Raw genomic sequence first — 56,562 nt, 5'->3', positions numbered from 1 at the left:
CACTTCGAGACGAGTACAGCCTATCACGACTATGTACGCGAAAATGGTGGAACAGTCGTGACTGTCGAGGAGGTCACAGCGAATCTCCCCAAAGCCGTCGATCGGGCCCTCTCCGGTCTCGATAACGTCGATCGAATCTATTGTAGTGTCGATATCGACGTTCTCGATGCGATCTATAGTGGTTCTAGCGCCCCGACGCCTGGTGGATTGCTGCCACGCGAACTGTTCCAACTCGTTCGTCTCGTCGCCACCGATGAGCGAATTGCTGGCTACGAACTTGTCGAGTGTTCGCCGCCGCTCGATGTCGATAGGCGAACCGTTGATGCCGCTGCACGAACCGTGGCGCACTTCCTCTCGGGGTGGTCAGCGTGATCGACCTCGTCGTATACGACGCATCACAGGTCGCAACTCCGACAGACGACGGTGAGATGGTAACGATCCAAGACGGTGCCGTGGCAATCAAAGACGGTATCGTCACTGCGATCGGGCCAACCGAGGAAGTTACACGCGACCACCCTCCAGAGAATTCGGCGAACACCATCGACGCTGCCGGAAAAACGGTTCTTCCGGGATTTGTCGACCCACACACACATGCTGTGTTCGCTGGCAACCGCGCTGACGAGTTCACCGCGAAACTCGAGGGTGCAGACTATCAGGACATCCTCGCGGAAGGCGGGGGTATCCTACGAACTGTGCGGGCGACGCGTGACGCCTCTCGCGATCAACTCGTTGGGAACCTTCTCGCACATCTCGACGTCATGCTCGCCCACGGGACGACGACGACAGAGGTGAAATCGGGCTACGGGCTCGACGTCGAGACGGAAGTGAAGATACTCGAAGCGATCGACGAGGCAGCCGACCGGCATCCAATAGACGTGGTGTCGACTTTCATGGGTGCGCACGCTGTGCCCGAGGACACGGACACCGATGAGTACGTCGACCGAGTTATCGAAGAACAGTTACCCATAGTGGCGAAGAACAACCTCGCCGAGTTCTGTGATGTCTTTTGTGAGGAAGGCGTCTTTTCCGTCGATCACTCCCGTTGCGTTCTCGAAGCTGGGTTGGAACACGGGCTGAAGCCGAAGATCCACGCCGACGAGTTCGAGCGACTCGGCGGGTCACAGTTGGCTGCCGACATCGGGGCCACGAGCGCAGATCACTTGTTGCAGTCGACTGAGGCGGACATCGCGGCACTCGGCGAAGCGGACGTAACACCCGTTCTCTTGCCGGGGACTGCCTTTTCGCTCGCGGCTGGCTACGCTGACGTAACGGACTTTGAAGCGGCGGACGTTCCGGTCGCCATCGCGACCGATTTCAATCCGAACTGCTACTCACAGAGTATGGAATTCACAATCGAACTCGCCTGCAATGGCATGCGTATGACACCAGCGTCGGCTGTCCGTAGTGCAACAATTACGGCCGCTAACGCTATCGACAGAACGGACGGCACAGGTACCCTTCGAGAGGGATCATCTGGTGACTTAGTCGTCGCCAACGTGCCCAACTATCAGCACCTTCCGTATAATTTCGGTGTGCAAAACGTACAAACGGTTGTAAAGCGCGGAGAGGTGGTCCACCGTGACTGATGAACCGGTCGTCGTCGACGGCGAGTCCCTCACACCAAATGCCGTCGAGCGCGTGGCACGGAGCGGTGCCATCGTTCGAGTCCCAGAGGAAGTTCGTGAGCGCGTTCGCGAGTCGCGCGAACGCATCATCAATATCGTCGAGTCTGGAGAGGCCGTCTACGGGGTGAACACGGGATTCGGCGAACTCGTCCAAGAACGGATACCCGAGGACGACATCGAAACGCTCCAGCAGAATCTCGTCCGGAGTCACGCTGCTGGTACAGGTCGCGAGCTCGCTACGGAAGAGGTCCGAGCGATGCTCGTTACCCGGCTCAACGCGCTGGTGAAAGGGTACAGCGGCGTTCGGGAACGGATCGTTGACGTTCTCGTGAGGATGATAAACGAGGCAGTCCATCCCGTCGTGAAGGCCAAGGGGAGTCTCGGCGCAAGCGGCGATCTCGCCCCACTCTCCCACCTTGCTCTCGTCGTCACTGGAGAGGGTGAAGCCACTGTGGACGGTGAACGGCTTTCGGGAGCCGAGGCCTTGAAGCGGAAGAACATCGAACCGGTGACACTTCGTGCGAAAGAGGGATTAGGGCTCATCAACGGAACACAGCTGACCGTCGGGTTGGCCTCACTCGTCGTGTGTGATGCTGAACGTACGATGCGTGCGGCGGATATCGCCGGTGCGATGACTACAGAAGCGACGATGAGTACGACTGCGAGTTCACACCCCAGTATCCATCGCGTCCGGCCACACCAAGGACAGACCAAAAGTGCGGAGAACATTCGACGGCTCACCCAGAACTCCGAGATCGTCGAATCTCACCGTAACTGTGACCGGGTGCAGGACGCGTACTCGCTTCGCTGTCTGCCACAGGTGCATGGTGCAGTCCGAGACTCGATTCAACATCTTCGCGAGGCTGTCGAGACCGAACTCAACAGTGCGACAGACAACCCACTCGTGTTCCCTACCGAAAACGCAGATGACCGCGCAAGCGGCACTGAGCGTGCCGCTGTCATCTCTGGCGGGAACTTCCACGGGCAACCCCTGGCCCTGCGGCTGGATTACGTCACGAGCGGTCTCGCGGAATTAGCCTCGATTTCGGAGCGGCGGATGGATCGAATGCTCAATCCCAACGTTCAAGAGGAGCATTTACCCCCATTCCTGACCAAAGGGAGTGGTCTTCGCTCGGGGTATATGATCGCTCAGTACACGGCAGCAGATCTTGTGAGCACGAACCGTTCACAGGGACGTCCGTCAATGGACAGTATCCCCGTCAGCGGGAACCAAGAGGACCACGTCAGTATGAGTGCACAGAGCGCTTATGTTGGGAGAGAAACTGTCGAGTCCACGCTCCGTGTCATCGGGATCGAACTAGCCTGTGCGGCTCAAGCGCTCGATTTTGTGGAGGACCTCACACCCGGTGTCGGGACCGACGCGGCCTATCAGGAAGTTCGCGATCACGTTCCTCACCTCGACGAAGACCGACCGATCCATCGAGATATCGAGTCCACGCTGGCGCTTCTTCGGTCCGATACGTTACTCGATGCCGTCGAGACAGCACTCAACGATCCGCTGGCGTAATGATAAGATTGTGATTTTTTAGTCCGTACGTCTGTTAGCACTTGCGAACATCGAGGATTAGCTTTAACTAATCAATGTTCCCATCAATTGCGATATTAAATTAGCGGTGCTCGAGAACCACTCGAATGCTACTCGAGCACTGTTCTTAGGCAGCTTGAGGAATACTTGAGTAATGATCGAGAAACAACTGAGAAACGATCTGAAGAACAGTTGTATTCAGCGACCAAGTGTTTATGTCGTGCGGGGCTGTAGTGGCCACTATGTACCCGCAAACGTCCCAGCCAAACGGCGGCGGTGGCGGCGAGAACGTGGGGCCGGCGATGGAGTTCAACGCGTGGCGGGCGCTCCAGAAAGCCACGGACGACACTCGCGCGAACCTCATCGCCGACGTCATCGGCCACCCGAAGGGCGCGCCCAGCGTCGACGAACTCGATTACATGAACCCGAGCCTCGAGAAAGACGCCATCCGAAACCACCTCAAGACCCTCCGAAGCGTCGGCGTGCTCGAGGAACTCGAGATCCCGCCGGGCGAACGAACGCGCGGGTTCCCCTACAAGTTCTACCGGCTGACCGACGACGCGCGCGCGCTGTTCGATCGGAACGACCTGTTCCCGCGCGAGCCGTGGCGACGGCAGTACGAACGGGTCGAAAAGACCGGCGAGATCGAGGAACTCGAGGCGATGCCGCGGCCGAACTCGGAGTGAGCGGAGACGAGTAGGCGGTTCGCTCGAGGAAAAGCTAACACCGTTCTGGGAGAGTTCAAACGCTGCAACCGACTCGAGAGTATAGAGGGCGTCATAGAACGGTTTGCACACCTTCTCCGCGACTCTCCGACGAACGATAAGAACAGAAACTTTCCACAGCAATCTCTGCGCTGCGGAAACCTGTACCCGACCCTAATCGGCTTGTTAGTATCCCAACTGGTCGCGAACAAGCACGACGGTCGTGCGGCCCTCTTCGAGTTCTTGGCGGTAGATGAGCTGCTTTGCGATGGCTGACTCGACGCCGTAGGCCTCTTTCGCTCGTTCGTTCTCGAGGGGATAGGCCACGGACTCGAGGCGCTCGAGTGCGTCCTCGAGCGTCGGAACGATCTTGTTCACGCCGCTGACGATGACGACATTGCTCGCGGCGAAGGGGTACGCGCCGATCCGGCTACCGGAACGGTCGGCCGCAACGAGTTCGCCGGTCTGGGAGACCGCGTTAATCCCGCCGAGGAAGTAATCCGCAGTCTGTGACTCACGACGAGCGGCTTGGCGCTTCGCGTCGTCGTTGATACTCCAGATTTCGTCCGGCAAACTCTCCCACTCGTGGTCACCCTCGGAGAGATACTCGTCGAAGCCGATCTCCTCGAGCGTCGTGGAGTGGCCGTTCATCACTGACGCGTCGGCGGGGATTCGCGATTGGAGCACTTCGAGGGCGTCCTCGGCCGATTCCGTGACGACGACGTCGAAGCCGTTACTCTCGAGGTTATTGACGGTCTCCTCGATGGCCTCGTCGGTCGGTAGTTCGTCGAGTGTGGTGTCGATTTCGGTCTCAGCTACGAAATCTGATTTTTCCTGTGACATATGGAGCTATCCGTATCCTTGTATGGGGCTGTTGGCATCTTAAGCCCTCGCGGATACCGGTGTTAGGTGGTTACTCTAATGTAACTTCGGACGATATGGGAGTCTGCGATCAATAAGCACGTGTAGCGAACGGATAGTTCAGTACGAATGGGGAGAAATAAACGCTAGAAGGATCGTTCTATGATACCTTCAGTATATATGGTACCCTCAGTATATTCAACAGCCCTGAAAGCCCCCTTTCGATCCCACCCGCCGCAGCCTCACCCTCCCCAACCGCGGCGGTTCACTCCGTTCGCGGATCGCTCCGCTCGCCGCTCACTGGTCGAGGGCTTCACTTCGTTCAGCCCTCACCGTTCACCGCCGCCCTCGCACGGCTTCGGCGGGCCGCTCGCGGCCCGCCAGCGCGCGCCACTACAGCCAATAGATCACTCGAGCCGCGCCCGCAGATCGGCAATCGCGTCGTCGTACGCTTCGTGGGCGCGCTCGAAGTTCGCCGGCTCCCGGACCATTCCGAAGAAGCCGTGGATCATGTCGTCGTAGTTGCGGGAGGTGACGGGAACGCCCGCGGCCTCGAGCCGGTCGGCGTAGGCGGCCCCGTCGTCCCGGAGCGGGTCAAAGCCGGCGGTGAGGATCGTCGCGGGCGGGAGCTCGGAGAGATCGGCCGCGCGTCGGGGCACCGTGTAGACGTTCCCTTGCTGGATGTCGTCCGCGAAGTAGTGGTCCTCGAACCAGGCCATCTCCTCGGCGGTCAGGAAGTAGCCCTCGCCGTTTTCCTCGTATGATTCGGTTTCGGTGGCGTCACCCGTCGGCGGATAGATCAGCAGCTGTGCCGCGATATCGGGGCCGCCCCGATCTCGAGCGAGCAGCGCGGTCGCCGCGGCGAGATTTCCCCCCGCGCTGTCGCCCGCGAGGACGATTCGGTCGCTGTCGGCCGCGATGGTGTCACCCCCGTCGTCGGCGGTGTCGCGGTCGCTGGTGACATCTTCGGCCCACTCGAGGGCGGCGTAACAGTCCCGCAGCCCGGCCGGGAACGGGTGTTCCGGCGCGAGTCGATAGTCGACGCTGACGACCGGGTAGCCCGACTCTGCGGCGAGCTTTCGACAGCTCCCGTCGTGGGTGTCGACGCTGCCGATGACCCAGCCGCCGCCGTGGAAGTACAGAATCAGCGGTCGATCGGGATTGGGGTCCTCACTCGGCTCGTAGAGCCGGATCGGGATCTCGCCGTCCGAGCCGTCGATACTGCGGTCCTCGACCGCGGGAAGCTCGACGGCCGGGTCGCCTCCCTCGAGCATCGTCGAGAATTGCTCTCGAGCGGTCTCGGGCGTGACCTCGCTGAAGTCCGGCGCGTCGAGCGATTCGTAGACCTCGAGAAATGCCTGCACGTCGGGGTGCGGTTCCTCGGCGCGAGACGCTGCGTGTGAGTCGTCGACTCGAGAAGGTGTCATGGTGCTGTGTACTTCGAACCGAGCCAAAAAGCTACGGTCGACGGAAATCCGGTCGGCGGGTCCAATCGCACCGATGTCGTCGCCACCGTGGCCGGTCGCGTTTCACACCGCTTATTTCGCCTCGGGTCACTGCTACGAGCATGACCAATCAGGACCTCATCGAGGCGCTTCGGGCGGCCGACGCAGTTCGGTTCGGCGAGTTCGAACTCTCCCACGGCGGGACCAGCGAGTACTACGTCGACAAGTACCTCTTCGAGACCGATCCCGACTGTCTCGCGGCCATCGCCGAGGCGTTCGCCGACCGACTCGCGGCCGACGACAAACTCGGCGGCGTCGCGCTCGGCGGCGTCCCGCTGGCCGCCGCGACGAGCGTCGCCGCGGGCGTTCCCTACGTCATCGCGCGCAAGCAGCGCAAGGACTACGGCACCGCGAACCTCGTCGAGGGTCGACTCGAGGACGGCGAGGAAGTCGTCGTCGTTGAGGACATCGTGACGACGGGAACGAGCCTCGTCGACGCCGTCGAGGCGCTCCGGGACGCGGGCGCGACGGTCGAGCGGGCGCTCGTCGTCGTCGACCGGGAGGAAGGCGGCCGGGAGACCGTCGAGGACGCCGGCGTCGAGATGGAGTCGCTGGTGACCGCGAGCGAGTTGCTGGCCTCCCAGTGAATCCGGGAGAGAACCCACACCCCGCGTTGCGATCGAGCGGCGCTGTACCATCACAACGCTTTTACCCTACTCGAGACTACGCGTAATTACGATGGTAGGTGTCCGTTTTACAGGGCCGTCCGCCCGCTTCTAACACTCACCTCTCGTTCGTCGCGTCGAACTCGACGCCGGCGGGCGACGCGTGCAGGACACCATTGGGCTTCTCCGCGAGTCCGAGTACCTACTTACGATAACCAGCCACAGCCATGTCAGAATCAGAGTCAGAACCAGAATCAGCGGGACAGATCACCGTCGTACTGCCGGACGGGTCGGAACTCGAGGTCGACGCCGGCGCGACGGTCGAAGACTGCGCCTACGAGATCGGCCCCGGACTCGGCCGGGACACGGTCGCCGGGAAACTCGACGGCGACCTCGTCGCCAAGGAGGAACCCGCCTACGACGACGCGGCACTCGAGATAATCACCGAGGGATCGGACGAGTCTCTGCGGGTCATGCGCCACTCGGCGGCCCACTGTCTCGCACAGGCGGTCGAACGGCTCTACGACGAGCCGAAACTCGCCATCGGCCCGCCGACGGACGACGGCTTTTACTACGACTTCGACGACCTCGACGTCGACGAATCGGACTTAGCGGAGATCGAGTCGGAGATGGAAGCGATCGTCGACGCGGACTACGAGATCGAACGCGAGGAAGTCTCGGTCGAGGAGGCCGAAGAACGGCTGGCCGACCAGCCCTACAAACTCGAACTCCTCTCCGAACTCGCCGAGGAGGGCGAGCAGGTTACCTTCTACAGCCAGGGCGAGTGGGAGGACCTCTGTGCCGGCCCGCACGTCGAGTCGACGGGCGAGATCGGCGCGGTGAAACTGCTCGAGATTGCGGGCGCGTACTGGCGCGGCGACGAGGAGAACCCGATGCAGACCCGCATCTACGGCACCGCCTTCGAGGACGAGTCCGACCTCGAGGCGTACCTACAGCGCCTCGAGGAGGCCGAGGAGCGCGATCACCGCAAGATCGGCAACGAGATGAACCTCTTCTCGATCCAGGACGTGACCGGCCCCGGCCTGCCGCTGTATCACCCGCCGGGGAAGACGATCCTGCGAGAGCTCGAGTCCTTCGTCGAGGACCTCAACGAGGACGCGGGCTACGACTACGTCGAGACGCCCCACGTCTTCAAGACGGATCTCTGGCACCGCTCGGGTCACTACGAGAACTACGAGGACGACATGTTCATCTTCGACGTGGGTGACGACGAGTTCGGCCTGAAACCGATGAACTGTCCCGGCCACGCCGCGATCTTTCAGGACCAGTCCTGGAGCTACCGTGATATGCCGATCCGGTACGCGGAGAACGGGAAGGTGTATCGCAAGGAACAACGGGGCGAACTCTCGGGACTCTCGCGGGTCTGGGCCTTCACCATCGACGACGGTCACCTGTTCGTCGAACCTGAAGGGATCGAACACGAGGTCGAGACGGTCATCGACATGATCACTGACGTCCTCGAGACGTTCGACCTCGAGTACGAGATGGCGCTCGCAACGCGTCCCGAGAAGAGCGTCGGCAGCGACGAAATCTGGGAGAAAGCCCAGTCTCAGCTTCGGTCGGTGCTCGAGCACCGAAACCTCGAGTACGACGTCGAGGAAGGCGACGGCGCGTTCTACGGCCCGAAGATCGACTTCGCGTTCGAGGACGCCATCGGCCGTCACTGGGACGGCCCGACGGTCCAGCTCGATTTCAACATGCCCGAGCGGTTCGACCTCTCCTACGTCGGCGAGGACAACGAGGAACACCGCCCGGTCATGATCCATCGGGCCCTCTACGGCTCGTACGAGCGCTTTTTCATGATGCTCATCGAGCACTACGAAGGTAACTTCCCGCTCTGGCTCGCCCCGGAGCAGGTTCGCGTGCTTCCGATTTCGGATTCGAACCTCGGCTACGCCCACCGCGTCGCGAACGAGTTCGACGAGTTCCGCGTCGAGGTCGACGACCGGGACTCGACGCTCGAGCGAAAGATCCGCGCGGCCCACGACGACCGGGTACCCTACCAGATCATCGTCGGCGACAACGAGGAGGAAGACGGGAATATCTCGGTTCGCGACCGCTTCGAGGACCAGGAGTACGACGTCGACATCGACGCGTTCCGGGCCCACCTCGAGGGCGAACGCGACGAGAAGCGAACCGAACCCGACTTCCTGCGGGACTGAACGCCGTTAGTCGGTCATCGATCGTATCTCTTCTCGGTTCCTGACAAGTGTGTGGATCGTCCGCACGCCGACGAACCGTGGAACTCGACTGGCGTAGTCCTCGTAGGCCTCGCCGTACTGCTCGCGCAGCCAGGGTTCTTCGGCGAACGGCAGCGCGAGCCACCAGCCGAGGTAGACTGCACAGATGACAGTCACCAGTATCGAGTTCGCCAGTAGCGCGAATCCGATCGTCGCGGCGATATAGCCCACGTACTGCGGATTTCTCGAGTATCGATACCAGCCGCCGGTTCGCAACTCGCCCTCGAGCCCCTTGGTCTCCTCGACGCCGAGGTCCAGCCCAGACGCGATGGCGATGGCGTAGCCTCCGACGAACAGCGTCGCGCCGACGACGAGCGACGACGTGCGAGGGAGTCCGAGGCTGTTCCAGTCCAGATAGACGAGGACGAGGACGAATACGTTGAGCGCGTGCGAGAGTCCCCAGTGGGCGTAGTAGCGCCAGTCCCGGTCGCCGGGCGGCCAGTAGTCGGCGACGCCGAGCGCGCTGGCGACGATGCCCGCGAAGTTGGTGACGGCGAGGGCGAGACCGATCGCGAACGCCGTCGCGGTCAAAGCCTCCGACTCGAGTATCGTCATCGACTCCCCTCCGTCGGCCGTCCGCCCGCTGTCGACTGTCGCGTGTCCATACCGAGTCCTTCTCGCGGATGTTCCCTCGCGGTTCTCGCGGCTCTACTAGCCAATTTATAAGTGGGCCGTGCGCGCATCGTCGAGCAACGGCCGATGAAGTACCTCGATGTCCGCCTCTCTCAACCCGACTGGATGCTCCACCCGATGCAGCGGTTCATCCGCGAGGAGGAGGCGGTCCGCTACGAGGAACTTCGAACGTGGAACATCGCGGGCCGCGAGGACGACCTCGAGTACGAACTGTTCTACGCCGAAGCCGACCGCGACTCCTACGAGGCGGCGATCGACGCCGTCGACTCGGTTCGCTGGTACGATCTGACTCCAATCGACGACGACTCGTTTTACGTCTACATCTGCCAGGAGACCCGCGAGGAGGACGTGCGCTGGCGAGAAGCGTTCGCCGCGCTCGATCTCGTCGTGGTTCCGCCCGTCGTCTACGACGCCGACGCCGCGTTCTACATGACGATTGTCGGAGCCGGCGAGGATCTGAAGGCGATGCTCAAGGGGTTACCCGACGAGATCGACGTCACCGTTCGAGCGATCGGCGAGTACGACCGCCGGCACGCGCCCCTCGGCGGCGACCTCACCGAGCGACAACTCGAGGCCGTCTCGGCCGCGGTCGACGTCGGCTACTTCGCGGTCCCGCGAGAAGCGGGCCTCGAGGCCGTCGCCACGGAACTGGATTGTGCCTCGAGTACGGCTGGGACGCTCCTCCAGAGGGCCGAGACGAGCGTCATGCGGCGACTTGTTCGACGCCGCGAGGGATTCGAGCACGATCACGATCCGAACGACCGTTGACGCCCCCGATTCCGACGGCTCGATCTGGTGTATCGACTTCGACGGAGCGGCTCTCGCCGACCACGTTTGTGGACACTCATCCGTATTCTACGATCGAAATATCCATACTTGTGGGATCGTGCATATCGGTATGAACAGAGCCGAGAAAGCCGCCCTCCAGTTGCGAGCCGTCGACGTGTTGTGTATGCTCAAGGAAACCCGCACCTACGACGAACTCGAGGCCAAGACGGGCCTCCCCGCGGGCGATCTCAACCGGTACGTCAACGGCCACGTGCTGCCGGGGACCGACCGCGCTCGAGCGGTCGTCGAGGATCTCGGGAAGGACGCGATCGCCGAGGAACTCGAGGCGCGGATCCGCGTGGACGAGGAGGGGTACGTCGACAACTCCGGAGTAGTCTTCGACCAGCCGTTTTTGAACCTCACCGCGCCCGTCGTCGCCGACAGTTTCGGGTTCGATCGGCCGGACGTGGTTCTGACGGCCGCGACCGACGGGATCACGCTCGCGGCGTCGCTCGCGAGTTACTACGGCACACGGTGTGCATACGCGAAGAAGCGAAAGGAGACTGCCGTCGAGGAGTTTATCGAGGCCCGCGAACGGCTCGATTCGGGCATCGAGATCACCTACTACCTGCCCGAATCGTCGATCGGTGAGGGCGAGTCGGTGCTGGTCGTCGACGATCTCATCCGCTCGGGCGAAACCCAGGAACTGCTGCTCGACATCGTCGAAACCGCCGGGGCGGATGTCGCGGGCGTGTTCGCGCTGATCGCGGCCGGCGACGACGGCATTCGTCGGGTTCGCGGCCGGACCGAGGCCGCTGTCGACGCGCTGACTTCCGTACACGCGTGAGGTTCATCGGTCGGCTATCGCTCTCGCAGTCCCCGCCTGGGGAGAAATAACATGATGAATCATTAGGTTTATGTGGTTCCCCGAAGACTGTCGAGGTACGACAATGACGAAGACAGTTATCCTCGGCGTGATCGGCTCCGACGCCCACGTCGTCGGCATCACGATCCTCGAGCAGGCGCTGAACGCTGCCGGATTCGACGTCGTCAACCTCGGCGTCCAGAGCTCCCAACAGGAGTTCGTCGACGCGGCAACGGATCACGACGCCGAAGCTGTACTCGTCTCGTCGCTGTACGGACACGCCGAGCAGGACTGTCAGGGCTTTCACGAACTGGTCACCGAGGCGAATCTCGAGGACGTGACGACCTATATCGGTGGCAATCTTTCCGTCGGCCAGACCGATTTCGAGGAGACTCGAGAGAAGTTCCGCGCGATGGGATTCGATCGCGTCTTCAACTCCGAAACCGACCCGGAAGAGGCGATCGAAGCGCTGCGAGCCGATCTCGATATTCGACCGCCCGAATCCGAACACGAACGAAGCCGAACCGTTTCGGTGTAGAGTCGCTGCAGAATCCGCTGTTATCCTCGTTCGCGTCGAGAACGGTGTCTCGACGCGTCTCTGTGTTTATCTGACGATAGTCACGGGAACCGGCGAGCGCCGCGCGACGGTTTCGGCGACGCTTCCCAGCAGGATCCGACTCGCACCGGTCCGGCCGTGGCTTCCGACGACGATCTGATCGGCGTCGTGTTCTTCGACGTAGTCGACGATCGACCGCGAGATGCCGCCGATGACGCGATCCGTCTCGATCTCGACGCCGCGGTCGGCGGCGAGGTCGACCGCGTCCTCGAGAATCCGGTCGGCTTGGGCCTCGTGGCGCTCGTAGATCTGTTCGTAGTTGGCCATCGCGCCGCCGTCGACGCCGGTTGCCGAGTAGAAATCACCGGGATCGAGGACGTGCAGCGCCGTGATCTCGGCGTCGGGAAACTCCTCGACTGCGAACTCGAGTGCGTCGACCGAACGATCCGAGTCGTCAATCGGGACGACGATCCGTTTGGACATACGCGAGAGGACGCGCGGGACCGAAATAAGTGTCAGCCTGAATTCTCGCCCGGTGGGTAGATTCGAAACGACGCCGTACGTCGCGTCGCTCGTTCGTGTCGGAGGATCGAAATAAGTCGCGACTCGAGGCCAACGGCGCACTCGAAATCGGCGTCACGACTCGAGGGTGGCATCGACAGGAAGGAGTCATCTACAGGGAGGCTCGTCTGCCGGAAAGAGTCGTCTGCAACGAGAAATCTCGAAGAACGCCCGCCGCGATTACTTCGCGCCGCCGCGACCGCCGTTGTTCGACGGGCGGACCTTCTCCGCGCCCTTGCCGCGGGTGTTGAGACCGCGGTTCGACGAGCCCGCGTTAGTGAGACCGCGGAACGCGCGGTTCGTGTGATCGTCGTCGCAGATCCAACTGAGGTCGTCGTCGTTCTCGATCGCCGGGTGGTTCGGATCGACGAGGATCACTTCGAACCACTTCTGGCTGCCGTCTTCCCCGACCCAGTAGCTGTTGAGCACCCGCAGGTTGGGGTACTTTCGGGAGACGCGCTCTTCGCCCATCCGCTGGATGTTCTTGCGGCGACCGATCCGGTTGACGCCCTGTCGTTTCGTTCGTCGGCCGGCCTTGTGTCGCTGCTTTCGGGCGGTACCCTTGCGGACCGAGACGCGCGCGAGGACGACCCCCTGTTTGGCCTTGTAGCCGAGTTCGCGCGCCTTGTCCAGTCGCGTCGGGCGATCGATACGCTCGATCGCGCCCTGCTTGCGCCAGTCCTGCTTGCGCTGCCACTGCAGTTCGCCGAGCTTGCCGTCGCCCGGGTTCTTCCATGCCTCCTTGATGTGGGAGTAGAAGCTTCGTGCCATTGTATACCTGCGGGCGTTTCCTGGTTCAGAACTCGAGAGAGTCTCCCGCGTTCCACATCCCGACCTGTGACGTGCGTCGAACAGGTGCCCGCTGTCGCCCGCGGACCAGCGAGTCGTCTGCAACTATCCAACTTGCGAGTATAAGGGCTTCGAAGCGTCGCGCCTCGGGCCGTGGGCTCGAGAGACACATGTATTATTTCCGAACATTAACAAGTATTGTTGAATAATAGGTGCTTGATGGAGAGAGACTCCGGCCGACAGAAAGATATCCTGCTACTGCTCTTTGGCGTGCAGTTCACGCTTCTCATTTTACTGTATCCCGTCGCATGGCCCTTGCTACTGTTTCCGATCCTTCTCACAGGCCACGTGATGAAATCGGAATACAGTCGCCGACTCAGCGAGCACTCCGAGCAGAACGAAGTCGATCAGATCGATGGGTAACGGCTACTCGCTGTCTTCGAATTCTCGAGAACACGGCGTCCTCACAGCAGTCGCCGTGGCCAGCAGTTTTTCCGTCGGAACGAACGACAGGTCTGGAGAAAGCGATCCACAGACCCAAAAGTTGCTTTGTGAATCAGTCGACGAAGTCGATGTCTTCTTCGGCTGCGCCCTCCGGCTGGACGGCCTCGCCGTTGGGCCGGCCGTAGATCTGCGGCGATTCGACACCGGTCACGACGATCATGGTTCGCATACTGCCCTCGAGGCTCTCGTCGATCGAGGTCCCCCAGATGATGCGCGCGTCGGGGTCGATCCGATCGTAGATCTCCTCGACGACGCCTTCGGCTTCCTCGATCGACATGTCGTTGCCGCCGGTGACGTTGACGAGCGCGGAACTCGCACCGGAGATGTCGACGTCGAGCAGCGGCGAACGCAATGCGGTCTTGACCGAGTCCTCGGCTTTGGCTTCGGAGTCGGCCTCGCCGAGGCCGATCATCGCGACGCCGCCCCGTTCCATCACGGTGCGAACGTCCGCGAAGTCCAGATTGACGAGACCCGGTTTCGTGATGAGTTCCGTGATGCCCTTGACCGAGCGCATCAGGACCTCGTCGCTGACCTTGAACGCCTGTTTCACCGGCAGTTTGCCGACCGAATCGAGCAGGCGGTCGTTGGGGACGACGATGACCGTATCGGAAACGTCTCGAAGCCGCTCGAGGCCAGCCTCGGCGTTCGTTCGCCGAACCTCACCTTCTGCGGTAAACGGCGTCGTGACGATCGAAATCGTCAGTGCGCCGGATTCTCGAGCCGCCTTCGCGACGACGGGGGCCGAACCGGTCCCGGTTCCGCCGCCCAGTCCCGCGGTGACGAACACCATGTCGGAGCCGTCGATCGCGTCGTAGATGTCCTGCTGGCTCTCGAGGGCGGCCTCTTCACCGACCTGCGGGAGCGAGCCGGCTCCGCGGCCGCCGGTCTTTTGCTCGCCCATTAGGATCTTCGTATCCGCTTCGATCTCGACGAGGTGCTGGACGTCGGTGTTTGCCGCGACTAGTTTCGCGCCGTGGATTCCCTCTTCCCCCATCCGATTGACGGTGTTGCCGCCAGCGCCGCCACAGCCGACGACCGTAATATCAGTCTGGAGATCGTCGAGTACGTCGAGCAGTTCGTCGTCGGTCATCGTCCCCGAAGTATTGGCGTCGACAGATTCGGCCTCGTCGGGGAGATGATCAGGCTCCCCGCCCTCGGCCTCGTCGATAGCATCGTCGATTATAGAGTCCATCCTTGCCCTTGACTTAAGGATGGAGCATAATTACCTTTCCCCTACACGTCAGCCGTCTGTCTGACGCGGTAATCGACTGTTACCTACCGGATCGCTGATCGAGAAAACGGCGCCTCAGTCACGCTGTAGGCATATCGTACCGTCACCGCGCTCGAGTTACACCGGGAACCGATCTGTTCGGTCAGCACGAACCTCTTCGGGATTGATAGCTTTCCCGTCGACGGTCACCGGCGAGCCGTTCGCGAGCGCGCCGAACTTGGGTCCTTCCGGCACGCCGGCCTCGGCGGCGAGGTCCGGATCGAACGCGCGTTCTTCGGCGACGACCGCGTCGTCCTCGAGTCGAACCCGATCGTACTTCTCCTCGAGTACCTCGGCGAGCGATTCGATCAGCGTCGACGGAACCCCCTCCGACGGGACGGCCGCGGTCGAGCCGACTCGGCTCCCGCCGTTTTCGGTCGCGAACGCGACGGTGGTCGCCTCCACACACTGTCGGACGCGCTCGGGATCGATGCTTTCGGCGGTATCGAGCAACGCCGCGGGGAGATCAACGATCGAGAACGCCTCGCCGTTCGCGTCGTCGTCTTCGCTGTCGCCCTCATTGCTCTCCTCGAGATTCGCGTTCCCCGCCTCGAGCGTCACCTGTCCGTCCTCGAGCGACACCCGCCTGTCGCCGAATCTGATTCCCGACTCGACGGGACCGAGTTCGGACTCGACCGCTCGGACGAGTTCGAGCGACCGGTCGCCGACCTCCCGGAGCCACGTTTCGCTGACGATCTCGTAGCCCAAGTCTTCGATGACTCGCTCGAGGTCCGGCCACGTTCCCTCGAGGACGGCCAGATCGGCTCCGCTGGTGTCGAAGGCGGCCTCGATTACGTCCGGGTACTCGTCGGGGTCGCCCATATCGTCAAGCGCCCACGCCGAGGCGATGTGGCCGACCGCCCAGGGAGTCCCCTCGACGATACGCTGGTAGCGCGGGACATAGTGGTTGCCGCCGAACCCGACGACCTGTCGCTCGCGATGGGGCGCGACACAGCCGTCTCCTGCCGTGCCGCCTTCCGACGTATCGCCCGCCGCCGTACCGCCTGCCGCCGCAGAGCGCTCGACCGCGCCAAGTTCGAGAATCGCTTGAGCGACAGCGCGAGCGCCCTCGGGGTCGTTCCACTGGGGCTCGTCGCTGCCCAGTTCCGCGAACAGCGAGGGACAGCCGACGTCCGTCGGTCCGTGGTGCGTACACTCCATACCAACGTCGTAGTTCTTCGGCGCGTGCGTTTCGAACGCCTCGAGCAATCGCGCGAGCGCGTTCGGCGCTGTCTCGGCCAGCGCGTGGTCGTCGCCCCCAAACTCGGCGGGGCCGAAGTTCCCCGTGAAGTGGCCCGTCAGCAGCGCCCCGGTGTCGCCGGCGTGGCGCGAGGCGAACACGAGCAGGTCGGGATCGCCGTCGAAGGCCTCCGCGGGCCGCTCGAGGTCGATGTGTAGCTCGTCGAACGAGCGCAGTTCGAAGCTATCGGTTCGATGGTAGGTCCCGCCGCCGTCTTCGTCCGGTCGGTCGTCGTCGATCAGTTCCGTCCAGTCGGCGCACTCGCGGAGGTGCTGACAGATGTGCTCCGAGGCGCTGTCGGCTCGACTTTCGACGATCGCGATCACGAAGTGGTCTCAGGCTCGAGGCGACGAATAGGCTACGTTTTCGATGCGACCGGGATCGTCGATCCTCCGCCGAGAGAAGTTATGTAGCTTAATTCCTACGTATCAAACTCCCGATAAGCGACGCTGTGCAGACCGCAAATCCAATCCACCCGAAAGCTTCACTCCAGTCGCGGAACATAACATCGTGTTGATGCGAGAATAGAGCGAATACTATCATCGCGATTCCGTACAACATCAGGGAATCTATTTTATTCAATCTGTGAGTGCCGACGAATCCGACCGGTAAGCGCGGGATAGTTCCCATTTCGAGTGGGAGTTACCTGATGATTCCGTCTCGACTCGAGATAGCGGACCGACAAGTAGATGACAAAGCTTATTCCCGACTTGGGACAGTTCCAAGTTAATGAGTACCGACACGGAACACGTCGCCGAGGGAACGGAGTCCTCCGTCCTCGAGACGTTGAAACGGTGGTATCACATCCCGCTTATCGGGGTCGTGATGCTGTTTATGTACTGGGTCCGGACGCGGCCCCGGGATAATTTCACGTACGAAGGCGGCTCGCCGATGCTGAGTGGCGTCGACTCGTACTACCAGTGGCGAACGATCGAGTGGACCGCGGAGAACTTCCCGAATACGTTGCCGTACGAAGTGTATACCGGATTCCCGTCCGGCACGTACGTGGGCCAGTTCGGGACGCTGTTCGATCAACTCATCGTCACGGCGGCGATGATCGTCGGCCTCGGCGACCCGTCTTCGGAGACGCTCTTTACCGTCGCGCTCCTGTCGATTCCGGTGATGGCCGCGCTCGTCGCTGTGCCGGTCTTCTACATGGGTCGGCGACTCGGCGGCACCGTCGGCGGTCTCGTCTCCGTCGTCGTCCTCGCCCTGTTCCCCGGTAGTTTCCTCTCGCGAAGCATCGTCGGGCAACTGGACCATCACGTCGGCGAAGTGCTGTTCATGGCTATCGCCGCGCTAGCGGTCATGGTCGCGCTTCGCGCGGGCGAACGCGACAAACCCATCTACGAACTGCTCGTCGACCGGGACTGGGCGACGCTGAAGGCACCGACGATCTACAGCGCCCTCGCCGGTCTCGCGGTTTCACTGTACATCCTGGTCTGGCCGTCGGGCGTCGTCCTCGTCGGCGTTCTCGCCATCTTCTTTACCGTCCAGCTCTGTCTGGACTACGTCCGCGGTGTTTCTCCCGATCACATCGCGTTCGTCGGCGCGGTCAGCATGGGCGTCACCGCCCTCATCATGGCGTTTTTCGTCGAGGAGTGGAGCGCCAGCGCGACGAGTTTCGGCTACGTACAGCCAGTCGCCGCGCTGCTGGTCGGGCTCGGCTGCGTGTTCATGGCGTGGCTGGCACGCCAGTGGGACAACCGTGATCTCGAGCGCCGTTACTATCCGGCCGCGATCGCCGGATTGATTCTGGTCGCCTTCGTCGGCATCGCGCTCGCTCTACCCGATCTCTTCGCGACCATCTCCGACAACCTCGTTCGCCGCCTCGTTCCGTTCGGCGGCGTCGACACCGACGCGACGATCGTCGAAGCCCAGCGCCCGGAGGATTTCCTCTCTGCGCACGTGCTCGAGGAGTTCGGTGCCGCGTTCTACACGATGGTCGTCGGAATCGTACTTCTCCTCCTTCGGCCGTATCTCGGGAGAGAGTATCGCGCCGAACACACGTTCCTGATCGTCTGGGCGCTGTTCCTCACGAGCATGGCGGCGACGCAGGTCCGGTTCGCCTACTACCTCGCTCTCCCGGTCGCGGTGCTCAACGCGGCGTTCATCGCCGATATCGCTCGTATAATCAACCTCGACATAGAGCAGGGCCTCGAGAGCGTCAAGCAGATCGAGACCTACCAGATAATCGTCGTCGGGATGGTCGTGTTGCTCGTCTTCGCGTCGATCCCGCTTGCCGCCGCCGGCCCGTGGAAGGTTACCGGGGACAATCCCGACGCGGGTAGTCCCGAACCACACCCGAGTGCAGATGCGATACTCTGGGAGGGATCGAACGAATGGCTCGCCGAAAACACGCCGGAGCCTGGCAACTACGGCGGCGCCGACAACGCCAGCGAACTCGGGTACTACGATACGTACGAGTACCCCGACGGAGAGGATTACGACTATCCCGAGGGTTCCTACGGCGTGATGTCGTGGTGGGACTACGGCCACCTGATAACGACGCAAGCCGAACGGATCCCCCACGCGAACCCGTTCCAGCAGAACGCCGAGTCGTCCTCGGCGTACCTGACAGCCGACTCGGAGGAACGCGGCGAGATGATCCTCGAGACGATCAGCAGCGACGCTGATGTTAACTGGGAAGACGTCTCCGACGAGGAACTCGAGACCGCACTCGAGGACGCAAACGCCACCGACGAGGAGATGCGGTACGTGATGATCGACTCGTCGATGGCCAGCGGCAAGTTCGGTGCGATCACGCAGTGGACCGGACCTGACTACCAGGAGTACGCGCTCCCCGCGGATTACGAATCCGGCGATACGATCACTGCCGAAGACCTCAGCGAACGCGAGGGCCGAGAGTATGTCGAAGAGGAAAGCCTCTACGGCCAGACGATGCTCTCGAACTTGTACTTCGAGAACGCGCATAATCTGGAGCACTACCGGCTCGTCCACGAGAACAACATTCGGACGGCTAGCTTCATCAGTTACGCCATCATGGACGGCGACGAGGTGCTCGTTGATGACGGACAGCCACAAATTGCCGTCAATCAGCAAGCTAGCCCGGCGCTTCAAACCCAACTAAGACAGATCCAGAGCCAATCGTCGTACGACGTACAAATCATCGACCAGCGTGTCGGCTCCGGCCTCAAGACCTTCGAGCGCGTCGAGGGCGCGACGATCACCGGCACCCTCGAGGACGAGCAACTCGCCGCGGACGACAGCGCGATGATCACCGCGACGCTCGAACTCGAGACGGCAGACGGACGCGTCTTCGGTTACGCACAGGAAGCCGATATCCAAGAAGACGGCAGCTACGAACTGACGGTGCCGTACTCGACGAGCGGCGACCTCGGCGTCGAGGACGGTTACACCAACAGCAGCATCGACGCGCTCGACGAGTACAACCTCACGGTGACTGCCGACGAGGGTAACACGTCCTACGTCGAGCAGTACGACGGACAGGTCGATGTCTCCGAAACCGCGGTCGTCGAAGGCGAGTCGGTCGATGCCGGCACCCTCGAGGCCGTCGAAGACGGTGATGTCGGTGAACCAGCCGACGATGTCGTGGACGACGGCGGAGACGAAACCGACGAGGGCGATCAGACGGACGACGCAAGCGACGACGGAACGAACGGGAACGAAACGGCCGCTGACGACGGTGGCGACGAGACGGCCACTGATGGCGACACCACGGGATCGAACGGCGGCGACCAGACAGACGACACGCAGGCTGACACCCAAGACGAGTAAGCTGCGACGAGCGCATAACTTTCCCTAGAATACGTTTCTCGAGTCCGACACCTCGAAGACGAGTGAGAACGCTTTTGCCGACACCCAGACTACTCTGTGACCGATGCGTGAATTTCTCCGCGTCTACTGCAAAGGGCTCTCGATGGGTGCAGCGGACGTCGTCCCCGGCGTCTCGGGGGCGACCATCGCGCTGATCGTCGGCATCTACGATCGCCTGATCCAGGCGATTACGGCGATTGACCCGCGCGAGTTCGGGCCGGCCGTCCGTCTGCACACGTCGGCGGGACGCCAGGCGTTCCGCGAGTTGTTCGAGCGGACGGACGCGGCCTTCCTCATTTCTCTCGGACTCGGGATCGCAACGTCGATCGTCGTCCTCTCGCAGGCGATGCACACCGCGGTGACCTCCTATCCGGTTCCGACCTACGGGTTCTTCTTCGGGCTGATCGCCGCCTCGGCCGTCGTCCTCTATGGGAATATCGACACGTGGACGGCCCGGCGACTCGTCGTGGCGGCGGTCGGCATCCTGATCGCGCTCGCCGTTACTGGGGTGTCCGCGGGGGGCATCTCACACGCCCTTCCGTTCGTGTTCGTGGCGGGTGCGATCGCGATCTGTGCGATGGTATTACCCGGCGTCTCGGGGTCGTTCTTTCTCATCCTGCTCGGGCAGTACGAGTACATGACCGGCACGTTGAGTTCGTTCGTCGACAGCGTTTTCGGGCTCGTTACCGGCGAACCGCTCGAGCCGGTCGTCGACGCCGGAACCATCGTCGTCGTCTTTGTCGTCGGCGCGGCGATCGGTCTCTTTTCGATGGCTCACATCGTGCGGCGCGCGCTGGATCGATACCGCGCGCTGACGCTGGTCTTCCTAGTCAGTCTGATGGTTGGATCGCTTCGCCTGCCGATCGAGAAGGTCGCCGCCGGTCTCGACGGCGGTGTCGGTCAGTCGCCGTTCGGCGTGCTCGTCGCGGTCGTCGCCGCCGTCGTCGGCGCGGCGTCGGTGCTCGTTATCGATCGGTACACGGAGGATCTCGACTACGCGTAGGCGACCAATATCGAACCGGCCACATCGTTTTAGGCGTCCGCGCGTCGTGGGTCGATACTGTTCACCTATCCAATGTGACTCCCTATTGGAAATAGAGAACGGAAATCGGCCGCCTGCTGCCAATTCTCTCCTCGAGACGACCTGATCTTATATTCTTAGTTACACATTTAACATAAAACATCTATGGGTATATAAGATAAATTTATTACCAATGGAAACTACTATTGGAAACCGTATCTCTGGAAAGTCAACGACCCATATCGATCAACGCGACTCCGGTGAATCCAACGACTATCGTAACCACCATGCAAAGTATTACAATCAGATCCTCACCCAGTGCCGATGAGACGAGATGAACACCAAATAGCTCACCGATCGAGATACCCAGCGCCGTTAAAATTGGCGCAGCAACGAAGCCGTACCACGGATTGTTCCATCCCTCGTGATCAAATCGAAATAGCCTCCGTTTCAACTCCTCTTTCATACGCCTATATCCCATCCAAATGAAATAAGTTCAGGGGTCAGTTCGCACGCGCAGTTGCCGTTCAGTATAGAGTATGGATCTTACGCGCTTGTTCTTTCACCGCTCAGAAACGCCCAGACCAGCAGTCCGACTACTGTGAGTGTTACAGCCCACCACGCACCTGCGCTGAGAGTTGTTCCATCAGTAACGAGATCCGCTGAAAACGCGAGGAGGAGCAGGATACTGGCATAGAAGAACGCCTCCCTAAAGCGTCTCTGCATAATACGTTTTCATTCTAACTAACCAAGTACTTGCCGGTGATAAATACTCCTAAGCGTGTCAGAGAGGGACTCGTAGACTGTTTTTCCCACCCCTCTTTATCCGATCCGATCGTGCGTAGAATAGCGTTTGATCGGTTCTATGATCGGTATTCTATCCACTCGAGCGGCGCTCACTCCTCGATCGTCGCACCCGCTCGAGACGGCGACGCGAGGATAACCTCGCCCTCGAGCGAGCGCTCCGCGAGCGCCCTGTGCGCGGCGGCCGTGGCCTCCCGACCGTGGCTCTCGTCGGTGACGCCGTAGACGACCGGCCCCCACGAGGACTGACCGACACCGAACAGGACGGGACAGGACTCGAGCGATTCGACGAGTTCGCCGGCGGGCGGGCGGAAGACGCCGCCTTGGGCGTCGGCGTACCAGGCACCGTTCTTGCGCCCGATTTCGGCGATGGCGTCGCCGAAGGCCTCGAGTCGCCCCTCGGCGGCGGCCGGAAGAAGCCGTCCGGTAACGACGCTCGCGAGTTCGTCCGCGACGGCGGGATCCGCGCGTTCGACCACCGCGCGCATGCTCTCGTCCTCGCCGGTACCGCTCCGTCCCGGGTCTGCGTCGGGAACGACGACGAGAAAGCGCCAGTCGCGCGGCAGGTCGTGTCTGGCGACCACCGGCGGCACCGTCCATTCGCCCTCGGTGGGCGGTTCCGTGGTGAACCGGCCGGTGGGATGACCGGCGTCGACGACGAAGCCGCCGTCTTCGAACGTCGCGACGCCGACGCCGCTTCTGCCGCCCCGGCCCATCGCCGGTGCTCGCTCCCGGATTTCGGGTTCCGTGTCGTAGGCCGCCGCCGTCGCCGCGAGAATCGAGAGCGCGAGTTGGGTGCCACTTCCCAGGCCGACGTGTCGATCCAGCCGGTTCCCGATCGATATCGAGACGCCCGGCACGCCGAGCACGTCGGCCGCTCGAGCCGCGTACTCGCCCACGAGCGGATCTCCCGCCACGATATCGTCCGCTGGTTCCGCAGAGACCGTCAGGCGTGGCTCCTCGAGGCCGATACCGATCCCGCCGTAGAGACGCTCTCGGGCGAGCGAGAGGTTCTGAAAGCCGACGTGAAGCCGAGCACCTGCGCGTACGGTCGCCATGTGAGCGGCTATGGATGCAGCAGGGAAGGGGGTTACGACTATGGCAATGGCCGCCAGCGGCCGAATCGACTTCCATTCAGACGAAATGAACACCGGTCGCCGGGCGATACCCTGTCGGGCTGACTCGAACGGCAAATCTCGAGGATCGTATCGCGGCATCGGCCCTCGACATCGGATTCCGAACGCGCTCGAGAGAACGGCTGTGACGACGTTTAATAGTGTGATAAGGCGGTCGTTCCGAACTAACGAACGCATAATAAACTGGGAGTGAGCGCTATCGATCGATAGTTCGGTGGGGCGGGTTACCCGCCGATTGAATCCTCGAGCGGTGCGAGTGACGGACCCCTCGGGCGACCGAACGGTCGCCGATACGAAACGTGGACCGCAGACAGACGACGCGCGAAATGGCGCGTACGCCGACGGTATCGCTCGAGACCGATCGTGGTTGCCCGCTGATGTGCTGGTGAATACAGGATATGACTCGTAGACAGCAAGCGGTGATTCGATGAAACGAAGCCTCACGAGCGGCATCCTCACCGTGGCCAGCGGAAAGTTCATCACCCTCTTTCTGGGGATCATTTCCTCGCCGCTGCTCTATCGCTGGATGGGACCGGCCGATTACGGGGCTTACGCGACGGTGCTTTCTGCGCACTCGGTGATCATGATCTTCGTCAGCACCGCCGTCGCTGACGGCGTTCGCAAGTACGTCGCCGAGGATCGCTCGATCGAGGGCTGGGAGCGATCCGTCGTCGGGTTCTACCTCCGTCTGGCGACGCTCCTCGTGGTCGTCGGCTCGGCGATTCTGGGCGTACTCACCTACGCCGGCGTCTTCGAGTTCGTCTGGGGGCCGGAGTTCACGCGCTACTCCTACGTGATGATCGGGATGGTGATCGCCTCCCAGTACATGATGTTCGCCCGCAAATCGCTGATGGGGTTCGGCCTCGAGAAGTACTCGGAGCCGCTGAAGGTCCTCTATAACGTCTCGTTCGTCGTCGTCGCGGTACCGTTGGTCTACTACGGCTACGGCGTCGTCGGAGCGTTGCTCGGGCAGGTGATAGCGGCCGGGCTGGCGGCCGCGCTCGGCCACGTCGTATTACACTTCCACCAGTCGTTGCGAAGCGTGTTCGAACGCGACGACGGGGCGCTTCCCAAGCGGGAGATGATGTCGTTCAACACGCTCTCGATCGTGCTCGTCTTCCTGCTGATGTCGTTGTACCACGTCGACGTAATGATGCTGCAGGCGTTGGGAACCCAGGCCGAGGTTGGCCACTACAAAGCGGCGCTCGTGTTCGCGGAGTTCCTCTGGTTCGCACCGATCACGTTACAGACCGTCTTCGTCCACTCGACGTCCGAACTGTGGTCCAAAGGCGAAAACGAGCGCGTGTCGAGGCTGGCGGCGAAGACGACGCGGTACACGTTCTTGCTCACCGCGGTCATGGCGATCGGCATGGCCGCGCTGGCCAACGACGTCGTCCCGGTCTACTGGGGGCCGGAATCCGAGCCCGCGGTCGAACCACTCCTGTTGTTGCTGCCGGGTGCCGTCGGATTCGCGCTGGCGCGGCCGATGCTCGCCATCGGGCAGGGGAAAGGAGAACTCCGATACCCCATCATCGCGACCGGTCTGGCCGCGGGTATCAACGTCGTTCTGAATACGGTACTGATTCCGCTGTACGGCATGCACGGGGCGGCCGTCGCGACCTCGATCGGGTACGGTTCGATGGCGGTATTCCACGTCTGGAGCGCTTGGCAGGTCGGCTTCGACCCGGTCTCCGACGCTCGATACGCGCGCGTGCTTGCAACCGCACTCGTCGCGGCGGTCCCGATTTTCGCGCTGGCGAACGCGCTTTCGATCCCGATCGCGATTCCGCTCGTCGGCTCCCTGCCGCTCTCGACGTTCGTCGTTCCCCCAGTCGGTCTGGCGACGTTCCTCGTTATCGCCGTCGCGTTCGGCGCGCTCGATCTCACCGAGATCTTCCGCGTTCTGGCCCAGTTCCCGGATCCGATCGGTTCGAAGGCGAAACCGGTCTGTCGCCGACTCCAGAACCGCGATAAGGAGGGGCTTTTCTCGCAATATTTCAAATTCTAACCCCGACCCGTGACGTTATGGCGCTCGTCGCCCACTCACCACCTGTGTCAGCCGATCGCTCTCTCGGTGCCGTCGTTCTCGCGGGCGGCTACTCCAGGCGCTTCGAAAACGGCGACAAGGCGCTCGCCGAACTCGAGGGAACGCCGATGATACGCCGGGTCGTCGATCGGATCGGCGCGGTAACCGACGACGTGGTCGTGAACTGCCGATCCGACCAGCGGGACTCCGTAGAGGCAGCTCTCTCGGGCGCAGACGCCGCAATCCGGTTCGCGATCGACCCGATTCCGGACCGCGGCCCCGTCGCCGGGATCCATACCGGACTCGAGGAGTGTCGCTACGAGTACGCCGCCGTCGTCGCCTGCGACATGCCGTTCGTCGATCCCGCGCTCATCGAGGCACTCTTCGACCGCGCTCGCGGGCGGGACGGTGCCGTCGTCGAACTCGAGTCGGGGTGGCTCCAGACGACCCAGGCCGTGTATCGGACCGACGCTATGACTCGAGCCTGCGCCGAAACGATGGGGAGCGAGGACAATCGCGTCGTCGCGGCACTCGAGAAAATCGACTGCGTGACGGTCCAAGAGGGCGCTCTCGAGGAAATCGACGAGCGAACGTTCGAGAGCATCGACACGCGGGAATCCCTTCGGGCCGCCGAGAAGCGCGTCGAGTGATCTGGGCGAATCGACGAAACCGTGGGGCGGTCGGCGCTCTTCCCGCCGCACGGGAGCAGAAAGGGTAACTTATGACCCTTCGAGTGCAGATTCAGGTATGAGCAGCGATACGTTCGACCACGACAAAGACGAACGGCTGCAAAGCCGAGACGTGACGGAAGGTGCGGAAAAAGCCCCGCACCGGGCGATGTTCCGGGCGATGGGCTTCGACGACGAGGACTTCGGCTCGCCGATGATCGGCGTTCCGAACCCGGCGGCGGACGTGACGCCGTGTAACGTCCACCTCGACGACGTCGCGGAGGCAGCACTCGAGGGCGTCGACGAGAACGGCGGCATGCCGATCGAGTTCGGCACGATCACCATCTCCGACGCGATTTCGATGGGCACGGAGGGGATGAAAGCGTCGCTCATCTCTCGGGAGGTCATCGCCGACAGCGTCGAACTCGTCGCATTCGGCGAGCGGATCGACGGCCTCGTGACGGTTGCGGGCTGTGACAAGAACCTGCCAGGGATGATGATGGCCGCGGTCCGGACCGACCTGCCCACGGTCTTTCTCTACGGCGGTTCGATCCTGCCCGGCGAACACGAGGGGAGAGACGTGAGCATCGTGCAGGTTTTCGAAGGCGTCGGCGCGTACGGCACAGGCGACATGGACGCCGACGAACTCGACTCCCTCGAGCGCCAGGCCTGTCCCGGCGCGGGGTCCTGTGGCGGCATGTACACCGCGAACACGATGGCCTCGATCTCGGAGGCCGTCGGTCTCGCTCCGCTCGGAAGCGCCTCGGCACCGGCCGAAGACGAGGAGCGCTACGAAGTCGCCCGCCGGGCCGGCGAACTCGGCGTTGAAGTCGTCGAGGAGGATCGACGGCCCTCCGACATCATCACTCGAGAGTCCTTCGAGAACGCCATCGCCGTCCAGACTGCCATCGGCGGCTCGACCAACGGCGTGCTCCACCTGCTCGCGCTCGCACGCGAGGCCGGGATCGACCTCGACATCGAGGACTTCGACGAGATTTCGCGAAAGACGCCCAAGATCGCCGATCTCCAGCCCGGCGGCGACCGCATGATGAGCGACCTCCACGAAATCGGAGGCGTTCCGGTCGTCATCCGACGACTGCTCGAGGCCGGCCTGATCCACGGCGATGCGATGACCGTGACCGGCCGCACCCTCGAGGAAGAACTCGAGACGCTCGAGCTGCCCGACGAGGACGAGATCGACGCCGACTTCCTCTACTCGGTCGACGAGCCCAAGGAGGACGAGGGAGCGATCAAGATCCTCTCGGGGAACCTCGCGCCCGACGGCGCGGTCCTGAAGGTGACCGGCGACGACGAGTTCTACCACGAGGGCCCCGCCCGAATCTTCGAGAACGAGGAGGACGCGATGGCCTACGTCCAAGAGGGTCACATCGAGAGCGGCGACGTGATCGTCATCCGTAACGAGGGGCCGAAAGCCGGCCCTGGAATGCGCGAGATGCTCGGCGTGACCGCGGCCGTCGTCGGTGCCGGCCACGAAGACGACGTGGCGCTCATCACCGACGGCCGCTTCTCCGGTGGCACTCGCGGCCCGATGATCGGCCACGTCGCCCCCGAAGCCTACGTCGGCGGCCCGATTGCGTTCCTCGAGGACGGCGATACGGTGACCGTCGACATTCCGGAACGGGATCTCGAGGTCGACGTCGACGACGAAGAACTCGAGGCCCGACGCGAGGAGTGGGACCAGCCCGAGAAACCCTACAATAACGGCGTGCTCGCGAAGTACACCCGCGATTTCGGCTCGGCGGCGAACGGTGCCGTCACGAATCCGGGCCTCAAAGAAGAGTAACGACGACTCGTTTCAGCGCCCGTCTTCTCGGGATTTACCTGCTTTTGTAGTCGCCTCACTCGTTCCAGCGCGCGTCCGCGAGCGTCCGCTGGACGATCTCGTCGCCGACCGCCTCCGCGAGCGTCTCGAAGCCCGTCCGCTCGGTTCGATCCGTTGCGTTCGCGACCAGCCTCGAGACGATGAACTCCGGCGTCGAGCGCCCCACAGTGTTGAATCGAGGCTGGTAGTCGACGAGCAACTCGAGGTCCGGATCGAGCCCCTCCGCGAAGATGCCGTCGACGCGGGCCGCCTCGGGCAGGGGCTCTAAATCGTCCGCGAGGTGCGTGACGAACACGCCCATCGCGTCCCTGTCGACCGAGAGCGTGACGAGCCCGTGTAACAGATCGGCGGCACTTCCGGGTTCGGTGATCGCCTCAAACTCGTCGACCAGCATCAGCGTTCGGCCACCGGACGAAAGCGGCGGCACGATCGACTTCAGCGTCGACTCGAGGACGCCGGCGTTGAAACTCGCGTGGCGCCGGTGAAAGACCAGCGAATCGACGGGGGTCACTTCCGCCCGATCGGCCGGGACGGGCAGCCCCATCGACGCCAGCAACACGACCTGACAGAGCGTCTCGAGCAGCGTCGTCTTCCCGCCGCTGTTGGCCCCCGTGAGGACGGCCACGTCTTCCTCGCCGGGGACGGAACCGACCTCCTCGGGGACGCTCGTCACGCCGTGAGCGCCGAGACCGTACGTGACCGGCTGGACGGACTCGTCGTCCCTCGCCTCGAGCGACAGGTTTCGGGCGTTGACTACCGAAATCGCGTCGTCGTCGCTCCGAGCGCCTTCGACCCCGACGAACGTCGGCCGCGTACAGTCGTAGGCGATCGCGAACCGCGCGAGCGAGAGGTGTAAGGCGATCTCGTCGACCGCGGAGACAGCTTTCTCGACCGCCTCGTCCGCCGCCTCGAGCGTCTCCTCGAACTCCGCCGCGACGGTCGTCTCGCGCTCGTCGACGGCCTCGGTGAGGTTCGATCGAAGCGCCCGAAGCGTGCCGCCAACGAAGTCGGACGCATCCGTCGCGTCAGTCGGCATCGCCTCCCGAATCTGCTCGACCGTGACGCCCGTCTCGCTCAGCAGTCGATCTTCGAAGGCGTCCCGAAACCCTTCGACGTCGTGGACGCCGTCGTCTCGAAGCTCCTCGATGAGCGCGAGCGCATTCGCGTCCATGTCCTCGACCGCGCCGAGGGCGGTCCGGAGCCGGTCGAGTTCGTCGTCGGCCCCCTCGCGAACGCGCCCGTCCGTCAGCGCGCCGAGCGCGTCGGCGGCCTCCGCGAGCGTTTCGCGGTCCAGTTCGGCGATCGTTTCGAACGGCCCGGAGTCGACGCCTGCCTCGAGCAGCGCGAGCGCCGCTTCGACGGCCGCGTGTTCGCTCTCGTCGCGCTCGTCGTAGCGGTCGTAGGCCTCGAGCACGCGGTCTTTATCCGCCTCCTCGAGATCGGTCCAGGCGTCTCGGGCCGCCAGCACGCCGTCGAGCCGCTCGGTCATCTCCTCGCGGCTGGTCCGGGGTGTGAGCACTCTGATCCGATCGGCCGCGCGCTCGGTGACCGCGTGTTCGACCGCCAGATCGAGCAGTTCCTTGTAGGCCGTTCGCGCGTCGCTGGTCGCCAGCACGTCCATCCCCGCGCCGCCGGTCGCCCGCCGGAGAATGCGGGTCGCCCGACCGCGGGGCAATCCCGCCTCCGAGAGGGTCCGAACGTCGCCGCCCTCGATCGCTCTGATGGCTCGTTCCCTGCCGAGTTCCGCGACCAACGTCTCGCGAGTCTTCGGCCCGACTCCCCAATACTCCTCGAGTCGCATACGCGAACGTTCGAGGGAACTGCCTTGAACGCTGTGGCACCGGCTCGACGGCTCGGGTCGACCGACTGGTTCCGTCCCCGCCCCAGCCAAACGGGAGATGTCTCGAGCGCGCTCGAGCAGCGTCTTCGAAGCGGACGAAACGGCTGTGGCTGCACCGAGACAGTTCGTGTGACGAACCCAGACTACAGCAGTTCGAGAACGGTCAGCGTCTCGAATGGAAACGACTCGTCGGCGACGGCGACGGCGCCGAAACCGTTCTCGCCGGCCCGTTCGACGACTTCGTCGACGCCGGTGAGACTACTCACGAGCAGGAAGACGACGCCGTCGGGTGCGAGCACGCGGCCGACCGTATCCAGAAACGGATCGACGACCTCGCGGCCGTCCTCCCCGCCAGAGAGCGCCCGCTCCATCCAGTCGTCCCACTCGGTGTCGGATTCCGTCGGGAGATACGGCGGGTTGAACGCGACCGCGTCGAAACAGCCGTCGGAGAACGGTTCGACCAGATCGGCCCGAACCGGTTCGACGCCCTCGCTGCGAGCCTGCGCTACGGCGTGGGGGTTCACGTCGGAGGCGATCACGCGCGCACCCGTCTCCTCGGCGAGTCGGTTCGCGACGTAGCCAGAGCCGGTGCCGACCTCGAGCACGAGGTCCCCCTCCTCGAGTCGGTCGCAGGCGGCGTCGGCGAGCAGTTCCGAGTCCTCCGCCGGCTGGTAGACGTCGGTCTCGAGGCCGCGTTGGTCGGCGAGATCCATCTACCCGTCCTCCGAGGGGGCGACACGTTCGCCGTCCTCGTCTGACTCCGAACCGGAGTCGTCCCCCTCCGAACTCGCGTCGGACCCCGGATCGGAATCCGTGCGGTTCGAACGCGCGTCGGTTCGTTCGTCGTACTGTGCGGCGTGGGATCCGGACGACTCGTCGCCCGAACTTGCGGCGGCGGCCCTGGCCGGCTCGATCCCCTCGTCGTTGGCCAGCACGAACCCGCCCTGTTCGGCGCGCCCGGACAACTCGCGCTGTGGGTACGGGATCTTGATCCCCTCCTCGTCGAAGACGTCCTTGATCGCCGTAACGCCCGCGGTTCGTGCGCGCCAGCGTCGGCGCGCGCTCGGCTTGTCGATCCAAAAGCGTGCGCTCAAGAGTACTGCAGAGTCTCCGAACCCCTTCGAGACGACGTGGGGGGCCGGTGCCGGCTGCGCGATCTCGAGGTCCTGCAGGGTCTGCTCTGCTAGCTCGGCCGCCCGCTCGACGTCGGCGGTGTAGTCGACGCCGATTTCGATCTCGACTCGCAGTCGTCCCCGCCGCGAGCGGTTGATGATCATGCCCGAGGCGATGATGTCGTTGGGCACCATGATGTACTCGCCGTCGAACGACTGGATGCGCGTATTAAAGATCGAAATGTCGGTCACCGTCCCCTCGCTGTCTTGGACTTCGATCCAGTCGCCGATCTCGAACGGCCGCGAGAACATCAGGACGAATCCCGCGAGGACCGAACTCAGCGTCTGCTTCGCCGCCATGCCGAGCCCCGCACCGAACAGGCCCGCGCCGACCAACAGCCCGTTCAAGTCGTCGATCCAGACGCCCAGAATCACGATCATCGTGAGCGCCCAGATCGCCACCTGCGAGAGGCGGTGTGTAACCTCGCGCTGGTGGTCGGTGACAGCCGTCGACGAACTGAACAACTCCTCTATCACCCGCTGGACGAAACGCGTCACGATGAACCCGCTCAGGAGGAGGATCGCGGAGATGACGGCGCGGGCGATCTCTGGTGATTCGGGATTCAGGTTCTCGAATTCGTTCGTAATCAGCGTCGTTTCCTGCCAGACGCCGAGGATGATCGCAAGCGCCACGCCACAGGCACAAAAGAGGAGAAACATCGTCACGAAATCGGCATACAGAGCGCGTATCCGGGTAGAAAACCAGTTCTGAATCCGCTGGTACGACACCACGACGTAGAGTAATACTCCGACCGTCGCGATCGTCACGACGAGTCGCTGGGTCGACATCGAAAACTGCTCTCCCAACCAGTCGAGCCCGAAGAGTACCTCGAACATCTCTGTCCCTTTCAATCGTTTCGTCGTTGGACCCACCTGTATCCGTCGGTCGACCGCGGTGGAAACTGCACTCGAGAACTATCGGTATTCGGCCGTGCGAACGTCGATTTCGAACTCAGTCGTCGGCGTCGACACTCAGTCGTCGTCGGTTCCGATTTTCAGTCGTTGTCGATCTCGGTACTCAGCCGTCGGTTCGGTCGCTCACGTCCGTCGCGAGGTTCGCGAGCGCGGCGAACTCGGCCGGCGTCACGGCGTCGGGGCGCTTTCGAAGTAGATCCTCGTCGGCCGCGTCGACGACCGCGTCGGGATCCGCAAGCCTCGAGATGTGGCCCGTATTCCGAACGGCGTTTCGCATCGTCTTCCGGCGCTGCGTGAACAGCGCTTTGACGAACCGGAGGAAGAACCCCTCGTCGTCGACCTCGTACTCCGGGTCGCGCGGCGCGAGTCGGACGACGGCGCTCTGGACCGCTGGCGGCGGCGAAAACGCTTCCTTCGGGATCGTTTCGACGAGTTCGACGTCCGCGTAGTGTTGGGTCGACACCGACAGTCGGCCGTACTCGGACGTGCCGGGCTCGGCAACCATCCGCTCGGCGAACTCCTGCTGGAACATCAACACGAGCGGGCGCGATTCCGGCAGCAGCCGAAACGTGATCTCGCTCGAGACACCGTAGGGGAGGTTCGAAACGGACGCCGTAAACTCGGGTAACTCGACCTCGAGTGCGTTCCCTTCGACGACCGTCAGTCGTCCGTCCTCGATTTCGTCTGCGAACTCCTCGCGAAGGAACGCGGCCAGTTTGCGATCGCGCTCGATCACGGTCACCGCGTCTGCGACCGCGAGCAGTCGATCCGTCAGCGCGCCGGTTCCGCCGCCGATCTCGAGTATGTGGGACGTATCAGCGTCGATTTCTGTCAAATACGTCGGCAACCGATCGAGCACGCGGTCGTCGATCAGAAAGTGCTGGTCCCGGTCCGGATCGCCCCGAACGCCGGCTCGAGCGATCAGGCCGTCTGGGTCTCTCATCGCTCGGCGCTTCGAGTTCCCGGCGTGTAAACGCACCGTCTCGGCGGCAAAAGGCGGACTACTCCTGATCGCGTTGGCCCACGAACGTCTTGTACTTCAGATCGTCGTCGCGCAGCTCCTGGATGATCCGTTCGACGAGGATCTCGTCTGGATCGTGCAACCCGGAGACCCGATCCGCCAGTTCCTCGAAGCTGTCGAACGGCTTGCGCTTGCGTTCGTCGAGGATGCCGTTTCTGAGTTTCTTCCCGATGCCCGGCAGGAGATTCAACTGGTGGAGCCGTAGCGTGATCGGCTGTGCCTCGTTATAGAAGTCGACGAAACGCTCTTCGTGGTCTGCGACCAGATCCTGGACGACGTACTCGAGTTCAGACTGTGCACCCGACGACAGGTCGCCGTACTCGACCTGATGTGCGTCGACGACGATGTCACGTTCCTCGGCGGGTTCGACGACGACCTCGCTTCCGATCGTGAGTCGTTCGTCCTCGTCGAACGCGACTTCGTAGAGGGAGAAGTCCTCGATATCCATCGCGTACCCCGCTGGCGACTTCGCGTACTGCGGGCGGCCGTCGTCGGAGAGGCCGTGTGCGAGGTAATCAAGCACAACCGTCCGGCGTACGTTCGTCTCGTCGCGCTCGGCTTCGCTCATTACGGTTCAATACGGTGACGGCGTACTTAAAGAGTCGGCTCGCTATCACGCAGTTCCCGAGTCAGGCGTACCGGGCGATGGTGTTGAGAATCTCGTCGAGTTCGTCCCCCGACAACGAGTACCGCTGCTGTGCGTAGACCGATCGGAGTTCGTCTCGGTCCTGTGGCAGGAGGTTCGTGATCTTGTAGGCGGTTTCCTCGTCGACTTTCTCGTGGTCCTGTAAGTCTTCGACCAGCGCCTGTGCGTCCTCGGGCTCGAGGACGGCGAATCGGTTGACGTGTTCGATCGTCCGCGCGAGCTCGTAGCGAAGCTCTCGGTCCTCCTCGAGCGCGCGTTCGGCCTCGATATCGGCGAGGTGTTCCTTCACGTCCGAGACCGTCAGGAACTCCTCGTCGACGATCTCTTTGAAGATCGTCATTCCTGCGCGCTCATGTGCGCGGCCGAGACGAGTACGATCTTGTCCTTGCCGCCATCGTTGATCTGTACTTTGAACGCGCTTCCCTGTTTCCCGACGACGTTTCCGGTCTGGCCGTCGAACCGCGGGTGGAAGCGACCGTCAGGGACGCTCGGGTCGATCTTCAGGTGGACTTTCTGTCCGTCGTCGTAGTCCTGAATCGCCCGCTGTGGCGGCGACGTACCGCGGTCTCGTGGCTCGTTCGCGAGTTTTCTCCGGGTTCCTTGGCGTGGCCCATTAGATTTCGGCATAGTCGTACGACTGATTTGAGCGGTGACCGTTATAAAACGCACGTCTTCGCGCGACGACCACCATACCCGCTCTCACACCGCTCGCGAAGCGGAAATCTCATCGGTCCGGGTCCGATAGGACCACTCATGCAAATCGAACTGCGCGTCTGCCAGCACTGTCTCGACGGCGACCACGGCAACGAAAAGCGGACCGACGTCATCAACGATATGGTCAACTGTGCCGAACAGATCAAAGAGTACAAGCACGTCATCGACCTCGACGCGGTCCACATTCGAAAGGTGCGCGAGGACGAACAGGGGAAACCGACCGCACTGCCCGTCGTGGCGGCGTCGATCCAGAACAATCAGGTGGCGTTGAACGACCTGCAACTCGTGACCGAAGGCCAGGACGGAAACATGTTGATCTACATCGATCCGCAGGACGTTCTGACAGTTCTCGCCGGAAATCTAGACGAGATCAGCAAGGCCGTCTCCGAGGACGTCACGGTCGACCTCTCGCCGACCGGCGCGCAGATGGTCTCCGAGGCTGACCTTGGCGCTCGAGGACCCGACAACTGAACGAAGCGGATCGAGCCCCGTACGAATCACCGGTTCGATTGCTCCCGTTGTTTTCCGTTAGCGGGACAGAGCCGTCGCAAAATAGGGACACGAAGCCGTCGTACGGTCGAGCGAACCGTCGAAGATAGAGTCAGCTGTCTCGGGATAGGGGCGTTATGGAACGACTCGCCGCTCGAGAAATCGAATTACCGTTTCGAAATCGACCGCCGCGTTAGATTCGACCGACGTTCTCGACGCCGATGCTCTCGACGCCTTCGACGTCGCCGAAGCTCTCCTCGACGGTTTCGGTCCCGCCCGCGCCGTCGGGGACGATGACCGTCGCGTACAGGGCGACGAGACCGAACGCGACCTCCTCGCGTTCGGTGCCGTTGATTTTAGCTCCTTCCGGGAGCGCGCTCTCGAGGCGCTCTTGAAGCGCGTCGAGGTCGATCTCGGGACTGTTCGGCATAACCTTGATTTTGGCGGCTACTTTCCCCATTGTCGTACCTATGGTCCGGTGAACCCGCAGTCGTCACACTCATAGAGGTTGCTCTGTTTCCGGCACTTTGCACAGCGGTAAATCTGGTTGCCACATTCGGGGCACTTGAACGCTGCAGCGTTCGTTCCCGAGATGTTGATCCCACAAGAGACACAGGAACGCGTCTCTCGTCTATCCGTGGAACTCATACCGCTACCTTTCCGCCCGCCGCTTTTAACGGTTGTCTTTCGATACTCGCCGGCGAGTCGGCCGAAACGGGGCGTCTCGAGGCCCGCCAGTAGCCGTGTCCTCGACTGGGCGGCGGCGCCGGTCAGTCGTGCGGATGGAACCGCCGCACCGCGGACCGAACGGCGTCGTCGCGACCGATGAAGGTCACGTGATCTCCCTCCTCGAGGATGGTATCAGCGTTGGGAACGTAGGTCTCTCCCTCTCGGGCGAGCACGGCGACGATACAGCCGTCGGGGATCTCGGCGTCGAGCTCGGCGATCGTCGAGCCGGGAAGATCCGTCGCCGTCACGGTGATCTCCTGTGCGTCGTGGCCCTCGCCCAGTTCGGTCATCCAGTGGGCCAGCGCGGGGCGTTCGATCTCGTTGTCGATCGACCACGCCGTCGCGCTCGAGACGTCGATCGCGCGCACGCCGAGGGTCTCGAAGGCGTCGACGTTCTCGGGGTCGTTGACGCGGGCGACGACGGTTTCGACATCGAACTTCGTCCGCGCGAGCTGTGAGACCAGCAGGTTCGTATCGTCGTCGGCCGTCGTCGCGACGACGATCTTGGCGTCGTCGATACCCGCGTCTCGTAGGGCGGAGTCGTCGGTTCCGTTTCCGGCGGCGGCCGCGAATCCCGCTTCCTGTAATCGGGTAACGACCTCGGGGTCTCGATCGACCAGCACCACGTTTTCACCACGTTTCTCCAGTCGCGTGGCGAGGGCTCGACCGATTCGGCCGCCGCCGACGATTATCGTGCGCATTGGTATCACCTGAAAGTACTCCGCGATCTGGCGAGCGAAGCCCGCCTGGATGACGACGGTGATGAAGATCACCAGAAAGACCGTCCCCGCAAGCGTCTGTGAGGCTTCGAACTGGCCCGCAGCCTCGAGTTCGAGGGCAAACAGGGTCGCGACCGACGCGGGGACGATCCCGCGGGGGCCGACGAACGAAAGGAAGAGCCGTTCCTCGCGGCTGAACCGACGATCGGTCGTCGAGAACGCGACCAGAATCGGACGGATGAAAAGCGTCACCGCGACGACGACGGCGATCCCGCCGGTGCCGAGCCCGAACAGGGAGTCGAAGTCGATCAGCGCGGCCAGCGAGATGAACACGAACGAGAGCACAATCAGCGTGAGATCGCGATTGAACTCGAGGATCGACGCTCGGTGCGGAATGTCGACGTTTCCGAGGACGATGCCGGCGGTCGCGGCGGCGGCGACGCCCGTCTCCGGGAACACCGACTCGGCGAGTCCGAAGGAGACGATCGCGCCCGTCACGGTCACGAGCCGGGCGATCTGCGGCGCGTTTCCGGCCGGTTGATCGACCGAAACCAGCAAGTAGCGGACGACACCGGCGACGACGATGCCGATACCGATTCCCGCTGCGAGCCGCTGGAGGAACGCCGGCGGAACCAGCGCGGGCGAGTCCCCCACGACGACGGTCTCGAAGATGACGATCGCGAGGATGGCAGCGGTCACGTCGTTGACGATCCCCTCGGCCTCGAGTGCGGAGGTGACGTGTTCGCGGACGGTAATCACCTCGAGGATCGGCGTGATGACCGTCGGTCCGGTCGCGACCAGCAGCGCGCCGATCAGGAACGCGAGGCCCCAGGAAGTCCCGAGGAAGTACCTGACCGCAACGCCCGTTCCGAAGAACGTGAGTAGCGCGCCGACCGTCGTCAGCCTGAAGATGGCTCTCGGTGCCAGCGCGAGTTTCTCCCGACGGAGGTGAAACGCGCCGTCGAAGATGATGATGGCGACGCTGAGTCCGACGATCGCCGAGAGTCCGTTCCCGAACGTCTCCGGGGTCACGAAAGAGAGTCCCTCCGGCCCGGCGAGCACGCCGATGACGATCAAAAACAACACGCTCGGAACCTTCAACCGCTTGGCGAGAACCTGCGCTCCGACGCCGAACGCGAGGATGCCGACGGCGACGAAGAGGATCTCGTCTGCCACTACCGTAGCGGAGCACGAGCGGCGTGTTAAATGGTACCACCGTGTTCGGAGTTTCGATCGCGAACTCAACATTCAAACCCGGTCCGTCCCTACAGCCGGTAATGCGCCTCGACGACTACATCGAGGAGTTAGAGCCCGACGAGGAGGCCGAGCGACGGCGGCTCGCGAAGGAAAAGTCCTACGCGATCACGGACCACCTTGAGGACTTCGAGCGGAACTTCGAGCAGTCGCTGTCGGGCGATACGCTCGTTGGGTCGACGGCCCCCTCCATCTTCGTCGGGCGATCGAACTACCCCGACATTCCAATCGGGCTGCTCTCGCCAGTCGGCGACGAAGACAGGGCTGAGGAGTACGTCACCGACGGGGCGTGGTACCAGCAGGGGTACGCCATCGACGACGTCCTCCAGCGCCGAACAGGGCTGTTGAACTCGAGCAAGTCCGCCAACGTCGACTCCCCGAGTATCGCGAGTCGGCTCGCGCCGTCGGTCGACGACGTCTGGGACGGCTTCGTCGGCGTCCAGCGCGAGGTGGCGATCTCGGACCGGCCGGTCGACCTCGAGATCGGCCTCGACGACACGCCCGACCTCGGCCTCGACGCGGGAACCGACGTGGCGACGCCGCGGGGACCACGGGCGAACGCCAGAAACGCGGACTTACGGGAGAACCCCCACGTTCCGCGAGCGGTGAAAAAGACCCTCGAGGACGACGACTGGCAGGCACAGGGCGCGATGACCTACCTCTATCGTCGCGGGTTCGACGTCTACGAGATCAACTCGATTCTCTCGGCGGGCGCGCTCGGTGAAACCAAACAGCGCCGACTCGTGCCGACGCGGTGGTCGATCACCGCCGTCGACGACACCGTCGGGCAGTTCGTCCGCGGGGGGATCCGAACGAACCCGAGCATCAATGAGGTGCAGGTCTGGGCCAACGAGTACATGGGCAATCGCTACTGGATCGTCCTCGCGCCCGGCCGGTGGGAGTTCGAACTCGTCGAGATGAAAGCCCCCGGCAGCATCTGGAACCCCGACCCCCACGACGCGGTCTGGATGGCGAGCGCGAGCGAGGGCTACGAGGGCCGAACCAGCTACGTCGAGGAGACCGCGGGCGCCTACTACGCCGCCAGGCTCGGCGTGCTCGAGCACCTCGAGTCGATCGGCAGACAGGCCAAGTGTCTCGTGTTACGCGAGGTCAGCGACGACTACTGGGCACCCGTCGGCGTCTGGCAGGTTCGCGAGAGCGTCAGGAACGCCTTCGAGGGCGCACCCGGTAGCGCCGACGCGAACGGCCCCGACGGCCGCGAATCGATCGCCGGCGAGTACGGCGAGGCCGAAACGTTCCACGACGCGGTCGCACACGTCGCACAGCAACTGCCCGTCTCCTACCAGCGACTCCGCAGGAAATCCGAACTCGCCGCCGGGTTGCAGTCAAGTCTCGACGCCTTCTCGAGCGGAACGTAGCGCCCGCAGCACATGCAGGCGTCCTCTTCTCGAGTGCTATGCTCTATTCGAGCGCGACCGCGGCAAACCGGAGCCGTCGGTAGTCCGCGATCCAAGATCCGTCCCGGAACAGCGTCGGCCTAAGTTCGTCTTCGACCGCGGCGACGATTGCATCCCGCTCGTCGGCCGGAACCGATTCGAAAAACTCCTCGCCAAACATCTCGAGCCAGTTCGTGAGGCCGTCATCACCGTTCTCGAATTCCGTCGGTCGGTCGAACAACCTCGCCGAGCGCACCTCGAAGCCGTGGGCCTCGAGTCGCGGCGCGTACTCGCCGATCGACGGGAAGTACCACGGGTTCGCGGTCTCGTAGCCTCGTGCTCGCAGTTCGGTCTCGAGCGCGTCAGTGATCAGCCGGACGTTGTTAGCGCCCCCGAGTTCAGCGACGAACCGACCGCCTGGACGAAGCGCGTTTCGAATCGACTCGAGGACGGCGTCTTGCTCGCTAATCCAGTGTAACGCCGCGTTCGAGAAGACGGCATCGAACGGCTCGTCGGGATCGAACTCGGTCGCATCCGCACGGACGAACGAACAGTTCGAATGCGACGACCGCGCTCGCTCGATCATCGCCTCGGAGTGATCGATCCCGACGACATCGGCTCCTCGAGCGGCGATCTTGGCCGTTAGCTGCCCAGTTCCGCAGCCGACGTCGAGTACCCGGTCGTCCGGCTCGGGATCGAGCCACTCGAGTAAGTTTTCGCCGTACTCGGGGACGAACGAGTGCGAATCGTCGTAGGCGTCCGCGTCCCACTGGTCTCCGTCTCGATGCGGTTTCATTCTGGCGCTGTCAACGAACGGAACCCATATAGCTGATCCGACACAGAACGAGGGTATGATCGCACAGGGAGCCCTTCCGCCCGACTTATTCACCGCACTCGCGGCGCTGTTTCTGTTGTTCGGCGTCCCGTTGATCCTGTTCGGACTCATCATGCTCTATACGGGCTACGTCCAGTACGACGGCGAGCGCTACATCGAAGAACTTGAGGAGGAGGCGGGCCTCTCCGAGGGCTCGAACGTGTCCGCCGAGGAGTCGAGCGCAGTTGCTGGCACAGACACTTCTTCTGACGGCGAGGACGACTCGAGCGAGTCGTAATTCTCGGTCGACCACAGTCGCTCCGCGCGGTCGGGAGCCAACGGGTTCGAAAAGAGCGCGAGTTCGAAAAGAGCGCGACCTAGAGGTTCGAATACGCGGTATCGACCATCTCTCCCGTTTCGTCGACGATCTCCTGCCAGTTCTCGTCGTCGGGAGCGATGCCGAGCAGGCGCGCGATCTTCATGATCGAGACGTGGTAGACGACCTGTCGTCCCGGCGACTCCTGCCAGATGACGACGTTGCAGGGAAAGAGCCCTCCCATCTGCTCGGTCACGTCGAGGACTCGATCGGCGACCGCTGGGTTACAGGCACCGAGGACGTAGTAGGGGTCCCGGTCGGCATCGACTTTCTCGTTGAGCAAGTCCGACGGCGAGAACTCGGCCGGGACGCCGAACCCCTCCGCCTCGAAGACCTCGCGCGTGTGCTCGATGGCTTCCTCGTGATCCATCTCGAGGACTGCCTTGTGTTCGCCGTAGTCTTCGGGATCGATAGCGGTCGGATCGATTGGAAGCGCCATGGACGGTAGTTCGCGTTCGAGCCTGAAAAACCGTGCCGAATCGAACGCCGTCTCGAATCGAACGCCGTACTGAACCGACCCCTCGTTCGAGATCAGATCCGTTCGATGGCAACGGCACTCGACCGGGAGACGACTTCGAATCGCTCACAGCGGAACGGGGAGCCAGCGAATGGCCTCGAGGAACGGCGCCGGATCGAAAAGCGGCTCGTGTAACACCAGCCAGTCGAGGAAGACGAGGCCGACGCCGTGGGCGATGACCGACGGGAGGATCGAGCCCGAATTGTAGTCGACCGCGCCGAAGAGGACGTCGGTCGGCCCGGAGAGCAAGAATTCGATCGGCGGCTTCGAGGAATGGTGAATCATGTAGACGATCGGGCTGATGAAAATTGCCTTGTATCCGAGTTCTTTCACTCCGACACAGAGTAACCCCCGATAGTACGTTTCCGCGGCAAGCGCGAGCGTGAAAAGCTTGATCGCGTGCGGAACGAACTCTCCGAGGGCGGCCGACGTCTCCCACATTGGGTAGAAGCTCCGGATCGTCGGAAGGGTCGACCCCACGAGGTAAAACGGCAGGACGAAAAGCGAAAGCGCGACCGCGTTTCGGATCGCCGTTCGGTCGACGGTCCAGCCGATGCGCCGGCCGTGGGTCAACCCCAGCGCGAGCGGGCCGCCGATCAACAGGACGCTATCGACCACGGCGCGCTCGTCTAACTCCGGGGGGACGACCCGCATCCAGACGACTGTCAGTATCGCGCCGAGCAACAGCGACTTCTGGACCCACGAGAGGCGGTCGAACTGATCGCGAACCCAGCCGCCGGTAGTCGCGTCTTCGGTCGCCACGGGTAGTTACTCGTCCGCCGTCTCGACGGGGCCGGTCCCGATGACGTCCCTGACGTGCGTTTCGAACTCCTGGTAGCGCTCGAAGTACGTCTCGTCCACGTCGGCGAGTATCTCGGAGAGTTCCTGCGGACCGTCCGGTGTCCGAACGACGCTGTCGCCCTCGAGACGGTCGACCTCGCTCTTTTCTTTGGGCCAGGTGAGCCGAGAACTCACGCGGGCGAGGGGGGCTCCGTCGACCGCCGTTCGTTCGCCGAGTGTCACCGCTGGTTCCTCCTCCTCGTCGCTCATGCGTGGGACTTGGCAAGGGCGTCGATTCAAGCTTTCGCTTCGATCGGTGTTCGAGTGGTCTGTGCGAACCGCATACGGCGACGAGCGCACTCGAGCACGTATCGGGCGGTCCGTGAGCAATGAGTCTCGTCTTCGAACAGGACGTGAATCCGTCTCGGGTGAGAAGCGAGTCCGACTCGAGTCCGACGAGCGCCCAACACGAGTGATCGATCGGGACGATCAGTTCACCCAGAATTTCGAGAATTGTCTGACGTATCATTTTACTCGATTGGTCGAATCCATCAACCGTTGTCTGTGGTTCTGCTGGGATCCATTGGGTTGCCAGTCGTATCGATTGCATACATGTTCTCGCTAATACATAACCTAACATAATACTAGTTGTTAAGGTTATAACTAGTGAGAATTTTTCGTAGTACCTCCTCGAGTGCCTAGCAAGATGACCGAGATCAACTCACTCGACTTGAACGAAATCTGGGGCCGTTGGGGGGCCACATCCGCACCATCCCGTGACCTTTAAGCGGCCGGTACTCGCCAGTCTGGGTATGAAAGCCACGGCTTTGGCACACCCGATTCAGGGGCTGGTCAAATACCACGGGATGCGCAACGACATCGAGCGGCTTCCGTACCACGACAGCATCAGCGTCTGTACCGCGCCGAGTCACACCAAGACGACGGCCGAGTTTTCGGCGGAGTACGACGAGGACACCTTCGTCGTCGACGGCGAGGAACTCGAGGGGCGTGCCGCCGAGCGCGTCGACGCAGTTCTCGAGAAGGTTCGCGAGAAAGCCGACTCGGACCACGCCGAACAGCCGGTGCGATTGGTGAGCGAGAACGACTTTCAGACGAACGTGGGTCTGGGATCGTCTTCGTCTGGATTCGCCGCCGCGGCGATGGCGCTTTCGGAAGCCGCCGGCATCGACGCGGATCGAGAGGAGATATCGACAATCGCCCGCGTCGGTTCGGCCTCGGCCGCTCGAGCCGTCACCGGCGCGTTTTCGCAGCTCTATACCGGGTTGAACGACGAGGACTGTCGATCCCGGCGCATCGAGACGGGACTCGAAGACGAACTCAGGACGGTCGTCGGCCTCGTGCCCTACCACAAAGAAACCGAAGACGCCCACGACGAGGCCGCCGACAGTCACATGTTTCAGGCGCGTAACGCGCACATCCACGCCCAGATCGCAGAGATGCGCGACGCGCTCCGAAACGACGACTTCGACGCCGCGTTCGAACTGGCCGAACACGACTCGCTGTCACTGGCCGCGACGACGATGACCGGCCCCTCGGGCTGGGTCTACTGGCAACCGGCGACGCTCGAGATCTTCAACCGCGTTCGGGCGCTCCGCGAGGAAGAAGGCGTTCCGGTCTACTTCTCGACCGATACCGGCGCGAGCGTCTACGTCAACACGACCGAAGAACACGTCGACCGCGTCGAATCGGAAATCGCAGACTGCGGCGTCGAGACGATGGTCTGGGGCGTCGGCGGCCCCGCGAAGATCCTCGGCGCCGACGAACAGTTGTTCTAACCCTTGAGCGTCGGCCCTCACCGCTGGACAGGTCTCGAGGCTGCGAGACGGCACTGAGAATCTCCACACTGAGCGAATCTCGAGGGTACCGAGAATATACTGGCAGCATCGCTATCCTCGCGCTTCCCGTACTCGGACCATGAGCGATCAGGCAGGAGCGTGGATGGGACTTCCAGAACGAGTGAAACCGCTCGTCACGGCCGGCGCGGTCCTCGGACTGGGTCTCGGCGGATTTTTCGACGGCATCGTCATCCATCAGATCCTCCAGTGGCACCACATGGTCTCCTCGCACGCTAACCCGGCCGTCGCGGGGAACCTCGAGTTGAACGTGATGGCCGACGGGTTCTTCCACGTCGGAACGTACGTCTTCACCGTACTCGGGATCGTCCTGCTGTGGCGAGCGTGGGGCCGACCCGGCGTCCCCAAATCGGGCCGGGCACTGTTCGGATCGGTGATTCTCGGCTGGGGGCTGTTCAACGTGATCGAGGGGCTCGTCAACCACCACCTCCTCGGGATTCACCACGTCTGGCCGGCCGGTCCCGGAAGCGTGCTCCTCTGGGATCTCGGATTTCTGCTCTGGGGCGGGCTGTTCATCGTCGTGGGCTACGCCGTCGTCCGTCGCGGGACCGGAGTGCAATCGCTCGAGCGCACGCCGGCGGAGGCCGGACAGGGAGAATAGCGTGCTGTAGGAGACCAGGGAGAACTCGCCCGATCCCTCGGCGACCTTTCGGTCGCAGGGCCAACCATCAGCCCCGCGTTCGTCCTACTGGGACTCAATGGTCGAACTCGGATTCACGCTCTCGAGCGAGGAACACGGCCCGAACGAACTCGTCGACTACGCCGTTCACGCCGAGGAGATCGGTTTCGACTTTCTCTCCATCTCCGATCACTTCCACCCCTGGATCTCCGCGCAGGGCGAATCGCCGTTCGTCTGGTCGGTGTTGGGGTCGCTGGCGAGCCAGACGGACGAAATCGAGTTCGGCGTCGGCGTCACGTGTCCGATCATCAGGATTCACCCGGTCAACGTCGCCCACGCGGTCGCGACGACACAGGTCATGGCCGACGGCCGGTTCACCTTCGGCGTCGGAACGGGCGAGAACTTGAACGAACACGTCACCGGCGAGAAGTGGCCGGAACACGACGTTCGCCTCGAGATGCTCGCCGAGGCCATGGCGCTCATGCGGGCGCTCTGGGCGGGCGGGAATACGAGCCACCACGGCGAATACTTCACCGCGGAGAACGCTCGGCTGTACACGATCCCGGACGAAATTCCCGAGATCGTCGTTTCCGCGTTCGGGCCGGAAACGGCGAAGTTCGCCGGGGAGGACGGAGACGGCCTCTGGACGTCCGGGCCGCGAGAGGCGGTCGTCGACGCCTACGAGGACGCTGGCGGCGAGGGGCCGAAGTACGCCCAGCTTCACTGCTGTTACGCGGCGACCGAAGACGAGGCGGTCGACACCGCCTACGAGTACTGGCCGAACGGCTCCATCCCCGGCGAACTCGGCCAGGAGCTGCCGACGCCAGCACACTTCCAGCAGGCCGCGACGATGGTCGAGCGCGAGGACATCGCCGAGGGGTCGACCGTCACCGATCCGGACCCGCAGGCCCACATCGACAGCATCGAGCAGGCGATAGACGCCGGATACGATCACGTCTACGTCCACCAGATCGGCCCCGAACAGGACGAGGCCCTCGAGTTCTACGCGGAGGAGGTCCTCCCCTCGTTCTCCTGAATCCGCGGTGGCGCGTCTCCTCGTAGGCGTGATCCTGCGTCTGCTTGGCTCCGTACGAACGCACCCTCGCCGCTTCCCAATGCGTTTTGTCGGTCGACGCCGAATCGGGCCCATGGAGTATACGACACTCGGCGACACGGGTACGACGGTCTCGAGGCTCTGTTTCGGAACGTGGCGATTCGGCCGGGAAACCGGCGGCGTCGTCGAAACTGACCGAGAGGAAGCCCACGACCTGCTCGACGCCGCGAGCGAGCACGGTATCAACTTCATCGACACGGCGAACGTCTACGGCGATCCGAACGGAAAGAGCGAAACGTGGATCGGCGAGTGGCTCGAGGACCGCTCGCGCGAGGACTACGTCATCGCCTCGAAGGTCTACTTCCCGTTCGACGGCTGGGGCGAACCCGGTCCGAACGACTCCGGCCTCGGACGCAAGCACATCCGCGCCCAGATCGAAGGCACGCTCGAGCGACTGGGAACGGACTACCTCGACCTGTACTACATTCACCGCTGGGACGAGGATACGCCGATTCAAGAGACCTTAGAGACGCTGACAAACCTCGTCGACGAGGGGAAGGTGAATTACCTCGGGGCCTCGAGCATGGCCGCCTGGCAACTCACCAAGGCGCTCTGGACCAGCGACGTCGAGGGGCTCTCACGGTTCGACGTGACTCAGCCGATGGTCAACGCGGCTCAGTACGACACCGTCGCAGAATACCTCGAAGTCTGTGCGGATCAGGACCTTGCCGTCTGTCCGTACTCGCCGCTCGGTGGCGGCTTCCTCACCGGCAAATACGACCGCGCCAACGACGGCTCGGTCATCGCCCCCGACGGCTCTCGGGGCAGCCTCGACGATATGTTCGACGAGTACTACGCGACTGAACAAGCTTGGGACGTGCTCGAGACGGTCGAAGACATCGCAGACGAGGTCGACGCTTCGCCGGCGCAGGTGTCGCTGCGCTGGCTCATGGACCAGAGCGAGTTCACCTGCATCCCGATCGTCGGCGCGAGAACGCCCGACCAACTCGCGGAGAACGTCAGCGCGGTCGATATCGAACTCTCCGACGAGCAGTTCGAGCGGATCGACGGCGCTCGCGGCGAGGCGGAGTCGTAAGCGGCGTCACTGTTTCTTTCGGTCGGTCGGGGATCGTGGCTGTTCCACCGAAGACTACGCTGGCGCTCTACCCAGAGAGCCGCGAGAACTAAAACGGTCCTACCGGCCTACAGCGCGAGCGCGTCGACGAGAACCGCGACGAGGACGGCCCCGAGGAAGGCGTTCGACGCGTGGAAGGATCGAAACGCGGCGGTCTCGCTCTGTTCGAAGTGGAGCCTGACCGCCGTCCAGAGGAAGATCCCGCCGAAGACGGCGACCGTCGCCGCGTACAGCGCGCCGAGGTCGGTGATCCAGGCCAGTCCGATGGTTCCCAGCAGCGTCGCCGCGATGTAGTAGATGATGTGTTTGCGGGTCTCGGTCTCGCCGCGGACGACGGGCATCATCGGGAATCCGCCTCGAGCGTAGTCGTCGCGGTAGGCCAGCGCGAGGTTGTAGAAGTGGGCGGGCGTCCAGAGGAAGATGACTCCGGCCAGCGCGAGCGCCGGCAGTTCGACCGCGTTGGTCACCGCAGCCCAGCCGATGAGCGCGGGTAACGCGCCCGCAAGGCCGCCAATGACGGTGTTCTGAACCGTGTTGGGCTTCAACAGCAGCGTGTAGACGACGCTATAAAAGAGGATCGCAGCCAGTCCGAGCGCCGCGGCGAGCGCGTTGATCGTCAGAAAGACGCCTATCGACGCCACGGTCAAGAACGCGCCGAACGCCAGCGCTCGCCGGACCGGGATCAGATCGGTCGCGAGCGGGCGATCGGCCGTCCGGGACATCTTCTGGTCGATGTCGCGCTCTAACACGTGGTTGAACGTCCCCGACGCGCCGATCGCGAGCACGCCGCCGCCGAGCGTGGCGACGATGGTTCCGACCTCGAGATCCCGGCCCGCCGCGAGTGCCATCCCCGCCGCCGCGACGAGACAGAGCAGCCACATCAGCCGCGGCTTCATCATCTTGAAGTACGCGAAGGCGGTCAGGCGGGCGCGCTCGAGCCGACCCGTCGGGAGCGTTCGCTCCGGTACCGCGGCGGGGTCGATCGGCTCGGGCTCCGGCGGCGACTCGATCGCGTCGTCGTCGCTGCCCGTCGTCCGCTCTAGGTCCCAGGCGAGCGCCAGGACGACGATCGAGAAGATGGCGATCCCGAGTCCGAGGTGGAGGCCGGGGAGGATCGCCGCGGAGCCGACGGTCGCCGTGACGGCGCCGACGCCGATCTGAACCAGATAGAGCACGAACGAAACGACCAGCACCGCGGCGACTCGACGCGAGGCGTCGCCGGCGACCGCGGCGGCGGCGGTGATCGCGGCCAGCACACCGACGACGGCCGCCGTGAGTCGGTGCCCCCAGACGATAGCCAGTTCCGTCTGGCTCACCGGATCGACGGGCGCACTACAGAGCGGCCACGTCGAGCAGGTCGTCGCCGCGTTCGTAATCGAGGTCGTGGCACCGATGATCAAGAGCAGATAGATCCCGAGGGCAGTCCCGGCTAGCAGTGCTGAGAATCGCCGCTGGGTCTCGATCGGCCAGGGATAGGAATCGGATGCCACGGTGTCGTTACATCGAACTTCGCCTCTGTGTACTTATGCGTCCCGCTTTCTGCCATTCGAGCGTACCATCTGCTCGATTCAAACGAACATGTTCACCCGGATCGCCGACGATCCGAGGGTGTTCGACCGAAGCGACTTCACCGACGGGCTCACATCCCCATATCGGCCGCCGCGTCCGGAACCGGCAATTCGTGGGGTGAGACGCCGAGCAGCTCTCCCACGTGGTCCAGCGCCATCTCGAAGCCGTAGTAGCGCTCGAGTTCGTCTCCCGCCGCGGTGGGTCGAACCTTCAGCATGGCGTACCCCTCGCGGTTCTGTGCCACCGCGGCCGTGGCCCGGCCGCCCGCAGCGGCGTCGGAACTGAACTCGAGGAGCCGCTCGCTTTCGGTCTCGCGATAGGTCGCCGTAATCCCATTGCCGGTCGCCGTTCGTTCCTCGTCGGTCATACGCCCTCTCGAGCGTCGACGAACGGAAGCGTATCGGTTTCGACGGCCGGTCCGAGTCGGATCTGTCGAGCGGTTCCGCGTTGGATCGACATCGCTTTGTCACTTCACTGGAGAATGCCCCTCGTGAGTGTGCAGTGAGCGCCGAGGAGTCAGCCGGTTCCCTCCACACCCTCGAGACGTTCCGCGTGACGCGGATAGTGGCGGCTCAGTGGGTCGTCGTCTCGACGGTCGGCTTCTTCGCGTTCGGCTACCTGTTCGCGGGCGTTCGCGCGTGGATCCGAGGGCGTCCGCTCGAGCCGATCGTGCTCCCGATCTCCACACACCCGACGACGCTCGAGTTACTCGGCGGCTTCGGGTTGCTCGTCGCGCTCGTCATCGCGCTCCACGAAGCGATTCACGGGCTGGCGATGAGCGTCTTCGGAAGGGAGCCGACGTACGGGTTCGGGCTCTCTCACGTCGTCGTTCCCTACGCCTACGCCAATTCCGACGGCGGTTACACGCGCGACCAGATGCTCGCCGTCTTGCTCGCCCCCGTCGTCGGCATCTCGGCGCTCGGCGTACTGGTGATGAGCGCCTATCCGTCGCCCGTGCTCGTCGTCGCCCTCGCCGCCAACGCCGCGGGTTCGATCGGCGACCTCTGGATGGCTTCGATCCTCCTTCGTTTCCCGGAGAGCGTCTGCGTCGGTCCGCTACCGGATCGAGCGCCGGACGGGCGGGGGATGGGGATCTACGGCTCGAGCGCGTCGCAGGGACGGGTGACCGTGCGCTCGCGGCTCGCGTCGGCGTTTCTCGTCGGCGCGGTCGGGGCCCTCGTCCTGCTCGTCATCGGCATGGTCGGAACGGTCCTGCTCTCGCTGGCGCTCGGCACGGGAACGGTGGTCGTCGGCGACCCGTACGGTCGCTGGTTCCTGTTCGCCCACGAGCTCAGCCGCGGAACTCGGCAGGTGAGACTTCGGATCGGCGTCGAGGTGATTCTCACGGCGATGAGCCTCGGCGGCGGCCTCTGGACGGTCACTGTCGGGGGTGTTGAACTGTTGCGATCCTGAACTCCCTCGAGCTATCCCCGACGCCTGTTGTAAAATGCGAGACTGGATTCGATCACGACTGTCATCGACACGAGAAACCGTAACGTTAGAGCACCTTCGCTGCGGATGAGACCCATGACGAAGTGGCTTCGAAGCGGGCGGCGGCGGGATATCTGTTATCTGCTCGCGGCCGAGGGCGAACGGCGCGGCCAGCAACTCAAATCCGACCTCGAGTCTCACTACGACGAGCGACTAGAACCCTCGTCGTTCTACGGAACCCTGTCCGCGATGGTCGAGGCGGGACTGGTCGAGACTAAAACGGAGGGACTCGCCGATGTCTACTCGCTGACTGCGGCCGGCGAAGACCGCCTCGAGGAACACGTCCGATGGATCGAGGTGTGTCTCGAGGGTGAATGAGACGGTACTGAAAGAGACAGTACAGACGGGACTGAACGAGACGAAGCCCTGATGCGTCTCGAGGCTGATGAGACGATAGCGTCACTGGCCGCTATCTGGATTACTGGCCGCTAATCGAGGTCACTGGATCGTGTAGCGGACGATCTCCTCGCAGTCGCACTCCGGGCAGTTCGCCGCGGTCGAACCGACCGTGGTCCCACAGCGTCGACACTCCTCGACGACCGTCGCGCTCGAACGGCGAAAGAACACCGTTTTTAGAACGTCTCTCACGCCGTCTCACCGCGCTGGGCTGGTCCGTGCATACTCGAGTACATCGTCACGACGGGGTTTGTTATTGTCACGCTACCGTGAAAGTCACTGAATCAAAGGTATGATTTACCACATATTTTGCCGACACTGTGGCGGGTTCGCGTACCATGGCCAAACGCAGTATTCGGCCGTTTGAGGCGAGATTTACTACAGAATAGAATAATTTCGACCGAGCGGACCATCAGAGATTTATAGCGGCCTGTTGGACCACCACGTAGATGATACCGATCGACGATTCTCCGATCGTCCGCGACGGCAAATCACTCATTCTTGCGATGGACCACGGCTTAGAACACGGGCCGGTCGACTTCGAAGACGTTCCCGAGAAACTCGACCCGGCGACCGTCTTCGAGACGGCGACACACGACGCCGTGACCGCGATGGCCGTCCAAAAGGGGATCGCAGAGGGATACTATCCGAGCTACGAGGACGACGTTAATCTCCTGTTGAAACTAAACGGCACCTCGAACCTCTGGATGGGCGAACCCGACTCGCCGGTCAACTGCTCGGTCGAGTACGCCGCCGAGCTCGGTGCCGACGCGGTCGGATTCACCGTCTACAGCGGTTCGAACCACGAGGTGGAGATGTTCGAGGAGTTCAGAGACGCACAAGAGAGCGCCCGCGACCACGACCTGCCGGTCGTCATGTGGTCGTACCCGCGCGGACAGGGCCTGAAAAACGACACCAAACCGAGCACCATCTCCTACGCGACTCGCATCGCCCTCGAGGTCGGTGCGGACATCGCGAAGGTGAAGTATCCGGGCAGTCCCGAGGCCATGCGACACGCCTGTCGGGCCGCAGGAGACATGAACGTGGTCATGAGCGGGGGCTCGAAGACGTCCGACTACGAGTTCCTCTCGACGGTCGAAGCGGCCGTCGACGCCGGCTGTACCGGACTGGCAGTCGGGCGGAACGTCTGGCAGCGCGAGGATCCGACGAAACTGCTCGACGCCCTCGAGAAAGTCATCTACGACGAGGAGACCGCTGAAGCCGCACTCGAGGAATGACCGACTCGAATCCCGACGTCCGCGCTGGCACCGATTCGTCCGAGTCCCGACGCGGGTCGGGCGAGGACGAACTCGAGGCGGCGGTCGACGCCGTCGTCTCGACGGTCGCGCGAACCGCGGTCGACGTTCGACAGGGTCTCGTCGGCCGCCGCGGGAAAACCGCGGGTGAGAACCCGAGCGGGGAGAGCCAGGCCGAAGCCGACGTGTACGCGGACGAACTGCTAGCCGATCGGCTCGGATCGCTCGCGGCCGTCGGCCAGTATGCAAGCGAAGAGCGAGCCGAGTGCGTCGACTGCGGGCCGACGCCCGGATCCGAAAGCGCGTCGGACGGCGACACTCCCGAGCGGACGATTTCGGTCGCCGTCGACCCGCTCGACGGCTCGTCGAACCTGGCGTCGAACAACGCCATGGGAACCATTTTTGGGATCTACGACGCGGCGCTTCCCGCCGCCGGCAGCGACCTCGTCGCAGCGGGGTACGTTCTCTACGGCCCGATCACGACGATGGTTGTCGCCGACGAGAGCGGCGTCACCGAGTACGAACTCACCGGCGGCGAACGGACGGTCGTCCGCGACGACGTCACGCTGCCCGAGGACCCCGTCGTCTACGGCTTCGGCGGGCGTGTCCCCGACTGGCCGGCGGACTTTCGCGAGTACGCACGGACGATCGAAGACGAACTGAAACTCCGCTACGGCGGCGCGATGATCGCCGACGTCAACCAGGTGTTGACCTACGGGGGCGTGTTCGCGTACCCGGCCCTCGAGTCGCGCTCGGCGGGCAAACTCAGACTCCAGTTCGAGGGGATTCCGATCGGCTACATCCTCGAGCAAGCGGGCGGGCGCTCCTCGGACGGCGGCCGATCCCTGCTCGAGGTTCGACCGGAATCGCTTCACGACCGGACGCCGGTCCACGTCGGCAACGCCGATCTGATCGACCGCCTCGAGTCGACGCTCGAGTGAACGCCGCTTCGACTCCCCCTGGTTACGGATCCGATTTGAACCACGACGCGGTGACACTTACGTAGACGGCGACGCCACCCAATAGCAGCGCGTAGAACGCCCAGATCGGCCACCCTGTCGAGAGAAACAAAAGCGTCAGGAAGAGCACCCAGAGGCCGAGGACGACGGCGTCTCCAAGGAGGCGGATTCCGGCCCGCAGCGTTTCGGTGAGTGTGGTGGTCATCGTAATCGTGCCAAGCAGTGGTTCGACCTCAGAAGTGATACCCCAGCGATTCGTTCACCTGATAGGCCGAGACGCCCCAGACGTAGCTCTGGCCCGGCCACCAGGTTCGGGCGTTGTTGAACCCCGCGATGAGGACGCTCTCTTCGGGATCTTCCGGGTCCGGGTGATAGCTAACGGAGCCGCTATCGCCGTCGGTCAGGTCCATCTCGCTGCCCCAGCGGATCTGTCCGTGGCGACAGAAGTTGTCGGTGAAACAGGTCACTGCGTCGATGCCCTGAATTTCGCCAGTCGTGTGGCCCGTCATCGCGCCGACCTTCTCGAGCGGCTCGCCGCGGGCGAGCAGGTCGGCGAGTCCCCAGCGGGTGTACTGACCGGTGATAGTCGACGGCGGTGACGTGTCGATTCGGTTGATCGGTTCGAGACGCTCGCTGGGTTCGACAGCGACGATGTCCGCGATCGGGTGGTCGAAGCGAACGGTTCCGAGATCGAACGATTCGTCCGTTTCCGTCGGCAACGTGAGCGATTCTCCCACGACGGTCGCCTCGTCGTCGAAGGCGTGTTCTGCGGTGACGAAAAACGACGATCCGGATTCGGGGTCGTACATCGCAGGTCCGAGCGTCGCCATGGTCGAGTCGGTTTCGCAGGTGACCCCGCCCGGCGCGATCCCGCTCGCGACATCCCGAGCGAGGCGAGGCTGTCGAATCGATCTGTCGGCACCGTCTCTGAACTCCTCTAAGGTCTCGAACTTCTCGTCCTCGAAGCGTTCGATCTCGAGTCCGAGGCTATCGGAGACGGTACCGATCAGATCGCGGATAAAGCCGGAGTCGCCGGTGACGCCGATGGTCACCGACGCGGTCTCGCTCCGGTAGTCGCCGGGGACGACCGCGCTCCCGAGATAGCCCATCACCCGCGACGACGCGAGGAGTTCGTTGACCTCGAAGGCTTTCTCGACGGCGGCGTACCACTCGGCTGGAACGGTTCGCGTCCGCTTCTCGAGCGAAAACGGATCGTCGGTTCGGTCTCGAGCCAGCGCGGTGACGACCGGCACGTCGCCGTCGTCGGTCTCGAGAAAGTCGTCCACGCCGAGAAGCTGCGCCATACCCACGGCGTACCCGGCGCTTGCGAGCGTGCGAACGAACTCTCGGCGGTCCATTCTGGCGTCCAATCGCTCGCGAATCGTCGACAGCCGGTGAACGACGGTCTCAGTATCTTTGTCCGACATGTAACCTAACGGATCGCGATGTCGGCCGCTCGCTCGGCGACAAGAGCGCGGCGGCAACGGTACGTCCAAACGAACAACGAAAACGGGCATACACCTTCTGCCTGCAACTGCCGCTTCATGCGACCAGTCCGCGGACGAACATCGCGGATACGCCTCGGCCCATAGATAAAACATGGATAATTTAACGCGAAGAATAGTGTCGGGCTTGCCCGTAGTGGGACGTGTCCCTGCGTTGGTGACCGCGGGGACTGCCCTCCCGACGCTCCCGAACGCGAATTCCCCCCACTGTTCGGGCGTCTTCGCGACCGGACGAACTCGTACCCGCGTTCGGTCGGCTGACGACGTACTCGAGATGCGTGTCCTCGTCTGCCGTGTCGTGGACTTAGAGACGAGCCGAAACGTATCGGGAATACAGGGAGTTTGGGCTCGTCTCGTATTCGTCCCCGCGAATTTATTTCTTTAATTATTAAACCGGCAAAAGGGAAAACGGTTTCAAGATATCGGTCGCAGGCTTGACATCCTGAGACCATTGATGGTTTTTCTTTGTCTGTGGTTGTTAGATCCACGAACTGGAGAAAATTCAGTAATATAAGAGATAACATTAAATCATAAAAATAACTTTACGAATTTGTTATATTCTACCTCCATGGGTAAATAATAAAACCACTTGGCACCGTCTAGATAAGGATGAGCAGGTCGAAGAGCTAGTTGTTCATGCTACTCTCAAACCTGCTCACAAAGAGTTTAGACACGGCTACGCTTGAATGTTGGCAGCGGGAGCGGACGGCGACTCCCGCCAGAGCGTTCGCCGTCCGCCTCCACGCTGCCGGATTATCGCTTAGAGAAACAGAGTCGATTCTACACTTGATCGGCGTAGATCGGTCGTTTCAGGCAATCTTCCAGTGGGTCCACCGACTGGCCGACAGCGTTCCTGACCCGCCTTCGGTGAAGCCGAAGCGGGTCGCAGTTGACGAGACCGCTGTCAAAATCAATGGTGAGTGGTCTTGGTTGTACGCTGCAATAGACCTCGACGCAAAGTTGCTTCTGGATGTGCAGCTGTTCAAGCGACATGGAACCGATCCAGCGGCTGCATTTCTTCACGGAGTCGCCGAGAAACACGACTGTGAAGACACGGTGTTTCTGGTCGATCAGTTCGGTTACCGGACTTCCCCTCTCTCGATTAGGATTGAGCGGTCGGGTCGACTACACCGACCGAAACCATATCGAAAAGTGGTTTCACACTCTCAAGATGCGAGTCGACAGCTTTCACAATTCGTGGGTGGGCAGTCGGCTGAGCGTTCGCCAATGGCTTGCGCTGTTCGTTCACTACTATAATTTTCAACGACCGAGTCAAGCGCTCGACGGACGAACGCCAGCTGAGGAGGTTAACTAGACAGTGTCTCTGAACACTATATCTGCCATATCAAAAATTATTATTTATTTAAAATAGCGGTCAACATAGAGTGATAGATTCACGTGCTATCTGTAGGACCTAAATCACAGCGGCTGATAGTGGAAGAAAGTCACGCATCAAATCCATCCTCCGAGGTTGTGAAGTTGCTCACTCTACGGAGATGGCAAGGTCGAAAAGGAGTATTTTGGTATGCCACTCTCGCTCGGAGGGACACAGAAACGAGATCTCAATCACGTTGAGGCCGGAGAGCATCGCCCCGTCAAGATGCACTCGCTTGAACCCGGATACGAGTATGACTCTATCTATCTTCTCGGGGCGCACAGAGACGGCGTTGACGAAGACGACTGGCTGTCATTCGAGTCGGCAGGCGCCCAGAATCGGTCTCTGTTGGGTGATAGCGTTCTCATTAGTCTACTCAGGACAGATGCTACAGAGATTGCGATAAATGCGACGCTCCAAGAGAATCGTGAATCTAGCTTCCCGATTGGGTTCGGGGATACTCTCGAGGTTGTCTATGCTGCAACCACTCAGTTAGACGGCGTCACGAACCCTCCGTGGATTGACCTCCTCCAAGAAGCACAGGAGGCAATTAGGCAGGGAAATACACTTGCTGCGCTGCCGGTCCTTCGATCTGCTGTCGATAACTGCTTGATTCGTCAGATGTTCATCTATCAGATCTGGGAGGACCACGATCAGGATAGCGCACGTGAATGGATTGAGGACCTCGAGGACAGCTATGAACCGAACCGGATCACCATCGCAAAGCATGGCTTAGAGCAAGCAACCGGTACCCGACTCACTAATGGGCCCCATGGCGATCTTTGGGAGGATTTTAGCGAAGTTGTCGAAGAGCGTGATACGATAATTCACTCAGAAACGGCTTCAGAACTCGCTCACCCTGATCAACCGACTGCTATCGAGTTGTACAATACAACCGTTTCACTCCTTGTCGCCGCGTACGATCTATTTGGATTCCATAACCCAGGTGCATAGTCGCAGGAACAGTTGTGCAGTGACTCATTGAACAGAGATGTCTCTGAGTACTAAGTGGAGCCAGTCTGAATCACTACTCACTTCACATGGTCGAGAAAGACGATCTCTTCGTCCAGAGAGGGTGTGAACTCAATCTTGGTTTAGATAATGACCCCTGTCAAGGGGCGGTTGTGCTGACGGAGGGTGGTGACTTGAGCGTTCGATTCGACGACGGGGCAGTGGAACCATATACGAACTTACACGAATCTTGGGCTCAAATCGACGGATCAGATGTGCACGGAAACAACGTGACTATCGAACGTGCGACCGTCAGTAATCTTCACAATTTCTCTCTCACCGAGATCAGTACCCCGGAAGTCACTATCACCAAGAATGCCGATCTCGCACCCGGACAGAAGACAGAACTCGTCATTGACTTCGATCTGATCTGTTTCCAGCCTTCAATCCCGCCAGTCAATCAGATTGACGACGAAACACGAGCAACTGTTGAACACCTCTCTGGAGGTGACCGGCCCTCCCTCGACATCCCTGACGAGAAAGAGTTCCATTACATCTCGACAGACACTGCTGAGGTTTTCGGCGTCCCATTCACGGATACCACCGACCGCGTTGACTATATCAAAAACACCGAGCGCCCGGTTCGAACCGGTAAGATCAGAGGGCTGCGTTGAATCACTAGACAGCGTCGGGGAAGGTCAGTAAATCGAAGGAACTGAAGCGGGAAAGTTTGGTTGTCCATGACGCAAATCTCCCGCTTCACCGAGCGTTGTGTCTCGATTGCACAAAGAGTTACGGGTGAACGAGGCGAATCCGCCGCCCCGCAGGGTGGCGGCGGATTCGCCGACTATGCCCTCGTTTCGCTGCATTGTCTCCGGATTTACCTCGATACCTCCTATCGAATGACGATCGATCTGCTGAAGGAAATGCCGCAAATAACAGGGGAGATCGGCCTCGAAGCGGCCGATCTCCCCGCACCTTCCACCCTGTGTAAGGCGTTTGATCGGATCGAGATGAGCGTCTATCGAGTGCTACTGCGCCAGTCGGCGCAGTTGCACGATCCTTCTGAACACGCTGCAATCGACGCAACGTTCTATGAACGAGATCGTGCCAGCCGCCATTACTGCCACCGAACGAATTATCGCGTTCAAACGCTCAAAGTGACAAAACTCGTCGATACAGCAACGCAATCTGTGCTCGATCTTTACTGCTCGACGACGTTAGAGGGCAGTGACGCGGATCTCTGCGAGCAGATCGCCCGCCGAAACGCGGGCGATCTGCGGTCTCTGGCCGTTGATAAGGGCTACGACAAGCAACAACTCCGCGAACGACTCCGAGACCTCGACATTCGCCCGCTGATCAAACACCGGATCTTCGCACCGTACGATCATGCACACAACGCCCGT

56 protein-coding genes and 1 pseudogene (1 of these 57 only partly in view) are annotated in these 56,562 nt (G+C 62.4%); 29 read left to right on the top strand and 28 right to left on the bottom strand.

Annotated elements, in window-relative coordinates; translation table 11 throughout:
* The 4 genes from hutG to EL22_RS11340 form a co-directional block, all read left to right on the top strand.
* Positions 1-372: the end of a formimidoylglutamase gene (hutG, locus tag EL22_RS11355; RefSeq protein ID WP_050051616.1), read on the top strand. It extends 543 nt beyond the left edge of the window; the window shows 372 of its 915 coding nt (coding positions 544-915); the start codon falls outside the window, past its left edge; its stop codon occupies positions 370-372.
* The gene (gene hutI, locus EL22_RS11350; protein ID WP_050051784.1) at positions 369-1,586 is read left to right on the top strand and encodes an imidazolonepropionase; all 1,218 of its coding nucleotides are present in this window, start codon (positions 369-371) and stop codon (positions 1,584-1,586) included. Before hutG ends, hutI begins: the two co-directional genes overlap by 4 nt.
* On the top strand, positions 1,579-3,153 hold the full coding sequence (hutH, locus tag EL22_RS11345; RefSeq protein WP_050051615.1) for a histidine ammonia-lyase: 1,575 nt from the start codon (positions 1,579-1,581) through the stop codon (positions 3,151-3,153). The genes hutI and hutH overlap by 8 nt, the downstream gene beginning before the upstream one ends.
* A gap of 260 nt (positions 3,154-3,413) precedes the next feature.
* On the top strand, positions 3,414-3,857 hold the full coding sequence (locus EL22_RS11340) for a hypothetical protein (RefSeq protein WP_050051614.1): 444 nt from the start codon (positions 3,414-3,416) through the stop codon (positions 3,855-3,857).
* 204 nt (positions 3,858-4,061) lie between these two features.
* On the opposite strand, the gene EL22_RS11335 is transcribed toward EL22_RS11340, so the two are convergent.
* A complete protein-coding gene (locus tag EL22_RS11335; RefSeq protein WP_050051613.1) occupies positions 4,062-4,718 on the bottom strand; it encodes a lactate utilization protein in 657 nt (218 codons plus the stop codon).
* A gap of 425 nt (positions 4,719-5,143) precedes the next feature.
* Positions 5,144-6,163, bottom strand: coding sequence for an alpha/beta hydrolase (locus EL22_RS11330; RefSeq protein WP_050051612.1), 1,020 nt, complete (start codon positions 6,161-6,163; stop codon positions 5,144-5,146).
* Positions 6,164-6,303: 140 nt separating this feature from the next.
* Here EL22_RS11330 and pyrE point away from each other — a divergent pair, with 140 nt between their 5' ends.
* Both pyrE and thrS read left to right on the top strand, forming a co-directional pair.
* Complete coding sequence (gene pyrE, locus EL22_RS11325; protein ID WP_050051611.1) at positions 6,304-6,828, top strand: orotate phosphoribosyltransferase; 525 nt, start codon at positions 6,304-6,306, stop codon at positions 6,826-6,828.
* Between the two features lie 245 nt (positions 6,829-7,073).
* Positions 7,074-9,029 carry a threonine--tRNA ligase gene (gene thrS, locus EL22_RS11320; protein WP_050051610.1) on the top strand — a complete coding sequence of 652 codons (1,956 nt, stop codon included), beginning with the start codon at positions 7,074-7,076 and terminating at the stop codon, positions 9,027-9,029.
* 6 nt (positions 9,030-9,035) lie between these two features.
* On the opposite strand, the gene EL22_RS11315 is transcribed toward thrS, so the two are convergent.
* Complete coding sequence (locus EL22_RS11315) at positions 9,036-9,662, bottom strand: isoprenylcysteine carboxylmethyltransferase family protein (protein ID WP_050051609.1); 627 nt, start codon at positions 9,660-9,662, stop codon at positions 9,036-9,038.
* A 144-nt stretch (positions 9,663-9,806) separates the two neighbouring features.
* Here EL22_RS11315 and EL22_RS11310 point away from each other — a divergent pair, with 144 nt between their 5' ends.
* From EL22_RS11310 to glmS, 3 genes are all read left to right on the top strand, one after another.
* Positions 9,807-10,508 (top strand): helix-turn-helix domain-containing protein, encoded by a 702-nt coding sequence (locus tag EL22_RS11310; RefSeq protein WP_050051608.1) that lies wholly within the window; start codon positions 9,807-9,809, stop codon positions 10,506-10,508.
* 130 nt (positions 10,509-10,638) lie between these two features.
* Positions 10,639-11,355 (top strand): phosphoribosyltransferase family protein, encoded by a 717-nt coding sequence (locus EL22_RS11305; protein ID WP_050051783.1) that lies wholly within the window; start codon positions 10,639-10,641, stop codon positions 11,353-11,355.
* 103 nt (positions 11,356-11,458) lie between these two features.
* Positions 11,459-11,911 carry a methylaspartate mutase subunit S gene (gene glmS, locus EL22_RS11300; protein WP_050051607.1) on the top strand — a complete coding sequence of 151 codons (453 nt, stop codon included), beginning with the start codon at positions 11,459-11,461 and terminating at the stop codon, positions 11,909-11,911.
* Between the two features lie 66 nt (positions 11,912-11,977).
* On the opposite strand, the gene EL22_RS11295 is transcribed toward glmS, so the two are convergent.
* From EL22_RS11295 to EL22_RS11275, 4 genes are all read right to left on the bottom strand, one after another.
* Positions 11,978-12,412 (bottom strand): universal stress protein, encoded by a 435-nt coding sequence (locus tag EL22_RS11295; RefSeq protein WP_050051606.1) that lies wholly within the window; start codon positions 12,410-12,412, stop codon positions 11,978-11,980.
* 258 nt (positions 12,413-12,670) lie between these two features.
* Complete coding sequence (locus tag EL22_RS11290; protein WP_050051605.1) at positions 12,671-13,261, bottom strand: 50S ribosomal protein L15e; 591 nt, start codon at positions 13,259-13,261, stop codon at positions 12,671-12,673.
* 574 nt (positions 13,262-13,835) lie between these two features.
* Complete coding sequence (ftsZ, locus tag EL22_RS11280; protein ID WP_050051603.1) at positions 13,836-14,975, bottom strand: cell division protein FtsZ; 1,140 nt, start codon at positions 14,973-14,975, stop codon at positions 13,836-13,838.
* A 156-nt stretch (positions 14,976-15,131) separates the two neighbouring features.
* On the bottom strand, positions 15,132-16,619 hold the full coding sequence (locus EL22_RS11275) for a D-aminoacyl-tRNA deacylase (RefSeq protein ID WP_050051602.1): 1,488 nt from the start codon (positions 16,617-16,619) through the stop codon (positions 15,132-15,134).
* Between the two features lie 403 nt (positions 16,620-17,022).
* On the opposite strand from EL22_RS11275, the gene EL22_RS11265 reads away from it, so the two are divergent.
* Entirely contained in the window at positions 17,023-20,052 is a 3,030-nt protein-coding gene (locus EL22_RS11265) for an oligosaccharyl transferase, archaeosortase A system-associated (RefSeq protein ID WP_050051600.1), read from the top strand.
* Between the two features lie 103 nt (positions 20,053-20,155).
* Complete coding sequence (locus tag EL22_RS11260; protein ID WP_050051599.1) at positions 20,156-21,094, top strand: DUF368 domain-containing protein; 939 nt, start codon at positions 20,156-20,158, stop codon at positions 21,092-21,094.
* Between the two features lie 247 nt (positions 21,095-21,341).
* Here the strand turns inward: EL22_RS11260 and EL22_RS11255 are convergent, their stop codons facing one another.
* The gene (locus EL22_RS11255; RefSeq protein WP_050051598.1) at positions 21,342-21,578 is read right to left on the bottom strand and encodes a hypothetical protein; all 237 of its coding nucleotides are present in this window, start codon (positions 21,576-21,578) and stop codon (positions 21,342-21,344) included.
* Positions 21,579-22,008: 430 nt separating this feature from the next.
* Complete coding sequence (locus EL22_RS11250; RefSeq protein WP_050051597.1) at positions 22,009-22,974, bottom strand: beta-ribofuranosylaminobenzene 5'-phosphate synthase family protein; 966 nt, start codon at positions 22,972-22,974, stop codon at positions 22,009-22,011.
* Positions 22,975-23,479: 505 nt separating this feature from the next.
* On the opposite strand from EL22_RS11250, the gene EL22_RS11245 reads away from it, so the two are divergent.
* The 3 genes from EL22_RS11245 to ilvD all read left to right on the top strand — a co-directional run bounded on the left by EL22_RS11245 (position 23,480) and on the right by ilvD (position 27,550).
* The gene (locus EL22_RS11245; RefSeq protein WP_050051596.1) at positions 23,480-25,060 is read left to right on the top strand and encodes a lipopolysaccharide biosynthesis protein; all 1,581 of its coding nucleotides are present in this window, start codon (positions 23,480-23,482) and stop codon (positions 25,058-25,060) included.
* A gap of 44 nt (positions 25,061-25,104) precedes the next feature.
* Complete coding sequence (locus tag EL22_RS11240) at positions 25,105-25,728, top strand: molybdenum cofactor guanylyltransferase (protein ID WP_156184110.1); 624 nt, start codon at positions 25,105-25,107, stop codon at positions 25,726-25,728.
* A 97-nt stretch (positions 25,729-25,825) separates the two neighbouring features.
* Entirely contained in the window at positions 25,826-27,550 is a 1,725-nt protein-coding gene (ilvD, locus tag EL22_RS11235; RefSeq protein WP_050051594.1) for a dihydroxy-acid dehydratase, read from the top strand.
* 55 nt (positions 27,551-27,605) lie between these two features.
* On the opposite strand, the gene EL22_RS11230 is transcribed toward ilvD, so the two are convergent.
* The 7 genes from EL22_RS11230 to EL22_RS11200 all read right to left on the bottom strand — a co-directional run bounded on the left by EL22_RS11230 (position 27,606) and on the right by EL22_RS11200 (position 33,810).
* Positions 27,606-29,390, bottom strand: a complete 1,785-nt coding sequence (locus tag EL22_RS11230) for a DNA mismatch repair protein (RefSeq protein WP_050051593.1) — start codon at positions 29,388-29,390, stop codon at positions 27,606-27,608.
* A 182-nt stretch (positions 29,391-29,572) separates the two neighbouring features.
* Positions 29,573-30,142, bottom strand: a complete 570-nt coding sequence (locus tag EL22_RS11225) for a HemK2/MTQ2 family protein methyltransferase (RefSeq protein WP_050051592.1) — start codon at positions 30,140-30,142, stop codon at positions 29,573-29,575.
* Entirely contained in the window at positions 30,143-31,438 is a 1,296-nt protein-coding gene (locus tag EL22_RS11220; RefSeq protein WP_050051591.1) for a mechanosensitive ion channel family protein, read from the bottom strand.
* Between the two features lie 181 nt (positions 31,439-31,619).
* Positions 31,620-32,459, bottom strand: coding sequence for a 16S ribosomal RNA methyltransferase A (locus EL22_RS11215; RefSeq protein WP_050051590.1), 840 nt, complete (start codon positions 32,457-32,459; stop codon positions 31,620-31,622).
* Between the two features lie 58 nt (positions 32,460-32,517).
* The gene (locus tag EL22_RS11210; protein WP_050051589.1) at positions 32,518-33,105 is read right to left on the bottom strand and encodes a DUF655 domain-containing protein; all 588 of its coding nucleotides are present in this window, start codon (positions 33,103-33,105) and stop codon (positions 32,518-32,520) included.
* 61 nt (positions 33,106-33,166) lie between these two features.
* Positions 33,167-33,523: an RNA polymerase Rpb4 family protein gene (locus EL22_RS11205; RefSeq protein WP_050051588.1), complete on the bottom strand. Its 357-nt coding sequence runs from the start codon at positions 33,521-33,523 to the stop codon at positions 33,167-33,169.
* On the bottom strand, positions 33,520-33,810 hold the full coding sequence (locus tag EL22_RS11200; protein ID WP_050051587.1) for a 50S ribosomal protein L21e: 291 nt from the start codon (positions 33,808-33,810) through the stop codon (positions 33,520-33,522). Before EL22_RS11200 ends, EL22_RS11205 begins: the two co-directional genes overlap by 4 nt.
* Positions 33,811-33,936: 126 nt before the next feature.
* Here EL22_RS11200 and EL22_RS11195 point away from each other — a divergent pair, with 126 nt between their 5' ends.
* Complete coding sequence (locus tag EL22_RS11195) at positions 33,937-34,368, top strand: hypothetical protein (protein WP_050051586.1); 432 nt, start codon at positions 33,937-33,939, stop codon at positions 34,366-34,368.
* Between the two features lie 211 nt (positions 34,369-34,579).
* Here the strand turns inward: EL22_RS11195 and EL22_RS11190 are convergent, their stop codons facing one another.
* The 3 genes from EL22_RS11190 to EL22_RS11185 all read right to left on the bottom strand — a co-directional run bounded on the left by EL22_RS11190 (position 34,580) and on the right by EL22_RS11185 (position 37,010).
* Entirely contained in the window at positions 34,580-34,846 is a 267-nt protein-coding gene (locus EL22_RS11190) for an elongation factor 1-beta (RefSeq protein ID WP_050051585.1), read from the bottom strand.
* A gap of 8 nt (positions 34,847-34,854) precedes the next feature.
* Positions 34,855-35,034: an HVO_2753 family zinc finger protein gene (locus tag EL22_RS16105; protein WP_082146759.1), complete on the bottom strand. Its 180-nt coding sequence runs from the start codon at positions 35,032-35,034 to the stop codon at positions 34,855-34,857.
* A gap of 122 nt (positions 35,035-35,156) precedes the next feature.
* Positions 35,157-37,010: a cation:proton antiporter gene (locus EL22_RS11185; protein ID WP_050051584.1), complete on the bottom strand. Its 1,854-nt coding sequence runs from the start codon at positions 37,008-37,010 to the stop codon at positions 35,157-35,159.
* Between the two features lie 101 nt (positions 37,011-37,111).
* Between EL22_RS11185 and nreA the strand changes: the two genes are divergently transcribed.
* Positions 37,112-38,467, top strand: coding sequence for a DNA repair protein NreA (gene nreA, locus EL22_RS11180; RefSeq protein ID WP_050051583.1), 1,356 nt, complete (start codon positions 37,112-37,114; stop codon positions 38,465-38,467).
* Between the two features lie 43 nt (positions 38,468-38,510).
* Here nreA and EL22_RS11175 read toward each other — a convergent pair whose 3' ends face one another.
* The gene (locus EL22_RS11175; RefSeq protein ID WP_050051582.1) at positions 38,511-39,281 is read right to left on the bottom strand and encodes a trans-aconitate 2-methyltransferase; all 771 of its coding nucleotides are present in this window, start codon (positions 39,279-39,281) and stop codon (positions 38,511-38,513) included.
* Positions 39,282-39,336: 55 nt separating this feature from the next.
* On the opposite strand from EL22_RS11175, the gene EL22_RS11170 reads away from it, so the two are divergent.
* Complete coding sequence (locus EL22_RS11170; protein ID WP_050051581.1) at positions 39,337-39,597, top strand: hypothetical protein; 261 nt, start codon at positions 39,337-39,339, stop codon at positions 39,595-39,597.
* A gap of 79 nt (positions 39,598-39,676) precedes the next feature.
* Here the strand turns inward: EL22_RS11170 and EL22_RS11165 are convergent, their stop codons facing one another.
* From EL22_RS11165 to EL22_RS11155, 3 genes are all read right to left on the bottom strand, one after another.
* The gene (locus EL22_RS11165) at positions 39,677-40,114 is read right to left on the bottom strand and encodes a DUF302 domain-containing protein (protein ID WP_050051580.1); all 438 of its coding nucleotides are present in this window, start codon (positions 40,112-40,114) and stop codon (positions 39,677-39,679) included.
* Positions 40,115-40,258: 144 nt separating this feature from the next.
* Positions 40,259-40,954 carry a CPBP family intramembrane glutamic endopeptidase gene (locus EL22_RS11160; RefSeq protein ID WP_050051579.1) on the bottom strand — a complete coding sequence of 232 codons (696 nt, stop codon included), beginning with the start codon at positions 40,952-40,954 and terminating at the stop codon, positions 40,259-40,261.
* A 6-nt stretch (positions 40,955-40,960) separates the two neighbouring features.
* Positions 40,961-41,242 (bottom strand): DUF5789 family protein, encoded by a 282-nt coding sequence (locus EL22_RS11155; protein ID WP_050051578.1) that lies wholly within the window; start codon positions 41,240-41,242, stop codon positions 40,961-40,963.
* A 542-nt stretch (positions 41,243-41,784) separates the two neighbouring features.
* On the opposite strand from EL22_RS11155, the gene mvaD reads away from it, so the two are divergent.
* From mvaD to EL22_RS11135, 4 genes are all read left to right on the top strand, one after another.
* Entirely contained in the window at positions 41,785-42,768 is a 984-nt protein-coding gene (mvaD, locus tag EL22_RS11150) for a phosphomevalonate decarboxylase MvaD (RefSeq protein ID WP_050051577.1), read from the top strand.
* Positions 42,769-42,907: 139 nt separating this feature from the next.
* Positions 42,908-43,447: a DUF2243 domain-containing protein gene (locus tag EL22_RS11145; RefSeq protein WP_050051576.1), complete on the top strand. Its 540-nt coding sequence runs from the start codon at positions 42,908-42,910 to the stop codon at positions 43,445-43,447.
* Positions 43,448-43,544: 97 nt separating this feature from the next.
* A complete protein-coding gene (locus EL22_RS11140) occupies positions 43,545-44,501 on the top strand; it encodes a TIGR03557 family F420-dependent LLM class oxidoreductase (protein ID WP_050051575.1) in 957 nt (318 codons plus the stop codon).
* Between the two features lie 112 nt (positions 44,502-44,613).
* Entirely contained in the window at positions 44,614-45,615 is a 1,002-nt protein-coding gene (locus EL22_RS11135; RefSeq protein WP_050051574.1) for an aldo/keto reductase, read from the top strand.
* Positions 45,616-45,722: 107 nt separating this feature from the next.
* Here EL22_RS11135 and EL22_RS11130 read toward each other — a convergent pair whose 3' ends face one another.
* Together EL22_RS11130 and EL22_RS11125 are read right to left on the bottom strand one after the other, a co-directional pair.
* Complete coding sequence (locus tag EL22_RS11130; RefSeq protein WP_050051573.1) at positions 45,723-47,144, bottom strand: heme o synthase; 1,422 nt, start codon at positions 47,142-47,144, stop codon at positions 45,723-45,725.
* A 149-nt stretch (positions 47,145-47,293) separates the two neighbouring features.
* Positions 47,294-47,590 (bottom strand): hypothetical protein, encoded by a 297-nt coding sequence (locus EL22_RS11125; RefSeq protein WP_050051572.1) that lies wholly within the window; start codon positions 47,588-47,590, stop codon positions 47,294-47,296.
* 134 nt (positions 47,591-47,724) lie between these two features.
* Here EL22_RS11125 and EL22_RS11120 point away from each other — a divergent pair, with 134 nt between their 5' ends.
* Together EL22_RS11120 and EL22_RS11115 are read left to right on the top strand one after the other, a co-directional pair.
* Entirely contained in the window at positions 47,725-48,636 is a 912-nt protein-coding gene (locus EL22_RS11120; protein WP_050051571.1) for a DUF3267 domain-containing protein, read from the top strand.
* Positions 48,637-48,750: 114 nt separating this feature from the next.
* Positions 48,751-49,032: a PadR family transcriptional regulator gene (locus EL22_RS11115; RefSeq protein ID WP_050051570.1), complete on the top strand. Its 282-nt coding sequence runs from the start codon at positions 48,751-48,753 to the stop codon at positions 49,030-49,032.
* 120 nt (positions 49,033-49,152) lie between these two features.
* Here the strand turns inward: EL22_RS11115 and EL22_RS18070 are convergent, their stop codons facing one another.
* Complete coding sequence (locus tag EL22_RS18070) at positions 49,153-49,302, bottom strand: hypothetical protein (RefSeq protein ID WP_197075892.1); 150 nt, start codon at positions 49,300-49,302, stop codon at positions 49,153-49,155.
* Positions 49,303-49,559: 257 nt separating this feature from the next.
* Between EL22_RS18070 and EL22_RS11110 the strand changes: the two genes are divergently transcribed.
* On the top strand, positions 49,560-50,348 hold the full coding sequence (locus EL22_RS11110) for a class I fructose-bisphosphate aldolase (RefSeq protein WP_050051569.1): 789 nt from the start codon (positions 49,560-49,562) through the stop codon (positions 50,346-50,348).
* The gene (locus EL22_RS11105; RefSeq protein WP_082146757.1) at positions 50,345-51,307 is read left to right on the top strand and encodes a class 1 fructose-bisphosphatase; all 963 of its coding nucleotides are present in this window, start codon (positions 50,345-50,347) and stop codon (positions 51,305-51,307) included. The genes EL22_RS11110 and EL22_RS11105 overlap by 4 nt, the downstream gene beginning before the upstream one ends.
* A gap of 22 nt (positions 51,308-51,329) precedes the next feature.
* Here the strand turns inward: EL22_RS11105 and EL22_RS11100 are convergent, their stop codons facing one another.
* Entirely contained in the window at positions 51,330-51,530 is a 201-nt protein-coding gene (locus EL22_RS11100; RefSeq protein WP_050051568.1) for a hypothetical protein, read from the bottom strand.
* A 28-nt stretch (positions 51,531-51,558) separates the two neighbouring features.
* Positions 51,559-52,752 carry a hypothetical protein gene (locus EL22_RS11095; protein ID WP_050051567.1) on the bottom strand — a complete coding sequence of 398 codons (1,194 nt, stop codon included), beginning with the start codon at positions 52,750-52,752 and terminating at the stop codon, positions 51,559-51,561.
* A 714-nt stretch (positions 52,753-53,466) separates the two neighbouring features.
* Here EL22_RS11095 and EL22_RS11090 point away from each other — a divergent pair.
* The 4 genes and pseudogenes from EL22_RS11090 to EL22_RS11075 form a co-directional block, all read left to right on the top strand.
* A pseudogene (locus EL22_RS11090) lies at positions 53,467-54,145 on the top strand (IS6 family transposase).
* A 210-nt stretch (positions 54,146-54,355) separates the two neighbouring features.
* A complete protein-coding gene (locus EL22_RS11085) occupies positions 54,356-55,159 on the top strand; it encodes a hypothetical protein (protein ID WP_050051566.1) in 804 nt (267 codons plus the stop codon).
* Between the two features lie 86 nt (positions 55,160-55,245).
* Complete coding sequence (locus EL22_RS11080) at positions 55,246-55,830, top strand: hypothetical protein (RefSeq protein WP_050051565.1); 585 nt, start codon at positions 55,246-55,248, stop codon at positions 55,828-55,830.
* Positions 55,831-55,896: 66 nt separating this feature from the next.
* Positions 55,897-56,562 (top strand): IS5 family transposase (locus tag EL22_RS11075; RefSeq protein ID WP_050051564.1); only part of this gene is annotated, 666 nt, incomplete at its 3' end.

Origin of the sequence: Halostagnicola sp. A56 (genome assembly GCF_000691505.1) — an archaeon.
GTDB lineage: Archaea > Halobacteriota > Halobacteria > Halobacteriales > Natrialbaceae > Halostagnicola.
This window is presented reverse-complemented; position numbering and strand designations above follow the sequence as displayed.

Coding starts and splice junctions, on each gene's coding strand:
- EL22_RS11340 (WP_050051614.1), top strand. CDS start 3,414: ATGTACCCGCAAACGTCCCAGCCAAACGGCGGCGGTGGCGGCGAGAAC.
- EL22_RS11335 (WP_050051613.1), bottom strand. CDS start 4,718: ATGTCACAGGAAAAATCAGATTTCGTAGCTGAGACCGAAATCGACACC.
- EL22_RS11330 (WP_050051612.1), bottom strand. CDS start 6,163: ATGACACCTTCTCGAGTCGACGACTCACACGCAGCGTCTCGCGCCGAG.
- pyrE (WP_050051611.1), top strand. CDS start 6,304: ATGACCAATCAGGACCTCATCGAGGCGCTTCGGGCGGCCGACGCAGTT.
- thrS (WP_050051610.1), top strand. CDS start 7,074: ATGTCAGAATCAGAGTCAGAACCAGAATCAGCGGGACAGATCACCGTC.
- EL22_RS11315 (WP_050051609.1), bottom strand. CDS start 9,662: ATGACGATACTCGAGTCGGAGGCTTTGACCGCGACGGCGTTCGCGATC.
- EL22_RS11310 (WP_050051608.1), top strand. CDS start 9,807: ATGAAGTACCTCGATGTCCGCCTCTCTCAACCCGACTGGATGCTCCAC.
- EL22_RS11305 (WP_050051783.1), top strand. CDS start 10,639: ATGAACAGAGCCGAGAAAGCCGCCCTCCAGTTGCGAGCCGTCGACGTG.
- glmS (WP_050051607.1), top strand. CDS start 11,459: ATGACGAAGACAGTTATCCTCGGCGTGATCGGCTCCGACGCCCACGTC.
- EL22_RS11295 (WP_050051606.1), bottom strand. CDS start 12,412: ATGTCCAAACGGATCGTCGTCCCGATTGACGACTCGGATCGTTCGGTC.
- EL22_RS11290 (WP_050051605.1), bottom strand. CDS start 13,261: ATGGCACGAAGCTTCTACTCCCACATCAAGGAGGCATGGAAGAACCCG.
- ftsZ (WP_050051603.1), bottom strand. CDS start 14,975: ATGGACTCTATAATCGACGATGCTATCGACGAGGCCGAGGGCGGGGAG.
- EL22_RS11265 (WP_050051600.1), top strand. CDS start 17,023: ATGAGTACCGACACGGAACACGTCGCCGAGGGAACGGAGTCCTCCGTC.
- EL22_RS11260 (WP_050051599.1), top strand. CDS start 20,156: ATGCGTGAATTTCTCCGCGTCTACTGCAAAGGGCTCTCGATGGGTGCA.
- EL22_RS11255 (WP_050051598.1), bottom strand. CDS start 21,578: ATGAAAGAGGAGTTGAAACGGAGGCTATTTCGATTTGATCACGAGGGA.
- EL22_RS11250 (WP_050051597.1), bottom strand. CDS start 22,974: ATGGCGACCGTACGCGCAGGTGCTCGGCTTCACGTCGGCTTTCAGAAC.
- EL22_RS11245 (WP_050051596.1), top strand. CDS start 23,480: ATGAAACGAAGCCTCACGAGCGGCATCCTCACCGTGGCCAGCGGAAAG.
- ilvD (WP_050051594.1), top strand. CDS start 25,826: ATGAGCAGCGATACGTTCGACCACGACAAAGACGAACGGCTGCAAAGC.
- EL22_RS11230 (WP_050051593.1), bottom strand. CDS start 29,390: ATGCGACTCGAGGAGTATTGGGGAGTCGGGCCGAAGACTCGCGAGACG.
- EL22_RS11225 (WP_050051592.1), bottom strand. CDS start 30,142: ATGGATCTCGCCGACCAACGCGGCCTCGAGACCGACGTCTACCAGCCG.
- EL22_RS11220 (WP_050051591.1), bottom strand. CDS start 31,438: ATGTTCGAGGTACTCTTCGGGCTCGACTGGTTGGGAGAGCAGTTTTCG.
- EL22_RS11215 (WP_050051590.1), bottom strand. CDS start 32,459: ATGAGAGACCCAGACGGCCTGATCGCTCGAGCCGGCGTTCGGGGCGAT.
- EL22_RS11210 (WP_050051589.1), bottom strand. CDS start 33,105: ATGAGCGAAGCCGAGCGCGACGAGACGAACGTACGCCGGACGGTTGTG.
- EL22_RS11205 (WP_050051588.1), bottom strand. CDS start 33,523: ATGACGATCTTCAAAGAGATCGTCGACGAGGAGTTCCTGACGGTCTCG.
- EL22_RS11200 (WP_050051587.1), bottom strand. CDS start 33,810: ATGCCGAAATCTAATGGGCCACGCCAAGGAACCCGGAGAAAACTCGCG.
- EL22_RS11195 (WP_050051586.1), top strand. CDS start 33,937: ATGCAAATCGAACTGCGCGTCTGCCAGCACTGTCTCGACGGCGACCAC.
- EL22_RS11190 (WP_050051585.1), bottom strand. CDS start 34,846: ATGGGGAAAGTAGCCGCCAAAATCAAGGTTATGCCGAACAGTCCCGAG.
- EL22_RS16105 (WP_082146759.1), bottom strand. CDS start 35,034: ATGAGTTCCACGGATAGACGAGAGACGCGTTCCTGTGTCTCTTGTGGG.
- nreA (WP_050051583.1), top strand. CDS start 37,112: ATGCGCCTCGACGACTACATCGAGGAGTTAGAGCCCGACGAGGAGGCC.
- EL22_RS11175 (WP_050051582.1), bottom strand. CDS start 39,281: ATGAAACCGCATCGAGACGGAGACCAGTGGGACGCGGACGCCTACGAC.
- EL22_RS11170 (WP_050051581.1), top strand. CDS start 39,337: ATGATCGCACAGGGAGCCCTTCCGCCCGACTTATTCACCGCACTCGCG.
- EL22_RS11165 (WP_050051580.1), bottom strand. CDS start 40,114: ATGGCGCTTCCAATCGATCCGACCGCTATCGATCCCGAAGACTACGGC.
- EL22_RS11155 (WP_050051578.1), bottom strand. CDS start 41,242: ATGAGCGACGAGGAGGAGGAACCAGCGGTGACACTCGGCGAACGAACG.
- mvaD (WP_050051577.1), top strand. CDS start 41,785: ATGAAAGCCACGGCTTTGGCACACCCGATTCAGGGGCTGGTCAAATAC.
- EL22_RS11145 (WP_050051576.1), top strand. CDS start 42,908: ATGAGCGATCAGGCAGGAGCGTGGATGGGACTTCCAGAACGAGTGAAA.
- EL22_RS11140 (WP_050051575.1), top strand. CDS start 43,545: ATGGTCGAACTCGGATTCACGCTCTCGAGCGAGGAACACGGCCCGAAC.
- EL22_RS11135 (WP_050051574.1), top strand. CDS start 44,614: ATGGAGTATACGACACTCGGCGACACGGGTACGACGGTCTCGAGGCTC.
- EL22_RS11125 (WP_050051572.1), bottom strand. CDS start 47,590: ATGACCGACGAGGAACGAACGGCGACCGGCAATGGGATTACGGCGACC.
- EL22_RS11115 (WP_050051570.1), top strand. CDS start 48,751: ATGACGAAGTGGCTTCGAAGCGGGCGGCGGCGGGATATCTGTTATCTG.
- EL22_RS11110 (WP_050051569.1), top strand. CDS start 49,560: ATGATACCGATCGACGATTCTCCGATCGTCCGCGACGGCAAATCACTC.
- EL22_RS11105 (WP_082146757.1), top strand. CDS start 50,345: ATGACCGACTCGAATCCCGACGTCCGCGCTGGCACCGATTCGTCCGAG.
- EL22_RS11100 (WP_050051568.1), bottom strand. CDS start 51,530: ATGACCACCACACTCACCGAAACGCTGCGGGCCGGAATCCGCCTCCTT.
- EL22_RS11095 (WP_050051567.1), bottom strand. CDS start 52,752: ATGTCGGACAAAGATACTGAGACCGTCGTTCACCGGCTGTCGACGATT.
- EL22_RS11085 (WP_050051566.1), top strand. CDS start 54,356: ATGCCACTCTCGCTCGGAGGGACACAGAAACGAGATCTCAATCACGTT.
- EL22_RS11080 (WP_050051565.1), top strand. CDS start 55,246: ATGGTCGAGAAAGACGATCTCTTCGTCCAGAGAGGGTGTGAACTCAAT.